This is a genomic window from Bradyrhizobium sp. ORS 375 (assembly GCF_000239775.1).
In the GTDB taxonomy this organism is placed as follows: domain Bacteria; phylum Pseudomonadota; class Alphaproteobacteria; order Rhizobiales; family Xanthobacteraceae; genus Bradyrhizobium.
The window spans coordinates 1-40,808 of the sequence record NZ_CAFI01000449.1; the positions used below are offsets into that span (position 1 = coordinate 1).

General features: G+C 66.4%; 34 protein-coding genes and 1 pseudogene. 4 read left to right on the forward strand and 31 right to left on the reverse strand.

The window, feature by feature from the left end:
- From BRAO375_RS29850 to uxuA, 22 genes are all read right to left on the reverse strand, one after another.
- Positions 1–1,166, reverse strand: a 1,166-nt coding sequence (locus BRAO375_RS29850; protein ID WP_502688982.1) for a PAS domain S-box protein, incomplete at its 3' end; no start/stop codon positions are given.
- Between the two features lie 31 nt (positions 1,167–1,197).
- Complete coding sequence (locus BRAO375_RS29855) at positions 1,198–1,713, reverse strand: chemotaxis protein CheW (protein WP_008960138.1); 516 nt, start codon at positions 1,711–1,713, stop codon at positions 1,198–1,200.
- The gene (locus BRAO375_RS29860; RefSeq protein WP_009031156.1) at positions 1,703–3,772 is read right to left on the reverse strand and encodes a chemotaxis protein CheA; all 2,070 of its coding nucleotides are present in this window, start codon (positions 3,770–3,772) and stop codon (positions 1,703–1,705) included. The genes BRAO375_RS29855 and BRAO375_RS29860 overlap by 11 nt, the downstream gene beginning before the upstream one ends.
- Complete coding sequence (locus BRAO375_RS29865; RefSeq protein WP_009031157.1) at positions 3,763–4,128, reverse strand: response regulator; 366 nt, start codon at positions 4,126–4,128, stop codon at positions 3,763–3,765. Before BRAO375_RS29865 ends, BRAO375_RS29860 begins: the two co-directional genes overlap by 10 nt.
- 1 nt (position 4,129) lies before the next feature.
- Positions 4,130–4,453, reverse strand: coding sequence for an STAS domain-containing protein (locus tag BRAO375_RS29870; protein WP_009031158.1), 324 nt, complete (start codon positions 4,451–4,453; stop codon positions 4,130–4,132).
- A 627-nt stretch (positions 4,454–5,080) separates the two neighbouring features.
- Positions 5,081–6,271: a multiple monosaccharide ABC transporter permease gene (gene mmsB, locus BRAO375_RS29875; protein WP_009031159.1), complete on the reverse strand. Its 1,191-nt coding sequence runs from the start codon at positions 6,269–6,271 to the stop codon at positions 5,081–5,083.
- A 21-nt stretch (positions 6,272–6,292) separates the two neighbouring features.
- The gene (gene mmsA, locus BRAO375_RS29880) at positions 6,293–7,843 is read right to left on the reverse strand and encodes a multiple monosaccharide ABC transporter ATP-binding protein (protein ID WP_009031160.1); all 1,551 of its coding nucleotides are present in this window, start codon (positions 7,841–7,843) and stop codon (positions 6,293–6,295) included.
- Positions 7,844–7,953: 110 nt separating this feature from the next.
- The gene (chvE, locus tag BRAO375_RS29885; RefSeq protein WP_009031161.1) at positions 7,954–9,024 is read right to left on the reverse strand and encodes a multiple monosaccharide ABC transporter substrate-binding protein; all 1,071 of its coding nucleotides are present in this window, start codon (positions 9,022–9,024) and stop codon (positions 7,954–7,956) included.
- 140 nt (positions 9,025–9,164) lie between these two features.
- A complete protein-coding gene (locus tag BRAO375_RS29890) occupies positions 9,165–10,049 on the reverse strand; it encodes an SMP-30/gluconolactonase/LRE family protein (protein ID WP_009031162.1) in 885 nt (294 codons plus the stop codon).
- Positions 10,046–11,125: an aldose epimerase family protein gene (locus BRAO375_RS29895; RefSeq protein ID WP_009031163.1), complete on the reverse strand. Its 1,080-nt coding sequence runs from the start codon at positions 11,123–11,125 to the stop codon at positions 10,046–10,048. Before BRAO375_RS29895 ends, BRAO375_RS29890 begins: the two co-directional genes overlap by 4 nt.
- A gap of 3 nt (positions 11,126–11,128) precedes the next feature.
- Complete coding sequence (locus BRAO375_RS29900) at positions 11,129–12,055, reverse strand: Gfo/Idh/MocA family protein (protein WP_009031164.1); 927 nt, start codon at positions 12,053–12,055, stop codon at positions 11,129–11,131.
- Between the two features lie 2 nt (positions 12,056–12,057).
- Complete coding sequence (locus BRAO375_RS29905; protein ID WP_035643053.1) at positions 12,058–12,987, reverse strand: dihydrodipicolinate synthase family protein; 930 nt, start codon at positions 12,985–12,987, stop codon at positions 12,058–12,060.
- A 10-nt stretch (positions 12,988–12,997) separates the two neighbouring features.
- Positions 12,998–14,734 carry an IlvD/Edd family dehydratase gene (locus tag BRAO375_RS29910; protein WP_035643056.1) on the reverse strand — a complete coding sequence of 579 codons (1,737 nt, stop codon included), beginning with the start codon at positions 14,732–14,734 and terminating at the stop codon, positions 12,998–13,000.
- Positions 14,731–15,474 carry a FadR/GntR family transcriptional regulator gene (locus tag BRAO375_RS29915; protein WP_009031167.1) on the reverse strand — a complete coding sequence of 248 codons (744 nt, stop codon included), beginning with the start codon at positions 15,472–15,474 and terminating at the stop codon, positions 14,731–14,733. Before BRAO375_RS29915 ends, BRAO375_RS29910 begins: the two co-directional genes overlap by 4 nt.
- A complete protein-coding gene (gene yjfF / locus BRAO375_RS29920) occupies positions 15,471–16,466 on the reverse strand; it encodes a galactofuranose ABC transporter, permease protein YjfF (protein WP_009031168.1) in 996 nt (331 codons plus the stop codon). The genes BRAO375_RS29915 and yjfF overlap by 4 nt, the downstream gene beginning before the upstream one ends.
- Positions 16,463–17,455 (reverse strand): ABC transporter permease, encoded by a 993-nt coding sequence (locus tag BRAO375_RS29925; protein WP_009031169.1) that lies wholly within the window; start codon positions 17,453–17,455, stop codon positions 16,463–16,465. Before BRAO375_RS29925 ends, yjfF begins: the two co-directional genes overlap by 4 nt.
- A complete protein-coding gene (locus BRAO375_RS29930) occupies positions 17,452–19,002 on the reverse strand; it encodes a sugar ABC transporter ATP-binding protein (protein WP_009031170.1) in 1,551 nt (516 codons plus the stop codon). Before BRAO375_RS29930 ends, BRAO375_RS29925 begins: the two co-directional genes overlap by 4 nt.
- Before the next feature lie 216 nt (positions 19,003–19,218).
- Positions 19,219–20,184: a galactofuranose ABC transporter, galactofuranose-binding protein YtfQ gene (gene ytfQ / locus BRAO375_RS29935; RefSeq protein WP_035643059.1), complete on the reverse strand. Its 966-nt coding sequence runs from the start codon at positions 20,182–20,184 to the stop codon at positions 19,219–19,221.
- Positions 20,185–20,430: 246 nt separating this feature from the next.
- Positions 20,431–21,075, reverse strand: coding sequence for a bifunctional 4-hydroxy-2-oxoglutarate aldolase/2-dehydro-3-deoxy-phosphogluconate aldolase (gene eda, locus BRAO375_RS29940; RefSeq protein ID WP_009031172.1), 645 nt, complete (start codon positions 21,073–21,075; stop codon positions 20,431–20,433).
- A complete protein-coding gene (locus BRAO375_RS29945; protein WP_009031173.1) occupies positions 21,072–21,968 on the reverse strand; it encodes a sugar kinase in 897 nt (298 codons plus the stop codon). Before BRAO375_RS29945 ends, eda begins: the two co-directional genes overlap by 4 nt.
- A gap of 47 nt (positions 21,969–22,015) precedes the next feature.
- The gene (locus BRAO375_RS29950; protein ID WP_009031174.1) at positions 22,016–23,047 is read right to left on the reverse strand and encodes an L-idonate 5-dehydrogenase; all 1,032 of its coding nucleotides are present in this window, start codon (positions 23,045–23,047) and stop codon (positions 22,016–22,018) included.
- A 52-nt stretch (positions 23,048–23,099) separates the two neighbouring features.
- The gene (uxuA, locus tag BRAO375_RS29955; protein WP_009031175.1) at positions 23,100–24,296 is read right to left on the reverse strand and encodes a mannonate dehydratase; all 1,197 of its coding nucleotides are present in this window, start codon (positions 24,294–24,296) and stop codon (positions 23,100–23,102) included.
- Positions 24,297–24,430: 134 nt separating this feature from the next.
- On the opposite strand from uxuA, the gene BRAO375_RS29960 reads away from it, so the two are divergent.
- Together BRAO375_RS29960 and BRAO375_RS39065 are read left to right on the forward strand one after the other, a co-directional pair.
- Positions 24,431–25,912 (forward strand): mannitol dehydrogenase family protein, encoded by a 1,482-nt coding sequence (locus BRAO375_RS29960; protein ID WP_009031176.1) that lies wholly within the window; start codon positions 24,431–24,433, stop codon positions 25,910–25,912.
- 143 nt (positions 25,913–26,055) lie between these two features.
- A pseudogene (locus tag BRAO375_RS39065) lies at positions 26,056–26,192 on the forward strand (MFS transporter); the annotation flags it as partial.
- 21 nt (positions 26,193–26,213) lie between these two features.
- Here BRAO375_RS39065 and BRAO375_RS29970 read toward each other — a convergent pair.
- The 6 genes from BRAO375_RS29970 to BRAO375_RS29995 all read right to left on the reverse strand — a co-directional run bounded on the left by BRAO375_RS29970 (position 26,214) and on the right by BRAO375_RS29995 (position 34,947).
- The gene (locus tag BRAO375_RS29970) at positions 26,214–27,635 is read right to left on the reverse strand and encodes an FAD-binding oxidoreductase (protein WP_009031177.1); all 1,422 of its coding nucleotides are present in this window, start codon (positions 27,633–27,635) and stop codon (positions 26,214–26,216) included.
- 119 nt (positions 27,636–27,754) lie between these two features.
- Positions 27,755–29,431, reverse strand: a complete 1,677-nt coding sequence (gene nikE / locus BRAO375_RS29975) for a nickel ABC transporter ATP-binding protein NikE (protein ID WP_009031178.1) — start codon at positions 29,429–29,431, stop codon at positions 27,755–27,757.
- A 96-nt stretch (positions 29,432–29,527) separates the two neighbouring features.
- Positions 29,528–30,388: an ABC transporter permease gene (locus BRAO375_RS29980; protein WP_175345394.1), complete on the reverse strand. Its 861-nt coding sequence runs from the start codon at positions 30,386–30,388 to the stop codon at positions 29,528–29,530.
- A gap of 2 nt (positions 30,389–30,390) precedes the next feature.
- Positions 30,391–31,422: an ABC transporter permease gene (locus tag BRAO375_RS29985; protein WP_009031180.1), complete on the reverse strand. Its 1,032-nt coding sequence runs from the start codon at positions 31,420–31,422 to the stop codon at positions 30,391–30,393.
- Between the two features lie 316 nt (positions 31,423–31,738).
- On the reverse strand, positions 31,739–33,358 hold the full coding sequence (locus BRAO375_RS29990; protein ID WP_009031181.1) for an ABC transporter substrate-binding protein: 1,620 nt from the start codon (positions 33,356–33,358) through the stop codon (positions 31,739–31,741).
- A 158-nt stretch (positions 33,359–33,516) separates the two neighbouring features.
- Positions 33,517–34,947 (reverse strand): NAD(P)-binding domain-containing protein, encoded by a 1,431-nt coding sequence (locus BRAO375_RS29995; protein WP_009031182.1) that lies wholly within the window; start codon positions 34,945–34,947, stop codon positions 33,517–33,519.
- A gap of 210 nt (positions 34,948–35,157) precedes the next feature.
- Between BRAO375_RS29995 and BRAO375_RS30000 the strand changes: the two genes are divergently transcribed.
- The gene (locus BRAO375_RS30000) at positions 35,158–36,054 is read left to right on the forward strand and encodes a LysR family transcriptional regulator (RefSeq protein WP_009031183.1); all 897 of its coding nucleotides are present in this window, start codon (positions 35,158–35,160) and stop codon (positions 36,052–36,054) included.
- A gap of 331 nt (positions 36,055–36,385) precedes the next feature.
- Here BRAO375_RS30000 and BRAO375_RS30005 read toward each other — a convergent pair whose 3' ends face one another.
- The 3 genes from BRAO375_RS30005 to hydA all read right to left on the reverse strand — a co-directional run bounded on the left by BRAO375_RS30005 (position 36,386) and on the right by hydA (position 39,786).
- A complete protein-coding gene (locus BRAO375_RS30005; RefSeq protein ID WP_009031184.1) occupies positions 36,386–37,147 on the reverse strand; it encodes an SDR family oxidoreductase in 762 nt (253 codons plus the stop codon).
- A 1-nt stretch (position 37,148) separates the two neighbouring features.
- Positions 37,149–38,117, reverse strand: a complete 969-nt coding sequence (locus BRAO375_RS30010; RefSeq protein WP_009031185.1) for an NAD-dependent epimerase/dehydratase family protein — start codon at positions 38,115–38,117, stop codon at positions 37,149–37,151.
- A gap of 199 nt (positions 38,118–38,316) precedes the next feature.
- A complete protein-coding gene (gene hydA / locus BRAO375_RS30015; RefSeq protein WP_009031186.1) occupies positions 38,317–39,786 on the reverse strand; it encodes a dihydropyrimidinase in 1,470 nt (489 codons plus the stop codon).
- A gap of 127 nt (positions 39,787–39,913) precedes the next feature.
- Between hydA and BRAO375_RS30020 the strand changes: the two genes are divergently transcribed.
- Positions 39,914–40,573, forward strand: a complete 660-nt coding sequence (locus tag BRAO375_RS30020) for an aspartate/glutamate racemase family protein (protein ID WP_175345395.1) — start codon at positions 39,914–39,916, stop codon at positions 40,571–40,573.
- The last annotated feature ends 235 nt before the right edge of the window (positions 40,574–40,808 follow it).

Here is a 40,808-nt window from a genome sequence, read left to right on the forward strand (position 1 = left end):
CTGGCCTGGATCCAGATCTCCTTGCCGCCCTTGCCGATGCGCTTGTACTGGCCGGCGTCGTATTCGCCGCGGCCGAGCTTGTCCCAGAACAGGCGGTAGTCAGTCGAGCTGCGATAGGCAGCGTCGACGAACATCGAATGATGCTGACCCTTGATCTCGTTCAGCGAGTAGCCCAGCGTGCTCAGGAAGTTTTCGTTGGCGTTCAGGATCTTGCCGTCCATCGTGAACTCGATGACCGCCTGCGCCTTGTTGATCGCCGCGATCTGGCCGCCGAAGTCCGCGTTGCGGACGACGTCCTCGGTGATGTCGGTGGCGTACTTGACGACTTTGAACGGCTTGCCGTCCGGGCCCATGATCGGGTTGTAGCTGGCCTGGATCCAAACCTCCTTGCCGCCCTTGCCGATGCGCTTGTACTGACCGGCGTCGTATTCGCCGCGGCCGAGCTTGTCCCAGAACATCCGGTAGTCATGGCTCTGGCGGTACGCCGCATCGACGAACATCGAGTGGTGCTGGCCCTTGATCTCGGCGAGCGTGTAGCCCAGCGTGGTCAGGAAGTTCTCGTTGGCGTTCAGGATCTTGCCGTCCATCGTGAATTCGATGACCGCCTGCGCCTTGTTGATCGCGGCGATCTGGCCGCTGAGATCGGCGTTCCTCATCACCTGCTCGGTGATGTCGGTCGCGAACTTCACCACGCGATACGGCTTGCCGTTCGCGTCCATCATCGGGTTGTAGCTGGCCTGGATCCAGACCTCCTTGCCGCCCTTTCCGATCCGCTTGTATTGCCCGGCATCGAACTCGCCGCGGCCGAGCTTGTCCCAGAACATCCGATATTCGTGGCTCTGGCGGTAGGCCGGGTCGACGAACATCGAGTGATGCTGGCCCTTGATCTCGGCGAGCGTGTAACCCAGCGCGTTCAGGAAATTGTCGTTGGCATCGAGGATCGTGCCGTCGAGTCCGAAGGTGATGACAGCTTGCGAGCGGTTCATGGCCGCGATCTGGGCCTGCATGTCCCTCGTCGCACCCGACGCCTCAGGTGCCTTGGCGGCAGCCGGCCGCGGGCGGCTGCTGCGCGCTCGTGCCTTGGTCTTGCTCGACGCGTTGTCCTCGCCCGGCGCACCGTCGGCCGTGAAGTCCTGCATGATGTTGTCCTCGTAAGTGTCGCTCATGACGATCTCGCAATTGTCTGTTGTGATTAGGTCAGGCGGCGACGGCCGCCGTACGCTTGATGGACTCGGTTGGCATTCCGAACAGGCCAGACAGCGACACCAGCGTCACCATCCGATCCTGGATCGCGACCAGACCTTCCAGGAACTGATCCTCGGTCGGCATGCCCATGTCCGGCACGTCGCGGATTTCCTTGGGATCGACGGAGATGATGTCCGACACGGTGTCGACCAGCAGGCCGACCGTGCGCGTGCCGGCCGCCACGATGATCACGACATGCATGTTGGTCGGCACGGTCACGCCGGTGCCGAACCTGGCGCGGAGATCGAAGATCGGAACGATGATGCCGCGCAGATTGATGACGCCGCGAACATGCGGCGGCGCGTTCGGGATCATGGTGGTTTCGGTCCAGCCCTTGATCTCGCGGACGACCATGATGTCGATGCCGTACTCCTCCTCGCCAAGCGTGAAGGTGATGAACTGCTGCACGTTCTCACTGACCGCCACGTCCTGGCCGAATTGCACGGCCGGCTTGTTATCAGGCTGCATGGGTCAAGTCCTTTTCGGTTTCAGTTGGAGCGTCCGGCGGCGGCAGCCTCATGGCCGTGCCGCGGACGTCGATCTCGTGCAGGCGGGCGACGTCCAGGATCAGCGCGACCCGGCCGTTGCCGAGAATTGTTGCGCCGCTGATGCCGTCGACGGGCTCGTAGTTGGCTTCGAGGCTCTTCACCACGACCTGCTGCTGGCCGAGCAGCTCATCGACGACGATGCCGACGCGGCCGGCGCTTTCGCTCTGGACGATGATCACGATGCCGCGGCAGGGATCGCCGATTGCGTCGCTGATCGAAAACAGCCGATGCAGATAGACCAGCGGCAGATATTCGCCGCGCAGCGCGAGCACGTGACCGCGGCCGACCACCGGATGAATGTCGGCGGTCTGCGGCCTGAGGTTTTCGACGATGGCGACGAGCGGAATGATGAACGTCTCACGGCCGACCGAGACGACCATGCCATCGACGACCGCAAGCGTGAGCGGCAGCGAGAGCGTGAACGACGAGCCGTGGCCGAAGCGCGATTTGACCGAGATTCGTCCGCCCAGCGCCTGCACGTTGCGCTTCACGACGTCCATGCCGACGCCGCGTCCGGAGATGTTCGAGATGACCTCGGCGGTTGAGAAGGCCGGCAGGAAGATCAGCTCGTTGATCTCGTCGTCGGTCAGATTGGCTCCCGCCGGAACCAGGCCACGCGCCTTCGCCTTGGCGAGGATCTTCTCCTTGTTGATACCGCGACCGTCATCCGATACTTCGATGACGATGCGGCCGCTGCGCTGCGCGGCGGAGAGGTGAATCGTCCCCTGCCGGACCTTTCCTGCGGCGATACGCTCGACCGGCGGTTCGATGCCGTGATCGAGCGCGTTGCGGATCATATGGGTGAGCGGATCGTTGAGCTGCTCGATGACCGTCTTGTCGATCTCGGTCATCTCACCCGAGGTGACGATGCGCACTTCCTTGCCCAGCGTGGCCGCGAGCTCGCGCACGATCCGGGGCATCCGCGCGAACACCGACTTCACCGGCTGGGCGCGGATCGCCATCACGCTTTCCTGCAGCTCGCGCGCGCTCTGCGCCAGCGCCTCGATGCCCTGGATGAGCTCCGGATATTTGTCGGCCGGCAGTCCGAGCCCCTGCTCCGTCAGCATCGCCTGGCTGATCACGAGCTCGCCGACGAGGTTGACCAGCCGGTCGACCTTGTCGACGTCGACGCGGATCGATTGCGCGACGCCGACGGCGGCGACCGTTGCGGCGACGGCGCCGGTGCTGTCGCTGGCGCCCGTCGTGTCGCTGGCAGCGGCCTCAGCGCGAGGCGCGGCGGGCTCCGACGATTCGATCTCGAGATCGCAATCGTCCTCGACGAACTCGAAGACGTCCTGGATCGCCGAACGCGGCACCGCCGTGTCGAGCGTGAACGACCAGTTGAGATAGGCCGCCTCGGGGTCGAGCGATTCGAGCGGCGGCAGGTTCGAGCCGTCCACTTCGGTGCTCAGCGAGCCCAGCTTGCCCAGCTGCCGGATCAGCAGCAGCGGCTCGTTGGCCTTCTTGAGCATCTCCGTGTGCGGGCGGAACCTGATACGGTAGGTCTGCTCGGTGAGGGTTTTCGCCTCCGGAACCGCAGGCGCCGACGCGACGTCTGCGGACTGGCCCGCCCCTTGCAGCGCATCGCGCATCGCCGCGCTGATATCGCCGCCGAAGTTCGGCGGCAGCTGCTGCTCCAGCCGGGCCGCATTCACGATGTCCGCGAGCGCGTCGCTCGCACGCAGGAGCAACTGCTTGATGTCGTGTGTCGCCGGGATCTTGTGATCGCGAAGAGCGTCGAGCAGGCTCTCGAACGTATGCGAGAACGCCACCAGATCCGTGCAGCCGAACGCGCCGGCGCCGCCCTTCACGGAGTGAACCGAGCGGAAGATCGCGTGCAGCGTCTCGTCGTCCTCCTGCCCGTTGGCCAGGAGCTCGAGGTTGGACTGCAGGGCGTCCATCAGCTCGGCGCATTCCTCGAAATAGGTCTTGCGGAACTGCGCAACCGGATATGCTTCGCTGTCTGATGTCACGGGCATACCCGGTTGACGGTCGCGATCAGTTGCTCCGGATTGAAGGGCTTGACGAGCCAGCCCGTCGCGCCGGCCGCCTTGCCGTCGGCCTTCTTGGTCCCGTCGCTCTCGGTCGTCAGAATCAGGATCGGCACGGCGCGGTGCTGGCTGCCGGAGCGCACGTTCTTGATCAGCGAAATGCCGTCCATGTTCGGCATGTTCAGATCGGTGATGATCAGATCGAACTTGCCGCCGGTCAGCACGTTGAGCGCCGCCTTGCCGTCCTCGGCCTCTGCCACATCGAAGCCGGCCTTCTTCAAGGTGAAGGCCACCATGTCGCGCATGGTCTTCGAGTCGTCGACTGCCAGAATTCGCTTGGTCATGTCATTCCATCCAATTTTCAAACTCGTTGCGAAGGCCCAGGTCGGCGATCGCCGTCCTGAACAGCTCCGATGCCTGCATGATCCTGAACGACCTGTTCGCGGCTCGCGCTCCGCGGCCCGCAGCAAGCAGGATCTGGACGCAAGGCGTCGACATCCGCTCCACACCGCTCGCGTCGAGCAGGATGTCGCCGGCGTTCGCGAGCTGGATCATCTCATCGCGCAGCTGCGCGGCCTGGGTCAGATCGAGCATTTGCGGAAGCGGATGAGCAGCGATCTGCGACTCGTCAGCTGCGCCAGGGTTCATCGTCATCATCGCGTCCGTCATTCTCGAAAATCCGTGGAGTGCTCCGGCCGCGGCGCAAATCACGCGGCGGGCAACTCCGGTGTTTGATGTCTTGCTGGCAGAGCTTCGATGCCTGCCGGAACTCATTCAAATTGTGTGGAAAGCGATTGTTGGACTGTTAAAGATGAGAGCCGTAATACTACGGCCGCTCTACCTGGGCGTGCCTGGCTTTCCGACAAAGCACCGCACTCTGTTGCAAGATGCTCTCAACTAAGCTCGATTCCGCACGGATTGCCGCCGGGTCATGCTGACGGAATTGACGCCAGCGACGATCCTCGGCCTCGATGCCGGCGTTCTGCCGTCGATGGCCGGTCGAAGGATGAAAGATGCAATGAAACATGACTTGTCAGCTCGGCGAATTCGCCAAGGCTGATAACAAGGCCATCGTTAAGGGAGTTGCCGCCCGGTGGTAGACCGAGGGCCCGGAAGACTACGGTACCGGGCGCCAGGCAGACAGGTCGACGAGGACACGGCCCCGTGTGCACGCTTCAGGGCGCAGTGCGGGAGTCAGCGCTGGCAGGGATGCGCCGCCCGGTCGGAGCGAGCGCCGACTGCACCGCAGTGTCACTGCCGGCGGACGTGCTGACGCCGCCGGCAGTATTCGAGATGTCAGCGACGCTGATTGTAGACGTCGATGCAGACGGCGCCGAGCAGCACCAGGCCCTTGATGACCTGCTGATAATCGATGCCGATGCCGAGGATCGACATGCCGTTGTTCATCACGCCCATGATCATGGCGCCGATCACGGCGCCGCCGACGCGGCCGACGCCGCCATAGGCCGAGGCGCCGCCGATGAAGCAGGCCGCGATGACGTCGAGCTCGAAGCCGAGGCCGGCCTTCGGGGTCGCGGTGTTGAGACGGGCGGCGAAGATCAGGCCGGCCAGCGCCGCCAGCACGCCCATGTTGACGAAGGTCAGGAACACCAGCCGCTCGGCCTTGATGCCCGACAGCTTGGCCGCCTTGGCGTTGCCGCCGACCGCATAGATCTGCCGGCCGACCACGGTGCGGCGCGTCATGAAGCCGTAGAGCGCGATCAGCGCCACCATGATCACCAGCACGTTGGGCAGGCCGCGATGCGAGGCGATCAGGTAGGTGAAATACATCAGCACACCGGCGAGCACGACGTTCTTGGCGGCGAACACGCCGAACGGCTCGACGTCGATGCCGTGCTCGACCTCACGCGCGCGGCCCTTGACGCTGGCATAGACCAGGATGAGCGTCAGGACGGCGCCGATCGCGAGCGACGTCGGATTGAGGTGGGCGGCGCCGGGAAACAGCTCCGGAATGAAGCCGGACGAGAGTTTCTGGAAGGTCGCCGGGAACGGACCGACCGACTGTCCCTGCAGCAGCGCCAGCGCCAAGCCCTTGAACACCAGCATTCCGGCCAGGGTGACGATGAAGGAGGGAATGCCGAAATAGGCCACCCAATAGCCTTGCGCCGCGCCGATCACGCCGCCGACAATCAGGCAGGCGATGATCGCGAGCGGGAAGTCGACGTGGTAGCGCACCATCAGCACGGCGGCGACCGCGCCGACGAAGCCCGCGACCGAGCCGACCGACAGGTCGATATGCCCGGTCACGATCACCAGCAGCATGCCCAGCGCCATGATGACGATGTAGCTGTTCTGCAGCACCAGGTTGGTGAGGTTGAGCGGCTGCAGCAGGGTGCCGTCGGTCATGATCTGGAAGAACAGCATGATGACGAACAGCGACATCAGCATGCCGTAGCTGCGCAGATTGTTCTTCAGAAAGCCGGCGTGGGGCTTCTCTTCCGGGAGTGAAACCGTCTTGTCGGTCATGGCTGGTGTCCTCCCGGCCGCTTAGGCGGCCGTCTCCTGGTTCGTAAGGGCTTCGTTGCGCATGATGGCGCGCATGATCTTTTCCTGCGTCGCGTCCTTGCCGGCGAATTCGCCGACGAAGGCGCCGTCATTCATGACGCAGATCCGGTCGCAGATTCCGAGCAGCTCCGGCATTTCCGACGAGATCACCACCACACCCCGGCCGGCGTCCGCAAGCTCCTGGATGATACAGTAGATCTCATATTTGGCGCCGACGTCGATGCCGCGGGTGGGCTCGTCCAGGATCAACACCTTGGGATCGGTCATCAGCCATTTCGACAGCACGACCTTCTGCTGGTTGCCGCCGGAGAGCTGGCCGGCCTCCTGGTAGACATCCGAGCAGCGGATGCGCATGCGGCCGCGGTAGCCGGACGCCGCCTTGAGCTCGGCGATGTCGTCGATCACGCCCTTCGGCGCGACCTGGCCGAGGCTGGCGAGGGTGATGTTCTTGCGCACGTCATCGGCAAGGATCAGGCCGAGTTGCTTGCGGTCCTCGGTCACATAGGCGAGGCCGGCGTCGATCGCCGCCGGCACGCTGGTGAGATTGACATCGCGGCCTTCCAGCCGGGCGCGGCCCGAGATGTTGACGCCCCAGGAGCGGCCGAACAGGCTCATCGCGAATTCGGTGCGGCCGGCGCCCATCAGCCCGGCGATGCCGACGATCTCGCCGCGGCGCACCTCGAAGTCGACGTTCTTGATGACGCGCCGGTCCGGGTGCTGCGGATGGAACACCGTCCAGTTCTCGACCGTGAACACCGGCTCGCCGATGTCAGGCTGGCGTTCGGGGAAGCGGTGCGCCATGTCGCGGTTGACCATGCTCTTGATGATGCGGTCCTCGAGCACCGGCTCGGCGCGGCAGTCGATGCCGTCGACGCTGCGGCCGTCGCGCAGCACGGTGATGCGGTCGGCGACGCGGGCAACCTCGTTCAGCTTGTGCGTGATCAGGATCGACGAGATGCCCTGCTCGCGGAAGGCGACGAGACGGTCGAGCAGCGCGGCGCTGTCAGCCTCGTTGAGGCTTGCGGTCGGCTCGTCCAGGATCAGCAGCTTGACGCGCTTGGACAGCGCCTTGGCGATTTCGACCAGCTGCTGCTTGCCGACGCCGAGATCGGTGATCAGCGTATCCGGGGATTCCTTCAGGCCGACCTGGGCCAGCAATTGCTGGGTGCGGCGGTAGACCTCGTCGCGATCGATGACCCCGAAGCGCGACGGCGCGTGCGACAGGAAGATGTTCTCCGCGATCGACATCAGCGGGATCAGCGCGAGCTCCTGGTGGATGATGATGATGCCGAGCGCCTCGGAATCATTGATGTCGCGGAACTTTCGCTCCTCGCCCTCGAAGATGATCTGGCCTTCGTAGCGGCCATGCGGATAGACGCCGCTCAGCACCTTCATCAGGGTCGACTTGCCGGCGCCGTTCTCGCCGACCAGCGCGTGGATCTCGCCGGGCTCGACGGTGAAGCTGACGTCGCGCAGGGCCTGCACGTTTCCAAAGCTCTTGCTGACGTTGCGCATTTCCAGGATTGCGGTCATCGTCTCGTGTCCCTGTTCATGACGCCACTCGCCGCCGCCGCGCGAGCTTCAAATAAGATGTCCCCCTCCCCGGAGACCGGGGAGAGGGTTGCTCGACTCTTAGACCAGGATCACTGGAACTGCGACTTCTTGTAGTAGCCGCTCTCGACCAGGACCTTCTCCCAGTTGCTCTTGTCGACCACGACCGGCTTGAGCAGGTAGGACGGAACGACCTTGACGCCGTTGTTGTAGGTCTTGGTGTCGTTGACCGGGACTTCCTTGCCGGCCAGCGAGGCGTCGACCATGTCGGCGGTCACCTTGGCGAGATCGCGGGTGTCCTTGAAGATGGTCGAGTACTGGTCGCCGCGCAGCATCGCCTTGATCGACGGCACCTCGGCGTCCTGGCCGGAGATCACCGGCATCGGCTGATCGGCGCTGCCATAGCCCACGCCCTTCAGCGAGGAGATGATGCCGATCGAGAGGCCGTCATAGGGCGACAGCACCGCGTCGACGCGCTTCTTGCCGTAGAAGGCGCTCAGCAGATTGTCCATGCGGGCCTGGGCGGTGGCGCCGTCCCAGCGCAGGGTCGCGACCTTGTCCATGCCCTTCTGGCCGGAGCCGATCACGAGCTTGCCGGAGTCGAGATAGGGCTGCAGCACCGACATCGCGCCGTTGTAGAAGAAGTAGGCGTTGTTGTCGTCCGGCGAGCCGCCGAACAGCTCGATGTTGAACGGCCCCTTGCCGTCCTTCAGGCCAAGCTTGTCGACGATCGACTGCGCCTGCAGCACGCCGACCTGGAAGTTGTCGAACGTCGCGTAATAGTCGAGGTTCGGCGTGTCGCGGATCAGGCGGTCATAGGCGATCACGGTGATGCCCTTGGCCTTGGCCTGCTTCAGCACGTCGGACAGCGTGGTGCCGTCGATCGCCGCGATGACCAGCACCTTCGCGCCCTTGGTCACCATGTTCTCGATCTGCGAGAGCTGGTTCGGAATGTCGTCCTCGGCATATTGCAGATCGGTGGCGTAGCCGCGATCCTTCAGCACCTTGACGATGTTGTTGCCGTCGTCGATCCAGCGCGCCGAGGATTTGGTCGGCATCGCGATGCCGACGGTCCCCTTGCTCTGGGCCATGGCGGCGCTGGACAGCGCCAGAGCGCCGAGGCCGGCCAAAGCGGCGGCCATGATGGTCTTGAAATTCAGCATGCTTCACTCCCTCTTGGATTTTCGAACTCTTGAGTTTTCGAACTCTTGGATTTTCGAATTTCGATAAGACATACGCGATTGCGTATCTTGATACCAGCTGGCTGTTAGGCTGAACGACGCTTGACTGATTGTTCCTCCTCTCAGATCGACAGCACGACGTCAGGCTCGGCGCGTCCCCGGGCGCCGACGTCGAGCAGAAAGGTCTGGCCATGGCCCGGGTCGGCCGCCTTGGCCGCCGCGTCCATGTCCTGCCAGGCCGAGGTGACCAGCAGGCGCGACAGCTCAGGGCCGACGAAAGCCGGACAACTCGCCTGAACAGCCGGAACCGCGATGGATCGCAGATGCTCGCCCTGCGGGCTGTAGACGTCGACACAACCGCCGCCCCAGCGCGCGTTCCAGATCCGCCCCTCGGCATCGACCACGGCGCCGTCGAGTCCGCCGATGCCGGTATGGCGCAGCAGCACTTCCGGCTCACCGTGCGGCAGACCGGTCTGCGGGTCGAGCGCCACGCGGTAGAGCACGTTCTCGTCAGTATCGGCGAAATAGCCGATCGCGCCGCCTGCCGAGAAGCAGATCGCGTTGGGAATCGTGATGTTGGGAAACAGGCGAATGATCTCGCCGCGATGCAGCGCGTAGATCGCGCCGAGCCCGCGCTCGGCCTTGCGGCCCATGGTGCCGATCCAGAACGTGCCGGAGGGATGCACGCGCGAGTCGTTCGACCGTGTCGCCGGATTGTCGGCTTCCAGCGGCCGATACAGCGACATTGCGCCGTCGGCGATGCTGCGGATGTAGAGCCCATCCTCGGCCACGATCAGTTGCCTGGAGGCGTCGATACGACCAAGCGCGCTCGCCATTTTTCCGAGCCCGTGGCGGCGCACCTTCCCCGTGCCGATCACGGCCTCGAACAGGAGGCCCTCGCGAATGTCGAACCACCAGGCGGTGTCGGTGGCCGGATCATAGGTCGGGCCCTCACCGAGATGGCAATGCTCGGCGCAGAGCACGGTGGTCGGCACCTGCTCGATCATGCGGACGCTCCCGCCGTCGAGAAGCGATACACGATCTCGTGCTTATAGACGTCGTCGGGCCCAAGACGGGGGCTCGGAAAGTCCGGGCGGTTCGGGCTGTCCGGCCAGACCTGCGGCTCCAGGCACACGGCGTCGGATTGGCGATACACGCGTCCCTTGCCGCTGACGGTCGCGTCGATGTAGTTGCCGGAATAGACCTGCAGGCCGGGCTGATCCGTGTGCAACTCCATGACCCGCCCCGAGCGCGGCGACTCCAGCCGGGCTGCGAAGCGCACGCCAACACCATCGCGCAGACAGTAATTGTGGTCATAGCCGCGGCCGCACTTGATCTGCGCATCGTCGGCCCGGATGCGCGCGCCGATCGGCTGCGCCTCGCGAAAGTCGAATGGCGTCCCAGCGACCGCATGCGGCGGTCCCTCCAGCGGGATCGCCGTCTCGTCGATTGCGAGGTAGTGGTCCGCCGCGAGCGTCAGACGATGATCGAGAATGTCGGTGCCGGCCGTGAGGCCGTCGAGATTGAAGAAGCTGTGATTGGTCAGGTTGACGACCGTCGTGCGGGTCGTCCGGGCGCTGAAGCTGATGGCCAGCTCCATCGGCCCGGTCAGCTGATAGGTGACGCGGACGTCGAGCCGTCCTGGATAATTCGCCTCGCCGTCGGGACTGACATAGAGCATCGTGACCGAGGGGTGATCGCCATCCTCGGTGGCAACGATCTGCCAGAGCTTGCGGTCGAAACCGTCAGGGCCACCATGCAGGGCATGGGCGCCATTGTTGGCGTCGAGGCGGATCTCCTGACCGTCGAGCGAAAAGCGCGCCTTGGCGATCCGGTTGGCGTAGCGACCGACCGTTGCGCCGAAAAACCTGCGAAGCCTGACGTAGCTCAGCAGATCGTCATGACCGAGCACGACATCGTCGACGGCGCCATGCGCATTCGGCACCAGCAGCGCCTGCAGCGCCGCGCCGAACGTGATGATCCGCGCTTCGAAACCGCGAGCGCCACGCAAGGTGACGCGCTCGACCTCACGGCCGTCCGGCAGGCTGCCAAACACATCCCTGGTGATCGCAGGCTCTGCCATGGCTTAGTCCTCGAACGGCTCGACGATGTGGCGACGGCCGAGCAGGAAGGCGTCGGCCACCAGCCGCAGCGGCGCCAGGTCGACGTCACCAGCCCCGGTCTTCGTCAACTCGACGAAGCGGCGATAGAGGCCGGGATACTCCCGCTCCTTCTCGTCGATCATCACCTGATCATCCAAGGTCATCTGCGCTCCGCCCAACGACAGCTTCAGCTGTCCGGCATCGGTCTCGATGCGGATGTCCCAGCTCTGCGGCCCGGTCTGGCGGAAGTCGAACTCGGCCGCGATCGGCAGCTCGCTCGCCGTGGACATGGCGATATTCGCCGCGATCGGCGCCTGGCAATTCGACGGGAACGACAGCTCGGCCTCGGTCACGAACACCGGCTCGGGCAGGATGCGCGTCAGGATCGACAGCGCGTTGATCCCGGGATCGAACACGCCGAGCCCGCCCGGCTCCCAGATCCAGGCCTGCCCCGGATGCCAGACACGGACGTCCTCCTTCCAGTCGATGCGGACGCTGCGGATCTGGCGCGCCGACAGCCACTGCCGCGCCGGCTCGACGGCGGGCGCGTAGCGCGAGTGCCAGGTCGCAAACAGCGTGCGCTGCTTCTTGGCGGCGAGCACGACCAGCGGATCGAGCTCGCTCACGGCGGCGCCCGGCGGCTTCTCCAGCATCACATGCTTGCCGGCCTCGAGCGCGACCAGCGCCTGGGCGCGGCGCACCTGCGGCGGCGTGCATAGCGACACCGCGTCGATCTCCGGCCCGTCGCGCAAGAGTTCCTCGATCGAGCCGAAATGCGGCAGGCCTGGCAGCGAAGCGTTGCGGCTCGCCACCGCGGTCAGGGTCACACCCTCGGTGGCGGCGATCGCCGGGACGTGCTGGTCTTTGGCGATCTTGCCGAAGCCGACGATGGCGACACGAAGCTCGCTCATCTCTAGCGCCCCCAGCGCAGTACGAGCGGATCGAGCCGGCGCGCGATCTCGATCAGGCCCTTTTGCGTCGCCGGATGGATCGGCGGCTGCGGCGCACGCAACGTGTCGTGCTTGATCACGCCGCCCTCCTTCATCAGGATCTTGCAGGTCGCAAGCCCGCACTGGCGGTTCTCGTAGTTGATCAGCGGCAGCCAGCGCTCATAGGCCGCGGCAGCCGCGTCGCGATCGCCTGCGAAATACGGATCGATGATCTTGCGGATGCCATCCGGATAGCCGCCGCCGGTCATCGCGCCGGTGGCGCCGGCTTCGAGATCGGCCATCAGGGTGATCGCCTCCTCGCCGTCCCACGGGCCCTGGATGTCAGCGCCGCCAGCCTCGATCAGCGCGCGCAGCTTGTCGGCGGCGCGCGGCACCTCGATCTTGAAATAAGCGAGGTTCTCGATCTCCTTGGCCATGCGCGCGAGCAGCGGCACCGACAGCGGCGTGCCCGCGACCGGCGCGTCCTGCACCATGATCGGAATCGAGATCGCATCCGACACGCCGCGATAGAACTCATAGATCGAGCTGTCGGGCACGCGGAAGGTCGCGCCGTGATAGGGCGGCATCACCATGACCATCGCGGCGCCCTTGTCCTGGGCGCGGCGCGAGCGCTCGGCGCAGACGAAGGTCGAGAAATGTGTGGTCGTGACAATGATCGGCACACGGCCCGCGACATGCTCCAGCACCGTGGTCATGACGAGATCGCGCTCGTCATCGGTCAGCACGAACTGCTCGGAGAAATTGGCGAGGATGCAGATGCCGTGCGAGCCGGCATCGATCATGAAGTCGATCGCGCGCTTCTGGCCCTCGAGATCGAGACGGCCATCGGCATCGAACACGGTCGGCGCCACCGGGAAGACGCCCTTGTAGAGCTTTTTGGCGGAAGCGGTCATGGGCACCTCTTTAGTGATTGTCGCGCGGCACCGGCGAGCCGGTGCGGCCGACCAGGAAGTCGAAATCCACGCCGCGATCGGCCTGCAGCACGTGATCGATGTAGAGCTTCTGATAGCCGCGGTCGGCATGCGGCTTCGGCGGCGTCCAGGCGGCGCGGCGCGCGGCGAGCTCCTCGTCGCTGACATGCAGATGCAGCCGGCGGCCGGGAACGTCGAGCGTGATCATGTCGCCGTTCTTCACCAGCGCCAGCGGTCCGCCGACGGTGGCTTCGGGCGCGACATGCAGCACGACGGTGCCGTAGGCCGTGCCGGACATGCGCGCATCCGAGATGCGGATCATGTCGCGCACGCCCTGGCGCAGCACCTTCGCCGGCAGCGGCATGTTGCCGACTTCGGCCATTCCCGGATAGCCCTTCGGGCCGCAGTTCTTCAGCACCATGATGCAGGACGCGTCGATGTCGAGATTGTCGTCATCGACCGCGTCATGCATCTCCTCGACGCTCTCGAACACGACGGCGCGCCCAGTGTGGTTCATCAGTTCCGGCGAGGCCGCGGACGGCTTGATGACCGCGCCGTTAGGCGCGAGGTTGCCGTTGAGGATGGCAATGCCGGCCTCGGTCTTGAACGGCGTCTCGAACGGCGTGATCACATCGGCATTGTAGTTCGGCGCCTCGGCCACGTTGTCCCACAGCGTCTTGCCGTTGACGGTGCGCGCGTCCTTGTGCAGCAGGCCGCGCTCGCCGAGCGCACGCAGCACCGCCGGCAGGCCGCCGGCGTAATAGAAATCTTCCATCAGGAAGCGGCCCGATGGCATCAGGTCCACCAGGCAATGCACGTCGCGGCAGAGCCGGTCGAAATCGTCCAGCGTCAGCTCGACGCCGACACGGCCGGCGATGGCGAGCAGATGCACCACCGCATTGGTCGAGCCGCCGATCGCCGCCAGCGTCCGGATCGCGTTCTCGAACGCCTGGCGCGTCAGGATGTCCGACGGCTTGAGATCTTCGTTGACCATCTCGACGATGCGGCGGCCAGCCATCCGCGCGAGCAGGTTGCGGCGCGCGTCCGCGGCGGGGATCGCGGCATTCTCAGGCAGGCCGATGCCGAGCGCCTCGACCATCGAGGCCATCGTGGAGGCCGTGCCCATCGTCATGCAGCTGCCGGCCGAGCGGTTCATGCCGGCCTCGGCCTCATGGAACTCCTTCAGCGTGATCTCGCCGGCCCGCAGCTGCTCGCTCATCGAGATGATATTGGTGCCGGAGCCGATGATCTGGCCGCGATAGACGCCGCGCAGCTGCGGGCCGCCGGAGACGCCGATCGCCGGCAGGTCGGCCGAGGCCGCGCCCATCAAGAGCGCCGGCGTGGTCTTGTCGCAGCCCATCAGCAGCACGACGCCGTCGAGCGGATGCGCGCGGATCGCCTCCTCGACGTCCATCGAGGCGAGGTTGCGGAACAGCATCGCGGTCGGGCGCATCGTCACCTCGCCGAGCGAGGAGACCGGGAATTCGAGCGGATAGCCGCCGGCATCGAGCACGCCCTGGCGGACGTGCTCGGCGATGACGCGGAAATGCGCGTTGCAGGGCGTCAGCTCCGACCAGGTGTTGCAGATGCCGATCACCGGACGGCCTTCGAAGCGGTCCTGGGGCGTGCCGCTATTCTTCAGGAATGAGCGATAATAGAAGCCCATCTTGTCCTGGCGGCCGAACCACGCCTGGCTGCGCAGCTGCTTGTCTGATTTGTCGTTGCTCATTCCTGGTCCGTTCGTGCGGCCGATTGCGCATGACGCCGCCGGCCGTTGTAGATGACTTCGATCATAGCCTCCGAGGCGCCCTCGGGATCTCCATTGGCGATCGCATCAATGATGCGCTGGTGCCAGACCAGCACGGTGTCGCGATCGGCGGTCTCGACCGGGGCGCTCAAGACGAAGGAGGCACGCAGTGCCGCCTCGATGACCGCGCCGATGGAGCGCATGAAGGGATTGCCGGACGCATTGGCGATCGCGATGTGCAGGGCGAGGTCGGCGTCGGCGAAGGCGACCGAGGTCGACGGCTCGCGCTCCATCTTCGCCATCGCCGTGCGCATGGCGGCGACGTCGTCCTCGCTGCGGCGTTCGGCCGCGAGCGCTGCCGCGCGTGGCTCGATCGCAAGCCGGATCTCGGCGAGGTCGGCGAGGAAGCGCTTGTCGATGCCGGCGTCGAGGTGCCACGCCAGCACGTCCGGGTCGAACATGTTCCAGGCGGAGCGCTCGCGCACGACGGTGCCGACGCGCGCCTTGGTCGAGAGCAGGCCCTTGGCCACCAGCGTCTTGACGCTCTCGCGCAGCACCGGCCTGGAGACCCCGAACGTCGCCGTCAGCTCGGCATCGCCCGGCAACCGTGCGCCCTCGCCGAGCCGGCCCGAGATGATGTCGATGCCGATGCTGCGGGCGACCTCGGCGTGGTTGGAATGGGCGCGCCGGGTCGGAATCGAAACGATATGCGGCGACGTCATGTCGGCGCCCCAGCCGGCTTGGCGCCAGCCGGTTTGAGAGATGAGCGGCGCGCGAGCGCCATCAGACCTTGCTGCAGCGCAATGAAGACGAACAACAGAACCCCCGTGGCGATCTTGGTCCACCAGCTCGACAGCGTGCCGTCGAAATTGATGTAGGTCTGGATCATGCCCTGGATCAGGACGCCAAGGAAGGTGCCGATGACGGAGCCCTGCCCGCCCGTCAACAAAGTTCCGCCGATCACGACGGCCGCGATGGTATCGAGCTCGACACCGACCGCCGACAGCGAATAGCCGGCGGCCGTATAAAAGGAGAAGACGATGCCGGCGAGGCCCGCGAGCACGCTGGACAGCATATAGATTCGGATCGTCATCGACCCGACCGGGATGCCCATCAGCGCCGTCGCGGCGCGGCTGCCGCCGAGCGCATAAACGTTGGCGCCGAACCGCGTCAGGTGCAGCAGCAGCGCACACAGCACCAGGATCACCAGCATCGCAATCGCGATCGCGGTGAGCCGCCCGCCGCCCGGCAATCTGATCGCAAAATCCGAAACGGCGCTGTAGATCGGCGCGGTGATCGGAATCGACTCGGTCGACAAAAGGAAGCTGATGCCGCGCGCCAAAAACATGCCGGCGAGCGTCACGATGAAGGGCGGCAGCTCGAAGACGTGGATGACGGTGCCCATCGCGGCGCCAAACAGCGCACACAGCACCAGCACCATCGCGAAGGCGGCGAGCGGCGGAATGCCCCAGCGCTCGATCGCGAGCGCCGTGAACACGGTGGTGAAGCCGATCACCGAGCCGACCGACAGGTCGATGCCCCCGGAGATGATGACGAAGGTCATGCCGGCCGCGACGATGCCGAGGAAGGCGTTGTCGGTGAGCAGATTGGCGACGACGCGGGTCGAGGCGATGTTCGGGAACTGCAGCGCGCAGAGCGCGAAGCCGGCGACCAGCACGAAGGCGGTGATCGCAACCGAGGTCGAGGCTTTCATGACTTCGTCCTCCGCCAGCGCGCGGTGAAGCGCGAGAGATCGCCGAGCCGCGGCGACTGCGCCAGCAGCACGGCCAGCACGACGACGGCCTTGACCAGCAGATTGAGCTCCGGCGGATAGCCTGAGAGGAGAATGCCGGTATTCATGGCCTGGATGATCAGTGCGCCGGCCACCGCCAGCACCAGGCTGAAGCGGCCGCCGAACAGCGAGGTGCCGCCGATCACAACCGCGAGGATCGCGTCGAGCTCGAGCCAGAGACCGGCGTTGTTGGCGTCAGCGCCCATGATATCAGCCGCGGCGATCACGCCTGCCAGCGACGCACACAGGCCGCACCAGACATAGACCGAGAGGATCATCGCGCGCGTGCCGACGCCCGACAGTTCGCTGGCGCGGGCATTGCCGCCGGTCGCCTCGATCAGGAGCCCGAGCGCGCTGCCGCGTACGACCGCCGCCGTCACCAGCAGCATGCCCAAGGCGATCACCACCGGTGTCGGCAGGCCGAGCACGGCGCCATTGCCCATCCACACCAAATCCGGCGAGGTGAAGGTGACGATGCGCCCTTCGGTGATGAGCTGCGCGATGCCGCGGCCCGCGACCATCAGGATCAGGGTGGCGACGATCGGCTGGATGCGCAGCACGGCGACGAGGATGCCGTTCCACAATCCGCACGTCAGGCCGACGGCAAGCGCGGAGGCGAGCACGACCGGCAGCGAATGGGTGTCGGCGAGGCTCGCCGCCGTGGCTCCGGCGATCGCCATGACGGCGCCGACCGACAGATCGATACCGCCGGTCGCGATCACCAGCACCATGCCGAGCGACAACAGCGCTACGGGCGTGCCGCGGTTGAGCACGTCGATCACGCTGCCGAACAGCCGGCCGTCCTGCAGGTGCAGGTTGAAGAACTGCGGCGATACCAGACGATTGATCATCAGGATGACGATCAATGCCAGAACCTGCGCAAAGCCGCGGCGGGGAATGCGAAGCATCATGATGCGACCTCGCGCGCCGGCGCAGTGTCGGCGGCGATCGCCGCGAGGATGCTGGAGACCTCGATCGCGTCGCCCTTCAGCTCCTCGACATGTTCGCGATCGCGCAGCACCACGACGCGATTCGAGTAGGTGACGATCTCATCCAGTTCCGATGAGATGACGAGCAACGCAAGACCCTGGTCGCACAGTTCGCGGACGAGCCGAATGATCTCGGCGTGCGCGCCGACATCGATGCCGCGGGTCGGCTCGTCCAGCACCAGCAGCTTCGGCGATGTCGCCAGCCAGCGCGCGAGCAGCGCCTTCTGCTGATTGCCGCCCGACAGCAGCCCGATCGGCCGCTCCGGATCCGGCGGGCGGATGTCGAGCATGCGGATGTAGCGCATCGCGATCTCGTCCTGCTCGCGCCGCGACAGCGGACGATGCAGCCCGCGCCGCGCCTGCAGCGCCAGCACGATGTTCTCGCGCACCGTGAGATCGGCGACGATGCCCTCGGTCTTGCGCTCCTCCGGGCAGTAACCGAAGCCGAAGCCTGCGCCATCGCGCGGCGAGTTCAACTTGATCGCCTTGCCGTCGATCGTGGCCTCGCCGCTATCGGCGCGCTCGGCGCCGAACACCAGCCGCGCCGTCTCGGTGCGGCCGGAGCCGAGCAGGCCGGCGAGCCCGACGACTTCGCCGCAGCGGAGCTCCAGATCGAACGGCGCGACATAGCCCTGCTTGCCGTATCGCTTGAAGCTGACGCAGACCTCGCGGGCCGTGTCGGGCTGGCTCGCGGCCCTCTCATGGGTGGTCTCGGCGAGCTCGCGGCCCAGCATCATGCGGATGAGGTCGAGCCGCGGCAGGTCGGCGATGTCGCGCGAGCCGATCAGCCGGCCGTTGCGCAGCACGGTGACGCGGTCGCAGATCTCATAGACCTGATCGAGGAAATGGCTGACGAAGACGATGCCGATGCCGCGATCCGCCAGCTTGCGCATCACGTTGAAGAGGATCTCGACCTCGTGACGATCGAGGCTCGCGGTCGGCTCGTCGAGAATGAGCACGCGCGCCGACAGATCGACCGCGCGCGCGATGGCCGTGATGTGCTGGACCGCAACCGAGTAGCTCGAAAGCGGCGCGCCGACATCGATGTCGAGACCGTAGTCGAGCAGCAGCGCACGCGCACGCCGCTTCATCTCGCCCTCGCGCACGACCCCGAAGCGCGTCGGCTGGCGGCCGAGAAACAGGTTCTGCGCCACCGACAGGTTCGGCAGCAGGTTCACTTCCTGATAGACGGTGGCAATGCCCGCATCCACGGCATCCTTGGCCGAGCGCGGCGCGATCTCGCGGCCAGCGAGCCGCACTGTGCCGGCGTCGCGCGCGAACACGCCAGTGACGACCTTGATCAGGGTCGACTTGCCGGCGCCATTCTCGCCCAGCAGCGCGTGGATCTCGCCCTCACCCAGCGTGAAGTCGACGCCATCGAGCGCTTTCAGCGTACCGAAGCTCTTCGACAGGCCACGGATGTCCAGCAGGGCTGGACGCGTGGCCGGCGGAGCTGAAAAATCTGACATGACGAACTACACGGGCTACTTGGCCAACATCCGGAAAGCTGACGCCCGCGAAAAGTTCGGGCGTCAGCGATCTACCTCCGTCGTCCCGGCGAGCGCCGGGATCCATACCGCGGATTGGTCGATCGAGGCACTTGGCCAATGCCGTGGGCCTCATCAGCGTTGGTGGCTATGGGTCCTGACTTTCGCCAGGACGACGGCAACAGCACAGACCGGGACTTAGTAGCCCAGGCCCTTCTTGCTGTCGTAGACCTTCATCGGCTCGTCGGCCGACGTATAGAGCTTCGACTCGGTCTGGATCCACTTCGGCGGAACCGTGCCCTTCTCCTTGAAGGCAACGATGGCATCAAAGGCCGGGCCGGCCATGTTCGGCGTCAGCTCGACGGTCGCATTGGCTTCGCCGGCGGCGATCGCCTTGAAGATGTCCGGCACCGCGTCGATCGAGACGGTCAGGATGTCCTTGCCCGGCTTCAGGCCGGCTTCCTTCATCGCCTGGATCGCGCCGACCATCATGTCGTCGTTGTGGGCGTAGACGGCGCAGATCGACTTGCCACCGTTCTCGGCCTTGATGAAGCTCTCCATCACTTCCTTGCCCTTGGCGCGGGTGAACTCGCCGGTCTGGCTGCGCACGACCTTCAAATTGGCGTTCTTGGCGACGACGGAGTCAAAACCCTTCTTGCGGTTGGTGGCGACGCTGGCGCCGACCGTGCCCTGCAGCTCGACGACGTTGCAGTCCTTGCCGGCCACGGTCTTGGCGAGCCACTCGCCGGCGACCGCGCCTTCATGCACGCTGTCGGAGGTGACGGCCGTCAAATAGAGGTCCTTGCCCGAGGGATCGATGTCGCGGTCGAGCAGCACGACCGGGATCTTGGCTTCCTTGGCTTCCTTCAGCACGGCGTCCCAGCCGGAGGCGACGACCGGCGCGAGGAAGATTGCGTCCACGCCCTGCGCGATGAAGGAGCGGATCGCCTTGATCTGATTTTCCTGCTTCTGCTGGGCGTCGGCGATCTTCAGGTTGATCTTGCGCTTGGCGGCTTCCGACTTCGAGACGGAGGTCTCGGCGGCGCGCCAGCCGGATTCCGATCCGATCTGCGAAAAGCCGACGGTCAGCTCCGCGGCACTGGCGGAGGTCGCGAGCAGCAAGGCGGCCGTTGCCGAGGCCGCAAAGAGGGCTTTCAGGGTCATCAGACGTTCTCTCCCACAAAGTATCTGTTGATGCGGCGCCGCTTGATAGCGGTGTCTTCGCACCGTTCTCGCCAGCTCAAAGGACTGACGGGTTCGTTATTCCACGGAACCTCTGGCCTGACTAGTCATATTATTTGACTGTAATACTTTTTGAGCAGCCTGCATTCGGCACACGCCTGCTCATGCCTGTGCGCTGCAGCAAATTAGCTGCAGGCCTCGCATCGATTGGAAGCTGGTGAAGACGCCTCAGCGCAGCCGCGTTGCCTCGCGCGCACGCTGCTCGATCACAGCCCACGCGCCAGCCTTGATGTCGGCCGCGGGCGCCACCCAGGAGCCGCCGATCGCAACGACCTTCTTGTGTGCGAGCCATTGCGCCGCGTTGCCGGCGTTGATGCCGCCGGTCGGACAGAAGCGCACATTCGGGAACGGACCAGCCAGCGCATCGAGGGCCGCGAGTCCACCGGCGGGCACTGCGGGGAAGAACTTGACCAGCTCATAGCCGCGCGTCACGCAGGCGATCAGGTCGGAGGGCGTCTGGATGCCCGGCGCGAACGGCAGCTCGCCGGCGTTGGCGGCCTCGAGCAGATCGATCGACATCCCCGGACTGATCGCAAACGCTGCACCGAGCTTCGCCGCATGCTCGTAGTCAGCGGGCGTCAGCACGGTGCCGATGCCGACCTTCGCCTCCGGCACATCGCTGATGATGGCGCGCGCCGCATCGAAGCCTGCCTGCGTGCGCAAGGTGATCTCGATGACACGCAGGCCGCCGCTGACGAGCGCCCGCGCGAGCGGCACGGCCTGCGAAGCGTCGTCGATCGTGATCACCGGGATCACCGGCGCCAGCGCAAACACCGCCTCGAGCCTCGCGCGCTTGTCCGAACTGCTCATCACGCCTCGCTCAATGTCAGAATGTCCCGCGGCATCGCGGTCGCCGGGATCACGGCGCCCGGCGCCATGATCACGGCGCCGGCCAGCCGATGCCCCGCCAACGCCGCTTTGCGCGGCGGCGCGCCGTTGATCCGTGCGGCCAGATAGCCCGCGTTGAAGGAATCGCCGGCCGCCGTGGTGTCGATCGGCTGCAGCACGGCGGGCGGCGCGATATCGACCAGCACGCCATCGGCGTGAATCAGACAACCGCGGGGGCCGCGCTTGACCACCACCTCGCTCACGCCCGCGTCCTTAAAGCGGCGCAGGCAGACCGAGGCGTCGGCATCGCCGAACAGCATCTGCTCGTCCTCGAGCGTCGGCAGCGCGATGTCGACCAGCGGCAGGATGGCGCGAAACGCGCGCTGCGCCACCTCGCGGCTGGCCCAGCCGCGCGGCCGGTAGTTGCCGTCGAACACCACGCGCGCCCCGCGCTTGCGCGCGACCGTGAGCAACTCGCGCAGCTTGGCCTTGCCGGTCTCGCCATACAGCGACAGGCTGATGCCGGAGAGGTAGATCCACTCGAAGCGCGAGAGCCGGTCGAGCATGTCGCGGTCGGCGCGGTCGAACAGCTCGCGCGCCGGCGCGCGATCGCGCCAATAGAGGAAGCTGCGCTCCCCCCGGGCGTCGCGCTCGATCATGTAGAGGCCGGGCACGCGGCCTTCGACGAGCAGCACCTCGGAGGTGTCGATGCCTTCCGCCTGCCAAGCCTTCAGCATCGTCGCGCTCAGCGGATCGTCGCCGAGCGCCGTCACGTAGGAGGTGGGCACGCCGAGCCGCGACAAATAGAGCGCCGTGTTGAGCGTGTCGCCGCCGAAGCCGCGCCTGAACAGCGAGCCATCCTCCTGCGCGAACTCCACCATGCACTCTCCGATGCAGGCGACTCTCATCGGCGTCAATCCCACGATCAAAACGTCAAATGAACCTTCATCGACCGGCTACGATCGCTGGCGAGCTCGAAGGCGGAAATTGCCTCCTGGAATGGCAACGTCGCCGAGATCAGCGGCTTGACGTCCAGCAGTCCCTCGCCCATCAGCCGCAGCGCCAGCGCGAACTCACGGTCGAACCGGAACGTGCCGCGCAATTGCAGCTCCTTCGTGACCAGCGTGTTGACCGGCAAGGTCATCTCGCCGCCGAGCCCGAGCTGGACGATGACGCCGCCCGGCCTCATGACGTCGAGCGCGGAGCGCAGCGCGACCTGGTTGCCGGAGGCCTCGAACAGCACGTCGAACGTGCCCTTCCCCGCGCGCCACGGATCGAGCGCTGCCGGATCAGCCCCGACATTCAAGGCATGGCTGGCGCCGAGCTTGCGTGCCACCGCGAGCGGCGCTTCGGCGACATCGGTAGCGACGATCTCGGCCGCGCCGCCGTAGCGCGCGACCAGGATCGAGAGCGCGCCGATCGGACCGCAGCCTGTGACCAATATGCGCTTGCCCAGCAGCGCGCCGGCCTGATGCGCGGCATGCAGGCACACCGACAGCGGCTCAGCCATCGCGGCCTCGCCTGGTGACAGCGATGGCGCGATCGGCACCGCCTGCGAGGCATCGACGGTGACGAATTCGCGGAAACCGCCCTGCACGTGAGGATCGCGCATCGCGCTGCCCATGAAGCGCATGTCCAGGCACTGGTTGCGCAGGCCCTCGCGACAGTAGGAGCACGTGCCGCAAGGCAGGCTCGGATTGACGGCGACGCGGGTGCCTTCCGACAGGCCGGTCACGCCGGGGCCGACCGCGGCCACGTGGCCTGCAATCTCATGGCCCAGCGCCATCGGCTGCTTGATGCGCACGGTGCCGAAACCGCCATGATGGTAATAATGCAGGTCCGAGCCGCAGATGCCACCGGCCTCGATCTTCACCCGGACCTCGCCCGGCCCCGGTGCGGGATCCGGGAAGCTGTCGATGCGCAGATCCCTGGGCGCGTGAATCACGACGGCACGCATCGGGCGGTTCTCCCTGTCTGGTCTTGTCCGCCGATCCTAGACCACGACGCGATCAGACCGGCAAGCGGTTGATGGCCGCAACCGCCGTCATGACGCCGCGGATTTCGGCAAGGCCCTTCAGGCGCCCGACCAGCGGATAACCGGGATGCGTGCCGCGGCCGATGTCGTCGGCCAGCTCGTGGCCGTGATCGGGCCGGAACGGGATGCGCCAGTCCGGCTCGCCCTCGGCCTTGCGGCGGGCCTGCTCCTTCAGCAGCGTCGTGACGACGTTAACCATGTCGACATCGCCGCGCAGATGCTCCGCCTCCATGAACGAGCCGTCGAGCATCTTGGTCACGTTGCGCAGATGCACGAAGCGGATCTGCGGAGCGAAGCGCTCCGCCAGCGCCGGAACGTTGTTCTGGCCGCCGGCCCCGAGCGCGCCGGTGCAGAAGGTGAGGCCGTTGGCCTTTGACGGTGCGGCATCGACGATGAACTGGAGATCGTCGGCTGACGACACCACGCGCGGCAGACCGAACAGATCGCGCGGCGGATCGTCGGGATGCACGCACAGGCTGACGCCGCATTCCTCCGCCGTGGGCACCACCTCGCGCAGGAAGCGCGCGTAGTTGGCGCGCAGCTCGGCATGGCCGATGCCGCGATACTTGTCCAGCATCCGGCGCACGCCGGGCACGTCATAGCGATCATAGGCCCCGGGCAGCCCCGCCATGATGGTCGCGAGCAGCCGGTCCTTGTCGGATTCCGAGGCCTGCGCCACCCAGGTTTTCGCGCGGTCGAGCACGTCGGACGAGAACTCGGCCTCGGCGCCGGGACGCTGCAGGATATAGCAATCGAAGGCGGCGAGGCGGTCGGCATCGAACCGCAGCGCGGTCGCGCCGCCCGGCAGGCGGAAGGCGAGCTCGGTGCGGGTCCAGTCCAGCACCGCCATGAAATTGTAGCAGACCGTGGTGATGCCGCAGCCGGCGAGGTTTCGCAGCGACTGCCGGTAGTTGTCGAACAGCGATGTCAGATCGCCTTCGCCGAGCTTGATCGCTTCCGACACCGGCAGGCTCTCGACCACGCTCCAGCGCAACCGCAGCGATGAGTCACCTTCGATCAGACCGATACGCTTGATGATCTCGTCCGTGCTCCACACCACGCCATAGGGAATGTGATGCAGCGCCGTCACGATGCCGGTCGCGCCGGTCTGGCGGACCTGCGGCAAGGTGATGGGATCATCCGGTCCGAACCAGCGCCACGTCTGTTGCATATCGTCCACCTCTCTGCAGCCGGAGCGGCTGATCATTCACCGCTTCCGGCTTGACGCCTACGCCACGGCGTTCGACATGTTCAAGCACAATAGACCGAATGCCACAAAGTCCGGCTCATCTTGCAAGGCCCCGCATGGATCGTCTCAGCCCCTCGACGCTCGACCGCCTGTCCGCCGGCATTCTCAAGCCGAATTACGACCGCACGGCGGTCGCGACCGGCATCATCCATCTCGGGCTCGGCGCCTTCCACAGGGGCCATCAGGCGGTCTACACCGATGCGCTGCTGCGGGACGATCCGCGCTGGGGCATCCTCGGCGTCTCCCTGCGCTCGCCCGACACCCGCGATGCGCTGCAGCCGCAACGCGGGCTGTACAGCGTGACGGCGAGCGACGGCACTGGTGATCAGCGCCGCGTGATCGGTGCGCTCACCGGCCTTGCCGTCGCGCCGGAGGATCCGGCCGGCCTGCTCGCGCGTCTCGCCGATCCGGCCGTGCGCATCGTCTCCACCACGGTCACCGAGAAGGGCTACAGCCACGATCCGGCCACCGGCGCGCTGCGTGCCGACGATCCCGACATCCGGCACGACAGCCTCAACCCCGGTCAGCCGCGCAGCACGCTCGGCTTCATCGTCGGCGGCCTGCGGCTGCGGCGCCAGGCTGGCCTGCCGCCCTACACCGTGCTGGCCTGCGACAATCTTCCGGCCAATGGCCACACCTTGCGCGGCCTCGTCATCGCCTTTGCCGAGTTGCTCGACCGCGATCTCGCGCGGTGGATCGCGGACACCGTCCGCTTCCCCTCGACCATGGTCGACCGCATCGTGCCGGCCACCACGGATGCGGACCGCACCGAGGTCAGCGCCGCGCTCGGCCTCGACGATGCCTGGCCTGTCGTCACCGAGCCGTTCAGCCAATGGGTGATCGAGGACACTTTCGGCGGCGAGCGCCCGGCCTGGGACATCAGTGGCGCGCAGTTCGTGCACGACGTCGCGCCGTTCGAGCTGATGAAGCTGCGGCTGCTCAACGGCGCGCATTCGACGCTCGCCTATCTCGGCCATCTCATGGGCTGTCAAACCGTCGCCGAGGCGATGGCCGAGCCGGATCTCGCCGGTCTGGTCGAGGAGATGATGCGCGAGGAGGTGACGCCGACCTTGCCAGCGCTCGGCGGTTTCGACGTCACCGCCTATCGCGCGGCGCTGCTGCAGCGCTTTCGCAATCCCGCGCTCAAGCACCGCACCGTGCAGATCGCGATGGACGGCACCCAGAAGCTGCCGCAGCGCCTGCTCGGCACGATCAGCGACCGGCTCGCGCGTGGGCTTCCGATCACGCGTCTCGCCCTCGCCGTTGCGGGATGGATGCGCTATGTCAGCGGCACAGACGAGCATGGCCAGCCCATCGCGCTGCGCGATCCGCTGTCGTCGCAGCTGCGCGCGCTGGCCGATCAGGCGGGACCGCTCGCCAATCGGCTCGCACCGGCGCTGCTGTCGCTCGCATCGGTGTTCGGCCGCGAGCTGCCGAGCAATCCTCGCTTCGCCGGGGCGGTCGAAACAGCGTTGGACAGTCTGCTCACGGCAGGAGTGCGGGCCACAGTGGCGCAGACCCGCCGCGCCGCGCGCTGATCGCGATTCCGCGCGGGCGTGGGCGGCCGAGGCTGCGAAAGGAACCTTGGCCGTCAAAGATGCCGAACAAACAATCGGTGATCGCGCAGCGCTGCGGCATGCCGCTGGCGCGCTCATCGTTCGGCATCGCGAAGGGAACCGCCATGAGCCTCGCAGCGACCACCGAGCTCACCCGCAGCGTGCGTCGATCGACAACGCCGTGCGCTACCTCATCCAGAACGACAGCCCGAAGGGAAAACGTGTCGGCTGGCCGATGATGGCTTCGATCCTGGTCGAGGCGGATTGAGATCGCGACCCGGCGCTAAACTAGACTGCCGGACAGCAGCTTGCCCGGGTTCATCAGTCCGTGCGGATCGAGCGTCTGCTTGATCTTGAGCATCAGCTCCAGCTCGAGTGGCGGCTTGCATAAGGGCATCTCGGAGGTGCGGAGCTGGCCGATGCCGTGCTCGGCGCTGATCGAGCCGCGGCGGCTAGTGATCTCGTCGTGGACGAGGCGGGTGATGCGCGGGCCGTGCCGATAAAACTCGTCCTCGCTCATGTCGAGCGGTCGCATCAGATTGTAGTGCAAATTGCCGTCGCCGAGATGGCCGAACACCATGGGCCGGATGCCCGGCAGCGCGGCGCCGACCGCCGCGTCCATCACCGCGACGAAATCGGCGATTTCTGCGACGGGCACCGAAATGTCGTGCTTCAGGGCCTTGCCCTCGCGCACCAGCGCTTCCGACACGCTCTCCCGCACGCGCCAGAATGCCTTGGCCTGGGCGCCGTCCTGGGCGACGACGGCGTCGGAGACGAGACCCTCCGCCATGGCGTCGGTGAGCGTGACTTCGAGGCGCGCCGTCAGCGCGGCCTCCTTGCCGATATCGCTGAGCTCGATCAGCACAGCCGCCTCAGGCAACGCCGGGAATGGGAGCCGCGCATCCGGCATCTGCCGCGTGATCATCTCGAGCGTCGCCGCGGTCAGGAATTCGAACGCCGTCAGGCGATCGCCGCAACGGGCGCGCGACCGCTGCAGCAGCTTGAGCGCGGCAGCCGCATCGGCCACCGCGACGAAGGCCGTGGCGCGGGCGGTCGGTTGCGGAAACAGCTTGAGCACCGCACCCGTGATGATGCCGAGCGTCCCTTCCGAACTGATGAACAGGTCGCGCAGCGCATAGCCGGTGTTGTCCTTGCGCAAGGCGCGCAGGCCGTCCCAGATGCGGCCATCCGGCAGCACCACTTCCAGGCCGAGCGTCAGCTCGCGCATCACGCCATAACGCAAGACGGCGACGCCGCCGGCATTGGCCGCGAGATTGCCGCCGACGGTGCAGCTGCCTTCGGAGCCGAGGCTGAGCGGAAAGAACAGGCCCGCTTCGCGCGCCGTCTCCTGCACTTTGGTGAGCACGACACCGGCGTCGACCACCATGGTCTGTCCGATCGGATCGACCGCGCGGATACGGTTCATGCGCGACAGCGACAGCACGATCGCGCTCCCGCTTGCATCCGGCGTGGCGCCGCCGGACAGGCTGGTATGACCGCCCTGCGGCACGACGGCGACGCGCGCCTCGGCGCAAGCCGTCATGGCGGCCGCGACCTCGGCCGTCGACCCGGGCCGCACCACAGCGATCGCCGCGCCATGATATTTGCCGAGCCAGTCGCGCAGATAACTCGCCTGATCCTCAGGGGCGGTCAGCACATGTGAGGTACCGACGAGACCCTGCAACGTGGTGATCAGCTTCGTCATGACGCGCGCGGAGGCCTTTGTCGGTGATCGATTTATGATGCCTGCAAACTAACAGGATGGGCGGCAATGCCCCCAATACCAAGTTGTCCGCCGTCCATAATCGATTGTTATGGCTAAGCTCAGGCCGTCGCCACTGCCATGGGCGGGGCGATGTGCGGGACGGCATCGACCAGTTCGCGGGTGTAGTCGGTCTGGGGATTGGCGAACAGCGCCCCGCTCTCGCCCTGCTCGACGATGGCGCCGGTGCGCAGCACGATGGTGCGGTCGCACATCATGCGCACGACGTTGAGGTCGTGGCTGACGAACAGGAAGGCGAGATTGTCCTCGCGCCGCAGACGATTGAGAAGCTGCAGCACCACGGCCTGCACGGAGACGTCGAGCGCGGCTGTCGGCTCGTCCAGCACGAGGAGCCGCGGCTTGCAGGCGATCGCCCTGGCGATGCCGACGCGAGCCTTCTGGCCGCCGGAGAGCTGGTGCGGAAAGCGCGACAGCAGCTCGCGCGGCAGCCCGACGCGCTCGGCGCATTCCTCGACACGCTGGCGCAGCTTGTCGCCGGCGCGCATGTTCATCAGCCGCAACAGCGGATGGGCAATGCAGTCGAACGCGGTGTAGCGCGGATTGAGGCTGTCGTTCGGATCCTGGAAGACGATCTGGATGTCCTTGCGCAGCTCGGAGCGATGAAAGTCGCGCGCCGGAATCCCGCCGATCGCCTGGCCATCGAACAGGATCTCGCCCTCGCTCGGGTCGATCAGGCGACAGATCATGCGCGAGGTCGTGCTCTTGCCCGAGCCGCTCTCGCCGACCAGGCCGACGCTTTCGCCGCCGCGCATCGCCATCGAAAAATCGGCCACGCCAATCGTGCCGTCGTCGAAGCGTTTGACGATGTTCTTCACGTCCAGCAGCAGCGGCGTGCCGTGCGGTGCCGGCGGCAGCTCGGTCACCTCGACCAGCGGAATACGCTCGCCGCCGGGCACGAGGTCCTCGATGCGCGAGGTCGCCGTCGGCGAGGCCGCGACCAGCCGCTTGGTGTAGGGATGCTGCGGCCGATGGAACAGCGTCAGCGGCGCCGCCTCCTCGACCAGCCTGCCCTGCTCCATCACCACCACGCGGGCGCAGTAGCGCGCGGCAAGGCCCAGATCATGTGTGATCAGGATCGTCGCCATGCCGCGCTCGGTGGCGATCTTCGCAAGAAGATCCATCACCACCTTCTGCGTCGTGACATCGAGGCCGGTGGTCGGCTCGTCGGCAATGAGCAACTGCGGGCTGCAGGAGATCGCGATCGCGATCATCACCCGCTGGCACATGCCGCCGGAGAGCTCGTGCGGATAGGCGCTCATGCGCCGCTCGGGATCACGGATCTGCACGGCCTTGAGCAGGCTCAGCGCTTCGGCCTGCGCCTCCTGACGCGACAGCCGGCGATGGGCGAGGATCGCATCGGCGATCTGCTGGCCGACGGTGCGGATCGGGTTGAGCGCAGCACGCGGATTCTGGAAGATCATCGCCATCGCCGCGCCGTGCAGGCTGCGCAGATCGGCGCCGCCGGCGCGGGTGATGTCCTGGCCCTTGAAGCGGATGCGGCCCTCGGTGATACGGCCGGCCTTGTCGAGCAGATGGGTGATGGCAAAGCCGGTCACTGACTTGCCGGAGCCGCTCTCGCCGACCAGCCCGAGCATCTCGCCCGGCTGCAGCGACAGCGACACGCCGCGCACCGCTTCGACGAGGCCGCGACGGGTCGAGAAGGTGACCTTGAGGTTCTCGACCTCGAGCAGCGGCGACTTGCTTGCAGATGCGGTCATGTGCGCATCCTCGGACGCGCCACACCGATCATTTTCAGATCCGCCGTCATGTGCGCATCCTCGGATGCGCCACACCGATCATTTTCAGATCCGCCGTCATGTGCGCATCCGGGGATCGAGGATGTCGCGCAGACCATCTCCGAGCAGATTGAAACACAGCACGGCGCTCATCAGCGCGAGGCCGGGGAACGCCACGAGCCACCAGCGCCCGGTGGAGATGAAGCGCGCGCCCTCGGCGACCATGATGCCCCATTCCGGCGTCGGCGGCTTGACGCCGAGGCCGATGAAGGAGAGGCCCGCGGCGTTGAGGATCGCCCAGCCGAGATTGAGCGACATCTGCACCGCCATCGCCGGCAGCACGTTCGGCAGCAGGAACCGCAGCACGACAGCGACATGGCTCTCGCCGCAGGCGCGCGCGGCCTCGACCCAGCCGAGGTTGCGGCGGATGTTCACCTCGGCGCGGGCGAAGCGGATGTAGAACGGCAAGTTGATGATCGCGGTCGCGATCACGATGTTCTCGACGCGATTCCCGAGTGCGGCGACCATGGCCATCGCCAACACGAACAGCGGGAACGCCATCAGCACGTCGACAAAGCGGCCGACCGCCTTGTCGAGCCGGCCGCCGGCATAGCCGCACAGCGCGCCGATCACCGAGCCGATCGCGAAGGACACCGCGACCGCCGTCACGGCGATGGTGAGGTCGAGCCGGCTCGCCACGATCAGGCGGCTCAGCACGTCGCGGCCGAGCTGGTCGGTGCCGAACCAATGTGCCGAGCTCGGCGGCTGCAGCGCCGCAGGCACGTCGGAGGCGATGGGATCGTAGGGCGCGAGCCACGGCGCAAAGATTGCCATCAGCGCCAGCAGCAGCGCGCCGCCGGCTGCGATCGCCGTCACCGGATTGCCGCGCAGCACGAAGGCGGTGTGACGCAGCGTCGATGAGGTCTCGATCGTGGTCATGCTCATGCCACCGTGGCCCGGGGATCGGCGATGCCGTAGAGCAGATCGACCAGCAGATTGACGATGACGAAGATCGTCGCCATCAGCAGCACGAAGCCCTGCACCGGCGCGTAGTCGGACACCAGCAGCGCATCGAGCGCATAGGAGGCGACGCCGGGCCAGGAGAACACCTTCTCCACCAGCACGTTGGCGCCGAGCATGGTCGAAAACACGATGCCGGCGATGGTGATGACCGGCAGAATCGCGTTCCTCAAGGCATAGGTGACGACGATGCGCCACCAGGACAGTCCAACCGAGCGCGCAGTGCGCACGAAGTCGCTGCCGAGCGAGACCAGCATCGAGGCGCGGGTGATGCGCGCCAGCGGCGCGATCACGAACAGCGCCATCGTGAAGGCCGGCAGCATCAGCTGCCGCGCCGCCGCCGACCAGCCCTCGAGATCGCCGGCGAGCAGGAAGTCGATGATCAGGAACCCGGTGCGCGATGGCGGCATGGTGGTGAAGATGTCGATGCGGCCCGTCGGATCCGGCGCGAAGCCGAGCAGATAATAGAACACGTAGATCAGCAACAGCCCCGAAACGAAGGTCGGCACGCAGACGCCGAGCGAGCAGAACAGGCGCACGCCGTGATCGACCAGCGATCCCGGTCGCAGTGCGGCGATGACGCCGAGCGGCACCGCCGAAACCAGCGCGATCAGCAGCGCCGTCAAGGTCAGCTCCAGCGAGGCCGGCAGGCGCTCCTTGAGGTCCTTGGCCACGGCCTGCCCCGTCATCATCGAGCGGCCGAGATTGCCGCGGCCGACATCGGCAAGATAAATCACGAGCTGGTTCGGCAGCGGCTTGTCGAGCCCGAGCTGCCGGCGGATGACCTCGATCTCCTCCTTGCCGGCATTCGGGCCGGAGGCGAAGAACACGGCTGGGTCCCCCGGCAGCACGCGCATCAACAGGAACGTGAACACCAGGACGCCGAACAGCGCCGGCAGCGACGAGACGAAGCGTCGTCCCGCCCGCAGCAGAGTTGCGCCGATCGTGTTCATGGGTCTTCCGTCTCCCAAACTTTATCACCATCGACGCACACCGGAGCGCCGCGCTTGGTATCACCTCGCCCCGCCTGCGGGGAGAGGTCGGATTGCATCGAGAGATGCAATCCGGGTGAGGGGTACAGGTCTCACCATGTGCACTGCCCGTGCGTCTGCCCCTCACCCCAACCCTCTCAGCGCGAGCGAAGCTCGTCGCGCCCCCGTAAGAACGGGGAGAGGGAGCGCAGTTGCAGCGCGGCACGAGCTTCAGTTCCAACTTCAGAAGAGCGAGGCTTTCTCTCCCGATGGAAGTAAGCTGAGCCGCCTGATCGTCCTACTTCCGGCTCAGGTTACGATAATCGACCTGCCGCGTGAACTGGTAGACGTAGCCGTCCACCGTCGGCTGCATCACCGCGTCCTGCGCCGCCTGCCAGATCGGGATCTGGAACATCTGGTCGAAATGGATCGCGTTCAGCGCCTTGCCCTGCGCCTCGTACTTCGCCTTGTCGGCCTCGAAGCGCGCCTCCTGGGCGATCTTCTCCAGCTCGGCATTGTCGGTCGAGGAGTAGTTCCAGCGCTGCTTGCCGGTGTAGAAGTTGCGGTAGAAGTAGTCGGTCGAGGGAAGCCAGGCGACGATGCCCTCGATGAAGAAGGGCAGCTTCTTCTCGTTGATCGCCGTCGACATCTGCGCGTCCGGCAGCTTCTGGATGTCGACCTTGATGCCGATCTTGGCCAGCGACTCCTTCACCAGCGCGGCCATCGGCTCGGCGGTCGCCGCCTGGCCGACATTGAAGCTGAAGGTGGTGGAGAAGCCGTCCGGCATGCCGGCGTCCTTCAGATAGGCCTTGGCCCTCTCCAGGTCGAGCTTGATCGGCTGCGGGATCGGATAACCGCCGCTCGGCGGCTTGCCGTCGGCCCAGGTCGCGCCATAGAGCGGCGCGCCGCGGCCGAACAAGGCGGCCTTGAACATGTCGTCATAGGGCAGCGCAGCGGCGATGGCGCGGCGGACATTGACGTTGTCGAACGGCGGGATGGTGTTGTTCATCGAGATGAAGGTCACCGCATTGTATTGCGGCGTGGAGATCACCTTCAGCTTTCCCTTGCCCTCCAGCGACTGCACGTCGCTGGCCTGCAGGTCAATCACCAGATCGGCGTCGCCGCGCTCGACCAGGTTGGCGCGCGTCGCCGGCTCCGGCACCGACTGGATGATCAGCCGCTTGAACGCCGCCGGCTTGTCCGGCGTGCCGCGATTCCAGGCCTCGTTGCGCTTGGCAATCACCTGCTCGCCGGGCTTGAAGGTCTCGACGATGTAGGCGCCGCTGCCCGCCGCATTCTCCTTGGTCCAGTTCAGCGCCCAGGGATCTTCAGCCGTGGCATGCGCCTTGGCGAGCTTGGAGTTGATGATGATCGGATAGACGGTCGCGAGGTTCGGCAGCGCCAGCTTGTCCGGCTTCGGCAAGGTCACTTCGATCGTCAGGGGATCGATGACCTTGAACTGATCGGCCGATGTCAGCGAGCCCGTCAGCAGCTGCGCCTTGCCGAGAATCGGTGCCGTGACGCAGCGATCGAGCGACCATTTGACGTCCTCGGCGGTGACCGGCGAACCGTCCTGGAACTTGGCATCGGGGCGCAGCTTGAAGGTGATCTTCAATCCATCGGGGCTGACCGAATAGGATTCGGCGAGCTCGCCGGTGATCGTGTCCAGATCGAACACCCACTTACCATTGAGCTGCTTGCGACCGAACGACACCAGCCGGTCGTAGCTCGACATCGACAGCGCGAAGGCCTCGCGCGTCGAACCCGGAATATTCGGATCGAGCGTATTGACGGTGGCGCCGGTAACGTAGCGCAGGGTTTCCGCACGGCTCTGCGCATGCGCCGATGGCGCGGCCATCGTCACCGCGAGCAACGCGGTGGCCGCAAACAACGAACGTTTGGACATCATGTAACTCATCGCCCCCTGTTCCTTCGGTAGTCTCAAATTCCGGAACTAAACGCACTGCCAGTGATTGCCGGCGACGCCAGCGCAGCAGCAAATCACGTGCCACGCGAAATGACGAGAGGATCGTGCATGACGCAGCGCGAGAAGCACACACCTGCGCAAGCGATCGATCACGCGCAATCACCTTTCGCCTCGCGGCGCACGGTCGCTTGTTTCACGTCATAAGCCTTGAATGCCGCCCAATGCTGCTCGATGTCCGCCTTGAACAGGCCGCGCGTCAGCCCGTGCACCAGCTTCGGAACCGCCGTCGTCATCGCATTGATGGACGATCCCGACGCGCCGAAGCTCATGGTGGATGCGATGGCGAACACGTGGATGTCGCTGATCCACGGCGTCTCTCCCGCGACGCGCTCGCACAACGCGTAGTCGTCGGCGAGATAGGGGAAGGCACCGAGCCGGTCGTTGCGCTCGCTCGCATCGGGCGTGTAGCGGTCGGACCAACGCGCGATGTTCGACGCGAAGCGCCGTAGTTCCGGCCGCTTCGCGAAATCGATCGAGATGCCCGTCGCGCTGATCACGAAGTCAGCGTTGATCTCCCCCCTCGCCGTCTGCAGCACGACGCCGTCGGCCGTTTCGCGCGCGGCCGACACAGGCGCGCCCTCAAGCAGGTGGAAGGCTGCGTAGCGCGCGCAGCGGTCATAGGTGTGCTGCGGAAAGCCTTCGCGCAGCTCGAGAACCGCGCGCATGAAACGCCAGCGCCAGGCATCGTCGAGCTCGGAGAAGTGCCGCAGGAAGCCGCGGAAGGTGAGCCAGCGATAGGGTTGGATCAACTGGATTTCCGCGCGACGGCACAGCAGGTCCACCCGCGCTGCTCCCGCTTCGAGCACGACGGCGGCGTTGTCGAATGCCGAGGCGCCGGCGCCGATGACTGCGACACGTCGGCCGCGCAGAGCGTCGAAATCAATCTCGGCACCGGAATGAGCGCAGCGCGTCGGCGGCAGAGGCCGCAGCGGCTCCGGGATGCTCCAGTCTCCCATGCCCTCCTGCCCTGTTGCCAGCACGATCTTGCGGGCAAAGATCGTCGTCTCGCCGTCCGGACTGCGCACGGTTGCTTGCAGCAAACCACCCGCTGCCGGCGCGATGTCGACCACCTCGCTGCCATTGCGCACGGGAAGGTCGAGCACCTCGCGATACCAGGCGAGATAGCCTGCCCAATATTCGCGCGGGATCAGGTCAAGATCGCGCCAGCTCTCGGCGCCGAGCTTCGCCTCGTGCCATGACTGATAAGTCAGGCTTGGAATGTCGAGGTCGGGTCCGGTGAAGTCTTTCGGGCTGCGCAAGGTCGGCATGCGCGCATAGGTGAGCCAAGGCCCTTCGCGCCCCGCTTCGGCCTTGTCGAGCACGAGAATGTTGCTGACGCGCGAGCGCAGCAGCGCGAATGCCGTGGCCAAACCCGACTGTCCACCGCCGACGATCAGCACGTCGATCGCAGGACGGCCGTCGGGACCGATCATTGGCGTCAACCAGGGCATTGTGGGATGCGCGATCCTGGCGAGATCGCTGCGGACCCGGGCGCTCAGCGCGGCAAGGCCGTCGCTCATGCCGGACACCGGAATTGACACGCGCAATCGCGATCGACACGTTGGCTGTCGCTCACGCTCTCTCCATCTGTCAGGTCACCCGGCCCGCGAAGCTTAGCAAAGCAACCCTGCAGCCGACCATACCGATTTGTCCGCCGCCCATAACAGCTTGTTATGGTCGGGGCGCCACGGCTAGAGTCCGCGGTCACCAGCAGCGAGACACGAGGTCGCATGCCGCTCAATCTTCGCCAGATCGAGGTGTTCCGGGCCATCATGATCACCGGCTCGATCAGTGGCGCCGCGCGACTGTTGTCGGTGTCGCAGCCGGCGATCAGTCGGCTGCTGGCGTACACCGAGGATGGCTTGAAGCTGAAGCTGTTCGAGCGCATCAGCGGCCGGGTGCAGCCGACGCCCGAGGCGAAGCGGCTGTTCGCCGAGGTCGAGCACATTCACCGCGGCGTCGCGCGCATCAACGATCTCGCCGACGAACTGCGCGCCGGCGGCACCGGCACCATCCGCGTGGTGGCAAGCCCGAGCGCGGGCCACGGCATGGTGCCGGATGCGCTGGCGCGGCTCCGCAGCCGCTTTCCCGATCTGCGCGTCGAGTTCGAATCGCTGACGCTGCTGGAGATCGTCAGCCGGCTCGGCACGGCGCGGGCCGATCTGGGCATCACGGTCCTGCCGGTCGACGAGCCCACCGTCGCGGTCGAGATCATTGCGGAAGGCGCGCTGCATGTGATCATGCCCGCCGGTCACGCCCTGGCGAAGCTGCGCAGCGTCAGGCCGAAGGACATGCTGCCCTATCCGCTGGTCGGCTTCGGCCCGCAGACGCCCTACGGCCACATCGTCACCTCGGCTCTCGCCGGCGGCCCCGAGCCCACGACGATCGTGCGCTACACGCCCGACGCCTGCGCCATGGTTCGCGCCGGCGCCGGCCTTGCGGTCGTCGACGAATTCGTCCTGCGGGGCCGCGCCTGGCCCGACCTCGTCGCGCGCCCGCTGATGCCGAAGACTCCGATGCGGGCATACTTGCTGACGCCGCGATTCGAGCCACTGTCACGCAATGCCGCGGCGCTGGCAGATATCTTGCGCGGACGCGATCGGAAGGGCGCGACGGGGAAGAGGTAATTGACTTTGCCTGTTCGGATCCGGCCTCTCTCCGCGCAACCGGTGAGCTCCCCTCCCCCTTGCGGGGAGGGGTCGGGGGTGGGGGTTCCACGAGTCCCGCTCGATATGAGTTGCTCGAATAGTTGGTGGAGATCGAGCGGCGCGGAAAAGCGCCTCGCTCTCAGACCCCAACTCCGGAAGGGCCGGGGATTGGAGTTCAGCGCCCGGGGACCCCCACCCCCAACCCCTCCCCGCAAGGGGGAGGGGAGCCCACCGCCGTCGTGGCGACGGCTTCGCTTCAAACTAAAAATCAAGCCGCGTCGACAGCTCATGTCGAACCTTGCGCCCGCTCCTACGCCGCCAGCCACCCACCATCCACCGGCAGCACGACGCCGGTCGTAAACGACGCCTCGTCGCTGGCAAGAAACAGCGCGGCTGCCGCGACCTCATCCGCCTCGCCAAAGCGCTTCATCGCGTGCCGCTGGCGCGAGGCCTCGCGTACCGGCTCCGGATCGGCGTGGCGCGCGAAGCTCCTGCGCAGCAGCGGCGTGTCGATCGCGCCCGGCGCCAGCGCGTTGACGCGGATGCCCTCGGTGGCGAAGTCGACCGCCATGGTGCGGGTCAGGCTGATGATCGCGCCCTTGGCGGCGATATAGGCACTGTTGCCCTTGCCGCCGGCGACCGCGAGCTGCGATGCGACGGTGATGATCGATCCGGACTTCTGCTGCTGCATGATCGGCACCGCGACCTTCGCCCACAGCCAGGTGCCGCCGACATTGGCGCGGAACACGGCGTCCCAGTCGGCGGGGTCGGTCGTGACGACGGTGCCGCCACAGGAGAAGCCGGCGGCGGTCATCAGCACGTCGAGCCGGCCGCGCGCCGCGGCGACGCCCTCGATCGTCGCCTTGGCGAAGTCGGCGTCGCCGACATCGCCGACATGGACGCTGCCGTCACCGCCCGCTTTGCGCACCAGCGACAGCGTCTCCTCCGCACCAGCGGCATCGCGATCGACCAGCGCCAGGTGCGCGCCCTCGCGCGCGAACATCACGGCGCTGGCGCGCCCGATCCCCGAGCCGCCGCCGGTGATGATCGCGACCTTGTCCTTCAGCCTCATCTCAGTCTCTCCCGCACTGATCGAACCAGCGGCCGAAATGCTCGGCCGACGCCGCGCAGTCGAACCGCGCGCGCCAGCCGAACTCGTCCGCGAGCCGCGTCGTCGAGAGCCGGCCGCGGACCGGCGCGAACACCGGCACGGTCGGCGTCTCGCCGTGCTCCGCGAGCCGGCACGTAAATCCGGCCCGCCCGGTCGCGAACGCGCGGCCCCACGCCTCGGCCGTGAACGTCGCCTCATTCGAGATGTTGTAGAGCGTCTGCTGCGGCTTCTCGGCCTCGAGCAGCAGGCAGACAGCATCGGCGACATCGACCGCATACACCCAGTCCTTGTCGCCGGGCTCGTTCAGCAGCGCGGGCTCATCCCGCGCGCAGCACGCCGCGATCAGCGCCTGCGGCGAGGGTGTGTCGCGCACGCCGCCGCCGCGCTCGAACGGGCCGAACACCGCCGACAGGCGCACGCTGATCACGTCCGTCTGCCACAGATCCGACAGCCGCGCGGCGACGCGCTCCGACGCAAATTTGGTGATCGCATACAGCGACACCGGCTCGCACGGCGTGGTCTCCTCCAGCACCGCGAAACGCTGGCCGCTGGCACCATAGGACGCGGCCGACGACAAATTGATCACGCGGCGGATGCCGCTGCGCCGCGCCGCCTGCAGGATCGGCACCTGCGCGAGCAGGTTCACCGCGAGGATGCGCTCGGGGTCGGCTGCGTCACGCTCCGGTCCGGCGGTGATCGCAGCTCCCAGGACGACGGCATCGCGGCCAGCGACTGCGGCGGCAACGGCGCTGGAATCGGTGACGTCACCCGCGATCACCTGCAGCCGCTCGCCAAACGGCGAGAAGGCACGCTGCGCCGCATGTGGCAGAGGTGCCGCATCGAACACCGTCACCGCATGCCCGCGCTCGAGCAGTCCTTGCGCGATGTTGAGCCCGACGAAGCCGGCGCCGCCGAAGATCAGGACATGCATTTGAAGCCTCCAGCCACGCGGGAATGCACGAGATCAGAGCACGTCACTCTCCTCGCGTCATGGCCGGGCGCAGTCCCGGCCATCCACGTCGAGCGGCATCCGCGGAAACGGGTGGATGCCCGGGTCAAGCCCGGGCATGACGGCTGAGTATGTGGAAACACCGAGACCAACACGAACGATCGCACAGTGCCCACCCTGCTCACAGCAGCGTCGCCCCGAAATTCTGCTCGGGATCCATGTCGGCCACCAGCCGCCCGGTCGGCTTCGCCGCCTCACCGCCGCTGCGGGCGAGGAACTGGCCGGAGCCGGGCTGCACCGACAGCTTGCCGTCATCGACGATGACGCGGCCGCGCGACAGCACGGTCACCGGCCAGCCCTGCACGCTGCGCCCCGCAAACGGCGTGTAGCCGGCGAGGTCGTGCATGGCGGCATCGCTGATCGTCACGCGCTTGTCCGGATCCCACAGCGCGATGTCGGCATCCGCCCCGATCGCGATCGCGCCCTTGCGGGGATGCAGATTGTAGATCTTGGCCGGCGCCGTCGCGGTGAGCTCGACGAACTTGTTGAGGCCGAGACGGCCCTTCGACACCATCGCGTCGAACAGCAGCGGCAGGCGCAGCTCCAGGCCCGGCAGGCCGTTGGCGATCTGCTTGAAGTTCGGGTTCGGGCCGGCGCGCAGCTTGCCGGTCTCGTCGAAGCGGTACGGCGCGTGATCCGACGAGATCGTCTGCAAATCGCCGAGCGACAGCGCCTGCCACAGCGCCTCCTGGTCCGGCGCGCGGCGCGGCGGCGGGCTGCACATCCACTTCGCGCCCTCGATGCCGGGCTTGTCGAGATCCTCGGCGGTCATGAAGAGATATTGAGGACACGTCTCCGCGAACACCTTCAGCCCCTGCCCGCGCGCGTGGCGGATCACCTTGGCGCCTTCCGCCGTCGAGACGTGGAAGATCATGATCGGCTGATCGACCAGCGCCGCCATGCCGATCAGGCGGTTGAACGCCTCCGCCTCGGAGAAGCGCGCATGGCTGATCGCGTGATATTTCGGCGCCGTGTAGCCGCGCGCCAACAGCCGCTTCACCATCCAGGAGATGATGCCGTGGTTCTCGGCATGCGCGCACAGCATCGCGCCGCCCTCGCGCGCAGCGACGAGGATGTCGAGCAGCGGCTCGTCGTCGATCTTGAGCCGGTCATAGGTCATGAAGATCTTGATCGAGCCGTGGCCCTGCCGGATCAGCACCGGCAGGTCGCGCTCCAGCGTCTCCTTGGTCGGATCGGCGATGATCATGTGGAACGCGTAGTCGATGACCGCACCCTTGCGCGCCAGCGCGTGATAGTCCTCGAGCACCTGCGGCAGCTGCATACCGACATGCTGCGCGGCGAAGGAGATCACGCTCGTCGTGCCGCCGAACGCCGCGGACGTTGTCGCGCTCTCGAACGTATCGGCGTTGACGATGCCGGCGGCCGAGAGCTGCTCGATATGGCAGTGGCTGTCGACGCCGCCCGGCAGCACGTATCTGCCGCGCGCGTCGATCTCGCGCTTCGCCGGCCCCAGCCCGCGGCCGATCGCCGCAATGGTCTCGCCGGAAACGGCGACGTCGGCCTCGAACGTATCCGTGGTGGTGGCGACGCGCCCTCCCCGGATGATCAGGTCATAGGCCGGCTCGGTCATCGCGATCTCCTAGTTCTGCCAGTTGGAACGCCGTGGAGGCACGAGGCCGCGAAGGCCTCCTTGCGTCCGCACTGGCATAGTGGTTGCCTGTCGGGCGCCGTCAACTCCGAAGAAGCAGGTAGCTCCCATGTCCCGCCCGCGCATCACCGTGATCAACCCGAACTCCAACCAGGTGGTGACCGACGGCCTCGCCGCGGCGCTCAAGCCGCTGATGTTTGCCGAGGGACCGGAGATCGTCTGCGAGACACTGAAGGAAGGCCCCTATGGCGTCGAGAGCCAGAAGGACGCCGACAGCGTCGCCCTGCCGCTGCGGCGCTTCGTCGAGGGCGACAACGCCTCGAGCGCGTTCGTGATCGCCTGCTACAGCGATCCTGGCTTGCATGTCTGCCGCGAAGCGACGACGCGGCCGGTGCTCGGCATCGCCGAATGTGGCGTGCTGACCGCGCTGACCCGCGCCGACACGTTCGGCGTGCTCGCCATCGCGCAGCGCTCGATCCGACGCCACATCCGCTATCTCCGCCAGATGGGGCTGATGGACCGGCTGGCCGCCGAGCGGCCGCTCGACATGACGGTGGCGGAGACCGCGTCGGGCGAAGGCACGCTGGCGAAGATGATCATGGTCGGCCGCGCGCTCCGGGACGAGGACGGCGCCGGCGCCATCGTCATGGGCTGCGCCGGCATGGCGCGGCATCGCAAGAACCTGGAGGATGCGCTGGGGATTCCAGTGATCGATCCGACTCAGGCCGCAGTGACGATGGCGCTCGGCGCGGTGGCGTTTTGCAACTGAGCAAACGCCGCATTGATCTCGCCGTCTGCAGCGCACGAATTTGGCCCGTCTGCCGCCCCACCCTTCGCTGTTGTCCCGGCCTTGAGCCGGGACCCATAACCACCGGCAGGGATGAGGCAGGCAACTACCAGTGACGTCCCTCGATAGCTTCCGCGATATGGGTCCCGGCGCCGCGTGCGCAATTGCGCACTAGGCCGGGACGACACCGGTTCGTGTGGCTACGATCTCGCTGTAA

Coding starts and splice junctions, on each gene's coding strand:
- nikE (WP_009031178.1), bottom strand. CDS start 29,431: ATGACCGCATCTGCAAGCAAGTCGCCGCTGCTCGAGGTCGAGAACCTC.
- BRAO375_RS30020 (WP_175345395.1), top strand. CDS start 39,914: ATGTCCCGCCCGCGCATCACCGTGATCAACCCGAACTCCAACCAGGTG.
- BRAO375_RS30005 (WP_009031184.1), bottom strand. CDS start 37,147: ATGAGGCTGAAGGACAAGGTCGCGATCATCACCGGCGGCGGCTCGGGG.
- hydA (WP_009031186.1), bottom strand. CDS start 39,786: ATGACCGAGCCGGCCTATGACCTGATCATCCGGGGAGGGCGCGTCGCC.
- BRAO375_RS29860 (WP_009031156.1), bottom strand. CDS start 3,772: ATGCCCGTGACATCAGACAGCGAAGCATATCCGGTTGCGCAGTTCCGC.
- BRAO375_RS30010 (WP_009031185.1), bottom strand. CDS start 38,117: ATGCATGTCCTGATCTTCGGCGGCGCCGGCTTCGTCGGGCTCAACATC.
- BRAO375_RS29900 (WP_009031164.1), bottom strand. CDS start 12,055: ATGAGCGAGCTTCGTGTCGCCATCGTCGGCTTCGGCAAGATCGCCAAA.
- BRAO375_RS29960 (WP_009031176.1), top strand. CDS start 24,431: ATGGATCGTCTCAGCCCCTCGACGCTCGACCGCCTGTCCGCCGGCATT.
- BRAO375_RS29905 (WP_035643053.1), bottom strand. CDS start 12,987: ATGACCGCTTCCGCCAAAAAGCTCTACAAGGGCGTCTTCCCGGTGGCG.
- BRAO375_RS29970 (WP_009031177.1), bottom strand. CDS start 27,635: ATGACGAAGCTGATCACCACGTTGCAGGGTCTCGTCGGTACCTCACAT.
- BRAO375_RS29925 (WP_009031169.1), bottom strand. CDS start 17,455: ATGATGCTTCGCATTCCCCGCCGCGGCTTTGCGCAGGTTCTGGCATTG.
- BRAO375_RS29950 (WP_009031174.1), bottom strand. CDS start 23,047: ATGCGTGCCGTCGTGATTCACGCGCCCAGGGATCTGCGCATCGACAGC.
- BRAO375_RS29985 (WP_009031180.1), bottom strand. CDS start 31,422: ATGAACACGATCGGCGCAACTCTGCTGCGGGCGGGACGACGCTTCGTC.
- BRAO375_RS29930 (WP_009031170.1), bottom strand. CDS start 19,002: ATGTCAGATTTTTCAGCTCCGCCGGCCACGCGTCCAGCCCTGCTGGAC.
- BRAO375_RS29995 (WP_009031182.1), bottom strand. CDS start 34,947: ATGAGCGACGGCCTTGCCGCGCTGAGCGCCCGGGTCCGCAGCGATCTC.
- uxuA (WP_009031175.1), bottom strand. CDS start 24,296: ATGCAACAGACGTGGCGCTGGTTCGGACCGGATGATCCCATCACCTTG.
- mmsB (WP_009031159.1), bottom strand. CDS start 6,271: ATGACCGACAAGACGGTTTCACTCCCGGAAGAGAAGCCCCACGCCGGC.
- BRAO375_RS29865 (WP_009031157.1), bottom strand. CDS start 4,128: ATGACCAAGCGAATTCTGGCAGTCGACGACTCGAAGACCATGCGCGAC.
- BRAO375_RS29915 (WP_009031167.1), bottom strand. CDS start 15,474: ATGACGTCGCCGCATATCGTTTCGATTCCGACCCGGCGCGCCCATTCC.
- chvE (WP_009031161.1), bottom strand. CDS start 9,024: ATGCTGAATTTCAAGACCATCATGGCCGCCGCTTTGGCCGGCCTCGGC.
- BRAO375_RS29855 (WP_008960138.1), bottom strand. CDS start 1,713: ATGCAGCCTGATAACAAGCCGGCCGTGCAATTCGGCCAGGACGTGGCG.
- BRAO375_RS29990 (WP_009031181.1), bottom strand. CDS start 33,358: ATGAGTTACATGATGTCCAAACGTTCGTTGTTTGCGGCCACCGCGTTG.
- ytfQ (WP_035643059.1), bottom strand. CDS start 20,184: ATGACCCTGAAAGCCCTCTTTGCGGCCTCGGCAACGGCCGCCTTGCTG.
- BRAO375_RS29895 (WP_009031163.1), bottom strand. CDS start 11,125: ATGGCAGAGCCTGCGATCACCAGGGATGTGTTTGGCAGCCTGCCGGAC.
- BRAO375_RS29910 (WP_035643056.1), bottom strand. CDS start 14,734: ATGAGCAACGACAAATCAGACAAGCAGCTGCGCAGCCAGGCGTGGTTC.
- yjfF (WP_009031168.1), bottom strand. CDS start 16,466: ATGAAAGCCTCGACCTCGGTTGCGATCACCGCCTTCGTGCTGGTCGCC.
- BRAO375_RS30000 (WP_009031183.1), top strand. CDS start 35,158: ATGCCGCTCAATCTTCGCCAGATCGAGGTGTTCCGGGCCATCATGATC.
- BRAO375_RS29870 (WP_009031158.1), bottom strand. CDS start 4,453: ATGACGGACGCGATGATGACGATGAACCCTGGCGCAGCTGACGAGTCG.
- BRAO375_RS29980 (WP_175345394.1), bottom strand. CDS start 30,388: ATGACCACGATCGAGACCTCATCGACGCTGCGTCACACCGCCTTCGTG.
- mmsA (WP_009031160.1), bottom strand. CDS start 7,843: ATGACCGCAATCCTGGAAATGCGCAACGTCAGCAAGAGCTTTGGAAAC.
- BRAO375_RS29890 (WP_009031162.1), bottom strand. CDS start 10,049: ATGATCGAGCAGGTGCCGACCACCGTGCTCTGCGCCGAGCATTGCCAT.